Annotated in this window: 49 protein-coding genes and 1 riboswitch (1 of these 50 cut by a window edge); of the genes, 34 read left to right on the top strand and 15 right to left on the bottom strand. The window is 67.5% G+C overall.

Features of this window, described 5'->3' with window-relative positions; genetic code table 11:
• A partial coding sequence (locus tag ABY44_RS06185) for a hypothetical protein (RefSeq protein ID WP_431640968.1) occupies positions 1-190 on the top strand: 190 nt, incomplete at its 5' end.
• Here ABY44_RS06185 and motB read toward each other — a convergent pair.
• Positions 174-1130: a flagellar motor protein MotB gene (gene motB, locus ABY44_RS06180; RefSeq protein WP_060171667.1), complete on the bottom strand. Its 957-nt coding sequence runs from the start codon at positions 1128-1130 to the stop codon at positions 174-176. The genes ABY44_RS06185 and motB overlap by 17 nt on opposite strands.
• Positions 1131-1140: 10 nt before the next feature.
• Positions 1141-2010: a flagellar motor stator protein MotA gene (gene motA / locus ABY44_RS06175; RefSeq protein ID WP_027789865.1), complete on the bottom strand. Its 870-nt coding sequence runs from the start codon at positions 2008-2010 to the stop codon at positions 1141-1143.
• A 516-nt stretch (positions 2011-2526) separates the two neighbouring features.
• Between motA and ABY44_RS06170 the strand changes: the two genes are divergently transcribed.
• A complete protein-coding gene (locus tag ABY44_RS06170) occupies positions 2527-3411 on the top strand; it encodes a patatin-like phospholipase family protein (RefSeq protein WP_060171665.1) in 885 nt (294 codons plus the stop codon).
• Positions 3412-3552: 141 nt separating this feature from the next.
• Here the strand turns inward: ABY44_RS06170 and ABY44_RS06165 are convergent, their stop codons facing one another.
• The 3 genes from ABY44_RS06165 to ABY44_RS06155 form a co-directional block, all read right to left on the bottom strand.
• Positions 3553-5034, bottom strand: coding sequence for an aldehyde dehydrogenase family protein (locus tag ABY44_RS06165; protein WP_431640967.1), 1482 nt, complete (start codon positions 5032-5034; stop codon positions 3553-3555).
• Between the two features lie 28 nt (positions 5035-5062).
• Positions 5063-6013 (bottom strand): agmatinase, encoded by a 951-nt coding sequence (gene speB, locus ABY44_RS06160; protein ID WP_048024584.1) that lies wholly within the window; start codon positions 6011-6013, stop codon positions 5063-5065.
• A 160-nt stretch (positions 6014-6173) separates the two neighbouring features.
• Positions 6174-7037: a helix-turn-helix transcriptional regulator gene (locus tag ABY44_RS06155; RefSeq protein WP_060171661.1), complete on the bottom strand. Its 864-nt coding sequence runs from the start codon at positions 7035-7037 to the stop codon at positions 6174-6176.
• A gap of 198 nt (positions 7038-7235) precedes the next feature.
• Here ABY44_RS06155 and ABY44_RS06150 point away from each other — a divergent pair, with 198 nt between their 5' ends.
• From ABY44_RS06150 to ABY44_RS06135, 4 genes are all read left to right on the top strand, one after another.
• Entirely contained in the window at positions 7236-7580 is a 345-nt protein-coding gene (locus ABY44_RS06150) for a cupin domain-containing protein (protein ID WP_027789860.1), read from the top strand.
• 84 nt (positions 7581-7664) lie between these two features.
• On the top strand, positions 7665-9122 hold the full coding sequence (locus ABY44_RS06145; protein ID WP_027789859.1) for an NAD(P)/FAD-dependent oxidoreductase: 1458 nt from the start codon (positions 7665-7667) through the stop codon (positions 9120-9122).
• An 87-nt stretch (positions 9123-9209) separates the two neighbouring features.
• On the top strand, positions 9210-10400 hold the full coding sequence (locus tag ABY44_RS06140; RefSeq protein WP_060171659.1) for an MFS transporter: 1191 nt from the start codon (positions 9210-9212) through the stop codon (positions 10398-10400).
• A gap of 129 nt (positions 10401-10529) precedes the next feature.
• Complete coding sequence (locus ABY44_RS06135; RefSeq protein WP_060171657.1) at positions 10530-11450, top strand: LysR family transcriptional regulator; 921 nt, start codon at positions 10530-10532, stop codon at positions 11448-11450.
• A gap of 15 nt (positions 11451-11465) precedes the next feature.
• Here the strand turns inward: ABY44_RS06135 and ABY44_RS06130 are convergent, their stop codons facing one another.
• Positions 11466-12296: a helix-turn-helix transcriptional regulator gene (locus tag ABY44_RS06130; RefSeq protein ID WP_060171655.1), complete on the bottom strand. Its 831-nt coding sequence runs from the start codon at positions 12294-12296 to the stop codon at positions 11466-11468.
• A gap of 238 nt (positions 12297-12534) precedes the next feature.
• On the opposite strand from ABY44_RS06130, the gene ABY44_RS06125 reads away from it, so the two are divergent.
• The 4 genes from ABY44_RS06125 (at position 12535) to ABY44_RS06110 (ending at position 18476) form a co-directional block, all read left to right on the top strand.
• A complete protein-coding gene (locus tag ABY44_RS06125; RefSeq protein WP_431640966.1) occupies positions 12535-14259 on the top strand; it encodes an amidohydrolase in 1725 nt (574 codons plus the stop codon).
• Positions 14260-14471: 212 nt separating this feature from the next.
• A complete protein-coding gene (locus ABY44_RS06120; protein WP_060171651.1) occupies positions 14472-15587 on the top strand; it encodes a polyamine ABC transporter substrate-binding protein in 1116 nt (371 codons plus the stop codon).
• A gap of 97 nt (positions 15588-15684) precedes the next feature.
• Entirely contained in the window at positions 15685-17283 is a 1599-nt protein-coding gene (locus ABY44_RS06115; RefSeq protein WP_060171649.1) for a DUF3138 family protein, read from the top strand.
• A gap of 116 nt (positions 17284-17399) precedes the next feature.
• Positions 17400-18476, top strand: coding sequence for a C45 family autoproteolytic acyltransferase/hydolase (locus ABY44_RS06110; protein WP_060171647.1), 1077 nt, complete (start codon positions 17400-17402; stop codon positions 18474-18476).
• A gap of 57 nt (positions 18477-18533) precedes the next feature.
• Here the strand turns inward: ABY44_RS06110 and ABY44_RS06105 are convergent, their stop codons facing one another.
• Both ABY44_RS06105 and ABY44_RS06100 read right to left on the bottom strand, forming a co-directional pair.
• The gene (locus ABY44_RS06105; RefSeq protein WP_060171645.1) at positions 18534-19919 is read right to left on the bottom strand and encodes an MFS transporter; all 1386 of its coding nucleotides are present in this window, start codon (positions 19917-19919) and stop codon (positions 18534-18536) included.
• 182 nt (positions 19920-20101) lie between these two features.
• Complete coding sequence (locus tag ABY44_RS06100) at positions 20102-20962, bottom strand: XAC2610-related protein (protein WP_060171643.1); 861 nt, start codon at positions 20960-20962, stop codon at positions 20102-20104.
• 32 nt (positions 20963-20994) lie between these two features.
• Between ABY44_RS06100 and ABY44_RS06095 the strand changes: the two genes are divergently transcribed.
• The gene (locus tag ABY44_RS06095; RefSeq protein ID WP_230948794.1) at positions 20995-21729 is read left to right on the top strand and encodes a YbhB/YbcL family Raf kinase inhibitor-like protein; all 735 of its coding nucleotides are present in this window, start codon (positions 20995-20997) and stop codon (positions 21727-21729) included.
• Here ABY44_RS06095 and ABY44_RS06090 read toward each other — a convergent pair.
• Positions 21726-22094, bottom strand: coding sequence for a hypothetical protein (locus ABY44_RS06090; RefSeq protein ID WP_060171641.1), 369 nt, complete (start codon positions 22092-22094; stop codon positions 21726-21728). The genes ABY44_RS06095 and ABY44_RS06090 overlap by 4 nt on opposite strands.
• A 30-nt stretch (positions 22095-22124) precedes the next feature.
• On the bottom strand, positions 22125-22517 hold the full coding sequence (locus tag ABY44_RS06085) for a winged helix-turn-helix transcriptional regulator (RefSeq protein ID WP_060085734.1): 393 nt from the start codon (positions 22515-22517) through the stop codon (positions 22125-22127).
• Positions 22518-22653: 136 nt separating this feature from the next.
• Here ABY44_RS06085 and gstA point away from each other — a divergent pair, with 136 nt between their 5' ends.
• The 10 genes from gstA to arsH all read left to right on the top strand — a co-directional run bounded on the left by gstA (position 22654) and on the right by arsH (position 33037).
• Positions 22654-23286 carry a glutathione transferase GstA gene (gstA, locus tag ABY44_RS06080; protein ID WP_060171639.1) on the top strand — a complete coding sequence of 211 codons (633 nt, stop codon included), beginning with the start codon at positions 22654-22656 and terminating at the stop codon, positions 23284-23286.
• A 94-nt stretch (positions 23287-23380) separates the two neighbouring features.
• The gene (locus ABY44_RS06075) at positions 23381-23764 is read left to right on the top strand and encodes a hypothetical protein (protein ID WP_060171637.1); all 384 of its coding nucleotides are present in this window, start codon (positions 23381-23383) and stop codon (positions 23762-23764) included.
• A 93-nt stretch (positions 23765-23857) separates the two neighbouring features.
• Entirely contained in the window at positions 23858-25150 is a 1293-nt protein-coding gene (locus ABY44_RS06070; RefSeq protein ID WP_431640963.1) for a TolC family protein, read from the top strand.
• Between the two features lie 11 nt (positions 25151-25161).
• Positions 25162-26703, top strand: a complete 1542-nt coding sequence (locus tag ABY44_RS06065; RefSeq protein WP_060171633.1) for an efflux RND transporter periplasmic adaptor subunit — start codon at positions 25162-25164, stop codon at positions 26701-26703.
• A complete protein-coding gene (locus ABY44_RS06060; protein ID WP_060171631.1) occupies positions 26700-29906 on the top strand; it encodes an efflux RND transporter permease subunit in 3207 nt (1068 codons plus the stop codon). The genes ABY44_RS06065 and ABY44_RS06060 overlap by 4 nt, the downstream gene beginning before the upstream one ends.
• Positions 29903-30271, top strand: coding sequence for a copper-binding protein (locus tag ABY44_RS06055; RefSeq protein WP_027789841.1), 369 nt, complete (start codon positions 29903-29905; stop codon positions 30269-30271). Before ABY44_RS06060 ends, ABY44_RS06055 begins: the two co-directional genes overlap by 4 nt.
• Positions 30272-30479: 208 nt before the next feature.
• Complete coding sequence (locus ABY44_RS06050) at positions 30480-30812, top strand: ArsR/SmtB family transcription factor (protein ID WP_060171629.1); 333 nt, start codon at positions 30480-30482, stop codon at positions 30810-30812.
• Positions 30809-31879 (top strand): ACR3 family arsenite efflux transporter, encoded by a 1071-nt coding sequence (gene arsB / locus ABY44_RS06045; RefSeq protein ID WP_060171741.1) that lies wholly within the window; start codon positions 30809-30811, stop codon positions 31877-31879. The genes ABY44_RS06050 and arsB overlap by 4 nt, the downstream gene beginning before the upstream one ends.
• Before the next feature lie 20 nt (positions 31880-31899).
• Positions 31900-32322 carry an arsenate reductase (glutaredoxin) gene (gene arsC / locus ABY44_RS06040; RefSeq protein WP_060171627.1) on the top strand — a complete coding sequence of 141 codons (423 nt, stop codon included), beginning with the start codon at positions 31900-31902 and terminating at the stop codon, positions 32320-32322.
• Positions 32300-33037, top strand: a complete 738-nt coding sequence (arsH, locus tag ABY44_RS06035; protein WP_081072722.1) for an arsenical resistance protein ArsH — start codon at positions 32300-32302, stop codon at positions 33035-33037. The genes arsC and arsH overlap by 23 nt, the downstream gene beginning before the upstream one ends.
• Before the next feature lie 73 nt (positions 33038-33110).
• Here the strand turns inward: arsH and ABY44_RS06030 are convergent, their stop codons facing one another.
• Positions 33111-34121, bottom strand: a complete 1011-nt coding sequence (locus tag ABY44_RS06030) for a sodium:calcium antiporter (protein ID WP_060171624.1) — start codon at positions 34119-34121, stop codon at positions 33111-33113.
• Positions 34122-34201: 80 nt separating this feature from the next.
• A riboswitch (yybP-ykoY riboswitch) is annotated at positions 34202-34376 on the bottom strand.
• 120 nt (positions 34377-34496) lie between these two features.
• Here ABY44_RS06030 and ABY44_RS06025 point away from each other — a divergent pair.
• Genes ABY44_RS06025 through ABY44_RS06015 form a run of 3 tightly spaced genes read left to right on the top strand, consistent with a single transcriptional unit; the run spans position 34497 to position 35962 of the window.
• On the top strand, positions 34497-34772 hold the full coding sequence (locus tag ABY44_RS06025) for a metal/formaldehyde-sensitive transcriptional repressor (protein WP_021159994.1): 276 nt from the start codon (positions 34497-34499) through the stop codon (positions 34770-34772).
• 12 nt (positions 34773-34784) lie between these two features.
• Positions 34785-35774, top strand: a complete 990-nt coding sequence (gene dmeF, locus ABY44_RS06020; RefSeq protein ID WP_060171622.1) for a CDF family Co(II)/Ni(II) efflux transporter DmeF — start codon at positions 34785-34787, stop codon at positions 35772-35774.
• A gap of 2 nt (positions 35775-35776) precedes the next feature.
• Complete coding sequence (locus ABY44_RS06015; RefSeq protein ID WP_021159996.1) at positions 35777-35962, top strand: DUF1289 domain-containing protein; 186 nt, start codon at positions 35777-35779, stop codon at positions 35960-35962.
• Between the two features lie 70 nt (positions 35963-36032).
• Here ABY44_RS06015 and ABY44_RS06010 read toward each other — a convergent pair whose 3' ends face one another.
• Complete coding sequence (locus ABY44_RS06010) at positions 36033-37445, bottom strand: heavy metal sensor histidine kinase (RefSeq protein WP_060171620.1); 1413 nt, start codon at positions 37443-37445, stop codon at positions 36033-36035.
• A complete protein-coding gene (locus ABY44_RS06005; protein ID WP_027789830.1) occupies positions 37442-38113 on the bottom strand; it encodes a heavy metal response regulator transcription factor in 672 nt (223 codons plus the stop codon). The genes ABY44_RS06010 and ABY44_RS06005 overlap by 4 nt, the downstream gene beginning before the upstream one ends.
• Positions 38114-38379: 266 nt before the next feature.
• On the opposite strand from ABY44_RS06005, the gene ABY44_RS06000 reads away from it, so the two are divergent.
• From ABY44_RS06000 to ABY44_RS05955, 10 genes are all read left to right on the top strand, one after another.
• The gene (locus ABY44_RS06000; protein WP_059709946.1) at positions 38380-38736 is read left to right on the top strand and encodes a hypothetical protein; all 357 of its coding nucleotides are present in this window, start codon (positions 38380-38382) and stop codon (positions 38734-38736) included.
• 90 nt (positions 38737-38826) lie between these two features.
• Positions 38827-39105 (top strand): hypothetical protein, encoded by a 279-nt coding sequence (locus ABY44_RS05995; RefSeq protein ID WP_060171618.1) that lies wholly within the window; start codon positions 38827-38829, stop codon positions 39103-39105.
• Complete coding sequence (locus ABY44_RS05990) at positions 39102-40598, top strand: TolC family protein (protein ID WP_060171615.1); 1497 nt, start codon at positions 39102-39104, stop codon at positions 40596-40598. Before ABY44_RS05995 ends, ABY44_RS05990 begins: the two co-directional genes overlap by 4 nt.
• Before the next feature lies 1 nt (position 40599).
• Positions 40600-41895: a multicopper oxidase family protein gene (locus tag ABY44_RS05985; protein WP_027789826.1), complete on the top strand. Its 1296-nt coding sequence runs from the start codon at positions 40600-40602 to the stop codon at positions 41893-41895.
• Between the two features lie 68 nt (positions 41896-41963).
• A complete protein-coding gene (locus tag ABY44_RS05980; protein WP_060171613.1) occupies positions 41964-42311 on the top strand; it encodes a copper-binding protein in 348 nt (115 codons plus the stop codon).
• A gap of 14 nt (positions 42312-42325) precedes the next feature.
• Entirely contained in the window at positions 42326-42706 is a 381-nt protein-coding gene (gene copC / locus ABY44_RS05975) for a copper homeostasis periplasmic binding protein CopC (RefSeq protein ID WP_060171739.1), read from the top strand.
• A complete protein-coding gene (locus ABY44_RS05970) occupies positions 42703-43644 on the top strand; it encodes a CopD family protein (RefSeq protein ID WP_060171610.1) in 942 nt (313 codons plus the stop codon). The genes copC and ABY44_RS05970 overlap by 4 nt, the downstream gene beginning before the upstream one ends.
• Positions 43645-43858: 214 nt before the next feature.
• Positions 43859-45673: an ExeM/NucH family extracellular endonuclease gene (locus ABY44_RS05965; protein WP_060171608.1), complete on the top strand. Its 1815-nt coding sequence runs from the start codon at positions 43859-43861 to the stop codon at positions 45671-45673.
• Positions 45674-46406: 733 nt separating this feature from the next.
• Positions 46407-48254 (top strand): S10 family serine carboxypeptidase-like protein, encoded by a 1848-nt coding sequence (locus tag ABY44_RS05960; protein WP_060171606.1) that lies wholly within the window; start codon positions 46407-46409, stop codon positions 48252-48254.
• A gap of 43 nt (positions 48255-48297) precedes the next feature.
• Positions 48298-48729, top strand: a complete 432-nt coding sequence (locus ABY44_RS05955; protein WP_049098427.1) for a hypothetical protein — start codon at positions 48298-48300, stop codon at positions 48727-48729.
• A gap of 65 nt (positions 48730-48794) precedes the next feature.
• On the opposite strand, the gene ABY44_RS05950 is transcribed toward ABY44_RS05955, so the two are convergent.
• Positions 48795-48998: a helix-turn-helix domain-containing protein gene (locus ABY44_RS05950; RefSeq protein WP_060171604.1), complete on the bottom strand. Its 204-nt coding sequence runs from the start codon at positions 48996-48998 to the stop codon at positions 48795-48797.
• Between the two features lie 35 nt (positions 48999-49033).
• Positions 49034-49467: the end of a GlxA family transcriptional regulator gene (locus tag ABY44_RS05945; RefSeq protein ID WP_060171602.1), read on the bottom strand. 577 nt of this gene lie beyond the right edge of the window; only the last 434 of its 1011 coding nucleotides appear in the window; the start codon falls outside the window, past its right edge; its stop codon occupies positions 49034-49036.

Raw genomic sequence — 49467 nt, 5'->3', positions numbered from 1 at the left:
CCCCAACAACCGCCCCAACAACCGCCCCAACAACCGCCCGAGTCAGTCGATGTCGCGCCCGACCGTTCCGAACGCGACCGCGACGCCGAGAACCACGCTGTCGCACAAGGGCTGCACGCGGCGCCCGGCCCCCATCGGGCACATCCGCCCCGCGTTCGTGAACACGCCCGCGCCTAATGCGGCCGCGTGAGCGCCGCCGGCAGCACGGCGGCCCGGGTGCCGGCCGATTCGTCCACGGTCGTCCGGCCGCCGTCCCGAAAGAACGCCTGCTCGGCGGCATTGTTCATCACGAGGATGCTGATGCGGCGGTTGGTCGGCTCGTCCGCGACGTTCCGGTCGAGCGGCAGGACATCCGCGAGCCCGCGCACCTGGAGCAGCTTTTCTTCCCGCAGCCCGCCCGCGACCAGCGCGCGCCGCGCGGCGTTCGCGCGATCGCTGGAGAGCTCCCAGTTCGAATAACCCGTGGGGCCGTCGCGATACGTCGTCGAATCGGTATGGCCCGCAATCGACACGCGGTTGTCGACATCGTCGAGTGCCGTGCCGATCTGGGTGAGGATGGCGGTGGCATACCCTTCGGGTTGCGAACTGCCCATCGCGAACATCGGGCGCTTGAGCGAATCGACGATCTCGATGCGCAAGCCCTCGTGAGTGATCGCGATCCGGATCTGGTCCTGGTACGCGCGTAATGACGGGCTTTGTGCAATCGCCGCGGTCAGCTTCGCCTTCAGGCGCTCGAGCTTTTGCGTATCGACGATGTCGGCAGCGGCTGTGGGCGAACTGGCCGGCACCGGTTGCGCTTTCGCGTCGATGGCCGGCGCCGGGTCCGACAGGTCGCGGCCGCCACCCTGCACGATGCTCGGGCGCGGCGCCTGTGCGTCTTTCCCGCCGGACAGGAGCGTCGACAGCGGCGTGTTGAAGTAATCCTCGATCCCCTGCTTGTCGTACTTGGACACCGAGCCGAGCAGCCACATCAGCAGGAAGAACGCCATCATCGCCGTGACGAAATCGGCGTAGGCGATTTTCCAGGCGCCGCCGTGGTGGGCGTCGTGGTCCTCGCCTTTCTTGCGGCGCACGACGACGAGCGGTGCCGATGCGGACTGTTTCGACGGGTTGGAGCGATGGTCGGCCATGGCGCCTCCGTTATGCGGGCCTGGGCGACTTCGTCGCGCGGACGGCCTCGTCGAGCTCCTTGAAGCTCGGGCGATCGGCCGTGAACAGCACCTTGCGGCCGAACTCCACCGCCACCGCCGGCGCGTAGCCGCTCATCGACGCGAGCAGCACGGCCTTCACGCACTGGAACGGCTTGGCCGCGGCGCGGCCCTTCGCATTGAGCAGATCCGCGAGCGGGCCGACGAAGCCGTACGCGAGCAGGATGCCGAGGAACGTGCCGACGAGCGCGCCGGCGATCATCTTGCCGAGCACGGCGGGCGGCGCGCCGACCGAGCCCATCGTATGCACGACACCCATCACCGCCGCGACGATGCCGAACGCCGGCAGGCCGTCCGCCATCTTCTGGATCGCATTGGCCGCGACGGACGCTTCCGCATGGTGCGTATGCAGTTCTTCGTCCATCAGGTCCTGCATCTCCAGCGCGTTCACGTTGCCGCCCGACATCATCCGCAGATAATCGACGATGAAGTCGAGCAGGTGATGGTCTTCGAGCACGTGCGAATACTTCTGGAACAGCGGGCTTTGTTCGGGTGCGTCGACGTCGGCCTCGAGCGCCATCATGCCGTCCTTGCGCGCCTTCTGCAGCAGCTCGTACAGCAGCGCGATCAGTTCGACGTACTGCTGTTTCGTATAGCCGCCGCCCTTGAAACAGGTCGGCAGGCTCTTGATCGTCTTCTTCAGCGTCGCGACCGGATTGCTGACGACGAACGCACCCAGCGCGGCGCCCAAAATGCACAGCAGTTCGAACGGTTGCAGCAAGGCCGGCAAATGGCCGCCCACGCCGACAAAACTGCCGATCACCGATCCGATCACGACGATCCACCCGATGGCTACAAACATGATTACCTCTTGCGCGACTCGCGCTGCCGCATCTGTTGTCGAAAAGCGGGCGGGACGTCCGGCCATCCCGCTCCATGCCCGCGACGGCGCCGGATCGTTGCGTGTCGAATGCGATGCCGGCGGCCGTCCCGATGTATCGCAACGCGATGCCGGTCGGCGGGTGTTGATGCAATAACGGCGGTCGCCGGGGCGACTGAACCCGTGATTCCACGTAGCGCGCGCGATTCACGCGCGGCACACGTTTGCGGGCGGCGGTATGCGCGATTTTCTTGATCGAAGTCAAAAATTGCGCGCCTTCGCGTGAATTTCCGTCTGGATGCGGCCCGGAACACGGCGGCGAATGACACACCCATCGCGACGGAAGGCTCCGCGCGGAAGTCCGGGGAACGCGGTGCACGGTGCATCGCCTGCCGGCGCGGGTTCGCGCGCCGGCAGGGTTTTCATCAGGACATCCGGGGCGCCGCACGATCCATCATGGAGAAAGCACCGTCGCAGCCAACCGCAGGAGGGCGCACCGTGACGTCCGATCCCACTTCCTCGACCGCCTTCGTGTTCGCCGGCGGCGGCAGTCTCGGCGCGATCGAGGTCGGCATGCTCCGCGAACTGGTCGCGAGCGGCGAGCGGCCCGATTGCGTCGTCGGCGCGTCGGCGGGCGCGATCAACGCCGCCTATTTCGCCGGCCGGCCCGATGCGGACGGCGTCGCGATGCTCGCCGCGCTGTGGTGCCGGATCCGCCGCCAGGACATCATGCCGTTCTCGATGCGCAGCCTCGTCGCGATGCTGCTGCGCAACCGGCCGCATCTGGTCGAGGCCGATGCGCTGCGCCTGCTGCTGGAAAGGAACCTGCCGTACCGGCGGATCGAGCAGGCCACGTTGCCGCTCCACATCGTCGCGACCGACGTGCTGAACGGCCAGGAAGTCGTGCTGTCCGCCGGCCCGGTCGTGGATGCCGTGCAGGCCAGCGCGGCGATTCCCGGCGTGTTTCCGTCGGTCAGCATCGGCGGCGTGGAACTCGTCGACGGCGGCGTCGCGAACAATACGCCGATCTCCGTTGCGATCGCGCTCGGCGTCAAGCGGATCGTCGTGCTGCCGGCCGGGTTCGCCTGCGCGTTGCGCGTACCGCCGCGCAGCGCGATCGCGCATGCGACGCACGCGCTGACGCTCGTGATCGCGCGGCAACTGGTGCGCGATCTGGAGTTGTACGGGGCACGCGCGCAAATCCATGTCGTGCCGCCGCTCTGTCCGCTCGACGTGTCGTCATACGATTACTCGCAGTGTGCGCAGCTGATCGACAAGGCCGCGGAACGCACGCGTGCGTGGATCGACTCGGGCGGGCTCGCGCAGTGCGCGATTCCCGGCCAGCTTCGCGAGCACGACCATGCCGCCGTGCTGTCGCATTGAGGGTTGCTCACGCGCCTTGAGATCTCATGATCGGCGCACGGCTAACACCCCGGCGCTCTCCCCGGAAATCCGCGAAGAACCAAAAAAAGCGGCACCGTGCACGAGACACGGTGCCGCCAACGGCCCGAACGGCCGCACTGGTCAGTCGATCGCGCGCATCGCGTGGCGCAGTTCCTGATAGCTGCGCAGCCCCGCGACGCCGAGTTCGCGGCCGATTCCGCTGAGCCCGAACCCGCCCCAGCACACGTGCGGATAGATCAGCTGCGGTGCGTTGATCCACACGAGCCCCGCGCGCACGCGCTGCTGGAACTGCCTCGCGATACCGGCATCGCGCGTCACGACGGTCGCGACGAGCCCGTAGCGCGTGTCGTTCGCGAGCGCAATCGCTTCGTCGTCGGTGCGGAACGATTTCACGCACGCGACGGGGCCGAACACTTCGTCGGTCCACAGCGGGTTGTCGGCGGCGGGCTCGGCGATCACGACGGGCGCCATGAAGAAGCCCGCACCGCCGGCATCCGTCACCAGGCCGCTGAAGGCGACGCGTGCGCCCGCCTCGATGCCGTGCTGGAGCATCGCTTCGACGCGCGAGCGCTGCGCGGCCGAGATCAGCGGCCCCATCGCGACCTGTTCCGCGGCGGGCGGCGCGACGACGAGCGCACGCACGGCCGTCTCGAACGCGGCCATGAAGCTGCGGTACACGCTGTCGTGCACGAGGATGCGCGCGGTGGCCGAGCACATCTGGCCCGCGTTCGTGAACGCGCCCGCAACCGCGAGCGACACCGCGACGTCGAGATCGGCGTCGTCGCGCACGATCAGCGACGACTTGCCGCCGAGTTCGAGCGTCACGCGCTTCATGTCGACGGCCGCGGCCTGCATGACCTTGCGGCCGGCCGCCGTGCTGCCGGTAAACGAAATCTTGTCGATCAGCGGATGCGCGGTCAGCGCCGCGCCGACCTCGGCGCCGCCGTTGACGACGTTGACGACGCCGGCCGGCAGCCCCGCTTGCTCGACGATCTCGAGCAGCGCGTGCTCGGTCGGCGACGTGAGTTCGGACGGCTTCAGCACGACCGCACAGCCGGCCGCGAGCGCGGGCGCGAGCTTCCACGCGGTCGTGACCATCGGGAAGTTCCACGGCATGACGAGCGCCGCGACGCCGACCGCGTCGTAAAAGCGTTCGGCCGTGACGGCGTCGCTCGGCAGCGCGACCGGTTCGGCCGCGAACAGTGCCGGGTTTTCGCACAGCGTCGCGTAGTACGCGAACGTGGCGGCGACGTCGCCGACATCGGCCTCGGCCTCGAACGGCGGCTTGCCGCTCACCTGCATCTGCAGCGCCGCCAGGCGATCGCGCGATGCCTCGACGCGTTCGGCAATCGTCGCGAGCATCCGGCCGCGTTCGGCCGGCGGCGTGTCGCGCCAGCCGGCGAATGCGTCGCGCGCGGCACGCACCGCGGCGTCGACGTGCGCGGCCGTCGCGAATTCCTGCCAGCCGATCGCGTCGCCGGTCGACGCGTTGAAGATCGGCGCGCCGGCCTTGTCGGAATGCGTGTGCACGGACTGCCCGGCGATGCGCGCGGCGGGCAGCACGAACGTCGCGGCGGAAGGGGAAAGCTCGGCGGTAGACATGAGGTTCATCCTGTCGAGGTCGGTCGGGTTAGCGGTAGGCGACGCCCGGCATCACGCAGAGCATCTCGAACGCGAGGTTCGCGCCGGTGAGCGCGGTGGTGCCGGTCGGATCGTACGGCGGCGCGACTTCGACGAGATCCGCGCCGACGATGTTCAGGCCCTTCATGCCGCGGATGATTTCCAGGCCCTGCTGCACGGTGAGGCCGCCGATTTCCGGCGTGCCGGTGCCGGGCGCGAACGACGGGTCGAGGCCGTCGATGTCGAAGCTGAGATACACCGGCGTGTCGCCGACGCGTTCGCGCACCTGCGCCATCAGCGGCGCGAGCGACTTGTTCCAGCATTCCTCCGCCTGCACGACGGTGAAGCCCTGCTGGCGGCACCAGTCGAAATCGTCCGCGTGGTAGCCGGTGCCGCGCAGGCCGATCTGCGTGACCTTGTCGCATTGCAGCAGCCCGTCTTCCACCGCGCGGCGGAACGGCGTGCCGTGCGCGATCTTCTCGCCGAACATCGTGTCGTTCACGTCCGCGTGCGCGTCGACGTGCACGACGGCGACCTTGCCGTACTTCTTGTGCAGCGCGCGCAGGATCGGCCACGCGATCGTGTGGTCGCCGCCGAGCGTGATCGGCCGGCAGCCGTTCGCGACGATCTCGTCGTATGCCTCTTCGATGCGGCGCACCGAGTCCTTCAGGTCGTACGGGTTGGTCGCGACGTCGCCGATGTCGGCCACCTGCAGCGAATCGAACGGTGCGGCGCGGGTGGCCATGTTGTACGGGCGCAGCAGCACGGATTCGGTGCGGATCTGGCGCGGGCCGAAGCGCGAGCCCGAGCGGTTCGACGTGCCGAGGTCGAGCGGCACGCCGACGAAGCACACGTCGAGGCCGTCGGTCGTCTCGGCTTGCGGCAGGCGCATCATCGTGGCGATGCCGCCGAAGCGCGGCATCTCGTTGCCGCCCATCGGTTGATTGAGTTCGCGGGGCATGGGGCCGTCTCCTTTATCTGAGGTAAAGCGATCGGCCGATGGTAGAGGAGAACGCCCGCGCGAAGATTTTGAAGTCGCAACGTTTACATCGACGGGGCTCGATGCAAGTGGCGCCGCCGCATCGACGCGGCGCAACCGAACGCGGCCGCGCGGGGCCAGGTCAGGCCGGCGCGAGAGGGCCGGCGGAAGGGAACGCGGTGTTCGCCGAACCCCATGCGGCGAGTTCGCGCTTCGTGCGCACGCCGAGCTTCGCGAACGCGCGCTTCACGTACGACTCGGCCGACGCGACGCGCACGCCGAGGATCTCCGCCGTTTCCGGCACGGTCTTGCCGGAAAGCAGGTGCTTGCAGGTTTCGTATTCGCGCTTCGACAGCTTCACGCCGTCGGCCGCGATGCGCGCGTCGAACTGCGCGAGCGGATGGACTTCGGGCGTCGGGTGCGCAATGCGCCGCGCGGCCGTGGTCGACGCATGAAGTTCGAGCAGCGGGAACAGCACGTCGCTGATGCTGCGAAAGCGGTTCATCTCAGCGAGCGTGAACGGCGGCCGGTCGCGGCCGCGCTCCAGCGCGATCGAATGCTGCGAATAACGCGTGCCGCGTGCGAGCACGCATTCGTGGCCGATCTGCACGTCGTCGAACAGCCGCTGGCGGAATTCGCCGGGCGGGATCGCCGCGATGTCGCGCACGACGAGCATCGTGCCCGTCTTGCCGCGCAGCCCCGCGAACAGCGGGTCGCTGTCGAGAAAGCGCTCGTAGTAGAGCGTCATCACGTCGGAGACGTCGGCGCTCGCCGCGCCGATGCCGCTGCTGCCGATCCATTCGCATCGGTAGCCGGTGGGCATCGAGCCGTCGACGCGCGAGCGTTCGACGTGCGCGACGTCGAGCGGCACCACTTCATTGAGCAGTTGCGTGAGGCGCGGCACGAAGTGCGGCGTGCCGACCGTCTCGATCAGCTCGCCCAGCGCCTTGAACGACACGTTGAAGCGGTCGTTGTCGCGGTGGAAGGGGTTCACGTTGAGCAGCATGCGGTTCCCCGGTGAAAAGCCGGCGGATTGTAGCGTCGGCCACGCAAAACGTCATTAGGGGGAAATCCCGGCAGGTGTCCTGGCGACCTGACCGGCCCCGGAAAACACCGCTTGTCCCCCCCGGAGGGGGGCATACCGGGGCAGTGTAAATGAGTAACTTTGTCTCTGCTTTTTTCAATCAAGAGACGAAAGATTCTGATGACCAAACTGATCAAGGACATCCTGCCGCTCGGCGCAGGCATCGGCGAATTCACGAAGCTCGACTTCGGGATGGACGAAAGCGACTGGCGCGCGGCGGAAGGCAAGAGCGGCAACTACCTCATCGGCTGGTGGGAAGGCAAGGTCGGCTCGGTGGAGTTTCCGGAAACCGCGGCCGACGAAGCGGTGTGGCTCGTCGAGGGCCGGATCGCGCTGACCGACGTCGAAGGCAACCGCAAGGAATTCACGCCGGGCCAGGGCTACCTGCTGCCGGCCGGCTTCGCGGGCCGCTGGGAGACGATCGAGGACGCGAAGAAGTTCTACGTGCTGCTCGAGAAGTCGTGATGGCCGAAGCCGCCGCCGTGGTGTCGTCGTCCGTGTGACGCGCGCCCGGCGGCGGTTTCGTTTCCGCGTGTGATGGCAGGGATCATGGAAATGGAAGTCAAGGCAAGAGAGACTGCACCGGCGCAGGCGCACGCATTGCGTGGCGCGCCGGTCGCGTTGGGCGTCGAGGCGGCGCTCGCGAATACGAAGCTGTTCCCGTACTGGCTCGACAACCCGGCCGCGCCGGCCACCGAGCCGGAACTCGTCGGCGACGTGAGCGCCGACCTGCTGATCGTCGGCGGCGGCTTCACCGGGCTGTGGTCGGCCGTGCAGGCGAAGGAACAGATGCCGCACCTGAACGTGGTGCTGATCGAGGCCGGCAAGGTCGCGCACGGCGCATCGGGCCGCGCGGGCGGGATCATCTCGACGTCGGTGATGCACGGGCTGCCGAATGCGGTGCGCGTGTTCCCGAACGACATCGCGCAGCTCGAGGCGTTCGGCCATCACAACCTCGACGGCTTCGAGGAAACGCTGAAGCGCTACGACATCGACGCCGATATCGAGTGGAACGGCGAGATGACGGTCGCGGTCGATCCCGAGCACATCGCGCACCTGAAGGGCGATTACGACCTGCATCGCGAGTACGGCCACAACGTCGTGCTGCTGAACCGCGACGAAACGCTCGAACAACTGAATTCACCGCTGTTCGCGGGCGCGCTGTGGTCGCGTAACCGCAGCGGCATCGTGCATCCGGCGAAGCTCGCGTGGGGGCTGAAGCGCGCGGCGCTGTCGCTCGGCGTGAAGCTGTACGAGCACACGCCGCTCGTGACCGTGACCGACGAAGGCAGCACCGTGTTCGTGAAGACGCCGAAGGGCAGCGTGCGCGCGCCGCGCGTCGTGTTCGGCAGCGGCACCGCGAAGGTCGGGATTCCCGACATCAACCGCCGCGTGATGCAGGTGCGCGACCACGTGCTCGCCACCGAGCCGCTCACCGACGAGCAGCTCGCGCGGATCGGCTGGAAGAATCGCCAGGGCGTCTACGACACGCGCACGCAGCTCAACTATTTCCGCCTGACGAAGAACAACAACATCATCTTCGGCGGCCTGGTGAGCTATCACTTCGACGGCGATCCGGAACCGCATCAGGACGGCCGGCGCGAGACGTATTACCGGCTCGCGGAAGCGTTCTACCGCACCTTCCCGCAATTGAGCGACGTGCGCTTCTCGCATGCGTGGGGCGGCCCGATCGACTACTGTTCGCGCGGCTCGGTGTTCGCGAAGCGCTATCTCGGCGACAAGGCCGTGTTCGTCGCCGGCTATACGGGTTTCGGCGTCGCGGCGAGCCGGTTCGGCGCGTTCATGGGGCTGAACATCCTGTTCGACCGCGACAGCCCCGAGCGCAAGCTCGACATCGCGAACCAGAGCCCGAGCTACATCCCGCCCGAGCCGATGCGCTGGGTCGCCGCGAAGATCACGTTCCATGCGTTCGACGGCGCGGATGCGGAAGGCGGCTGGAAGCGCGCGTGGATCAGCGGCATCAAGGCGATGGGCTTCCCGATGTAAGCGACACGGCGGCCCGGGCCGGGCCGCCGCCATACCCGACTCCCTCGAGGAGACGGTCCGCGCCGCGGACACGGAGAGAGACACCGAATGAACGTAGTGAACCTGCAGGATGAAGCGCGACAGGAAAGCGCGCGGTTCGTCGTCGTGATGCTGCTGCTCGGCATCCTCGGGCCGACGGTCTTCCTCGGCCTGCCCGCGATCGTCGGGCAGGTCGAACGCCATTGGGGCTTCGGCGAAGCGGCGCTCGGGCTGTCGAGCTTCATCGAGGTGCTCGGCGAATCGACGGGCACGCTGCTCGTCGCGTTCGTGCTCGGCCGCCAGCCGGTGCGGTGGGTGCTCGCGGGTGCGGTGACGCTCGCGGCCGGCGCGAACCTCGGCACGCTCGCGACGCACGGGCTCGTCGCGTATTCCGCGTTGCAGTTCATCGCGGGCGTCGGCTCGGGCGGGCTGAACGGGATCGCGCTGCGCTACCTGTCGTACTCGCGCGCGCCGGAACGCAATCTCGGGATCATGCTGATGGGGCAGGTGACGTGGAGCATGGTGCTGCTGGCCTACATCTTCCCGATGCTGAGCGACGCATGGGGCGCGCACGGCGTGTTCGGTTTCGTCGCATGCGTGCTCGGCGTATTCGTGCTCGCGACGCCGCTGTTTCGCCGGGGCGAGACGCTGGCCGCCCCGGCACCGGCCGGCGTCGCCGGCCGCATCGACCGCCGGGGCGCGATGCTCGTGCTGTGCGCGCAGCTCGCGCTGTACGGCGGCGTCGGCGTCGTGTGGACCTTCCTCGAGAAGATCGGCACCGCGGCGGGCCTGAGCGGCAGGTCGGTGTCGCTCGTGCTCGGCATCGCGAACATCGCGAGCCTCGTGATCTGCGCGGCGATGCCGAGGCTCGGCGCGGGCGCGGGCCTGCGCCGCTGGGCGCTCGTCAACCTCGGCGGCTGCGCGGTCGCGGCCGTGCTGCTCGCGATGCCGGCATCGGCCATGACGTTCACGCTCGGCGCTGTCGTGTTCATCGGCTGCTGGACCGGCGGCGCGCTGCTGATCTACGCGACGATTCCGCAGTACGACCTGGTCGGCAAGTCGGCCGCGCTGTCGCCGGGCTGCGTCGCGCTCGGCTACGGCATCGGCTCGGTCGCGGGCGGCTCGCTGATCGAGCGCGCAGGCACGCAGTCGGCGCTGATCGCGGCGATCGTGCTGTGCGCGGTGGCGTTCCTGTGCTACCGGCGGCTGCGGCCGGCCGTGTTCGGCATGGAACGCGCGCTCGCGGTGGCACCTGAATGACGGTTTCGACGCGCGCCGCTGCCGATGGCGGCGCGCGTCCGGTCCGGTTCATCGGCGAAGGCGGCGGGCGTGGCGCGCGATGCGTGTCGTGCCGGCCGGGCAACGCGCACACGCGCAGCGGCTTCAGGCATGTTCTCGAATACTTCCGATCTCGATCTCCGGCTCATCCGGGTCTTTCTGGCCGTCGTCGACGCACGCGGCATCACGGCCGCCGAGGCGTCGCTCGGCGTGCGCCAGTCGACCATCAGCACGCAGCTGTCGGCGCTCGAAGCGCGCGTCGGCTTCAAGCTGTGCGATCGCGGGCGCGGCGGCTTTCGCCTGACGTCGAAGGGCGAACGCTTCGCGGCCACCGCGCGCACGCTCGTCGCGGCGACCTCCGAATTCGTCGCGCGCGTGCGCGACATCGACCGCAAGCTGGTCGGCACGTTGTCGATCGGCCTGATCGGCCAGGCGCCGCTCGTCGAGAACGCGCGCGTGGCCGACGCGATCGGCGCATTCCGCAAGCGCGACCAGGCCGTCACGTTCGCGATGAAGGTCGCGTCGCCGCAGGAACTCGAGGAAAGCCTCGTCAACAACCAGCTCGATCTCGCGATCGGGTATTTCTGGCATCGCGTGCCCGGGCTGCTCTACACGCCGCTGTTCACCGAGCAGCAGGTGATCTACTGCGGGCGCGGGCATCCGCTGTTCCATGCGTCGCGGCCCGTGACGGCGGACGACCTGCAACTGCACGACTGGGTGTGGCGCACCTATCCGGTGCCGGAGGAGCAGTATCCGCTGCCCGAGCGGCGCGTGACCGCGAGCGCGGACAGCATCGAGGCCGCGACGATCCTGATCCTGTCGGGCGGCCATCTCGGCTACCTGCCCGCGCACTACGCGGAGCCGTTCGAGCAGCGCGGGCTCGTGAAGGCCGTCGGCCGCGCGACGTTCAGCTTCGACGTGCCGCTGCATCTCGCGATGAAGCGCAGCACGAGCGACAAGCCGATCGTCGACGCGTTCTACGAGGACCTGCTGCGCGCCTTCAACATCAAGGCGGCCGCGCTGGCCGCGTAAATCCGGGCCGCGCGTTCAGCAGTCGACGAGTACCCAGTCGAACAGCTCGCGGCGCGTGCGCACGCCGAGCTTCGCGAACGCGCGCTTCACGTACGACTCGGCCGTCGACAGCTTCACGTCGAGCTGCTGCGCGGCCTCGGGCACCGAGCGCCCGCACAGCATCAGCCGGCAGATCTCGTGCTCGCGGCGTGACAGCTGCACGTCCTGCCGTTCGAGGCGCGCATCGAAACTCGCCTGCGACGCGGCATTCACCGACACCGCCGCCACGCGCCGCGCCGCACAGGTGCGCGCATGCAGCTCGAACATCGGGAACAGCAGGTCGACCATCTGCCGGAAGTGAAACAGCTCGTCCGTGGAGAACGCGGCGCGCCCGACCGTGCGCGCGAGCCCGAGCGCGTATTGCAGGTGCGCGTTGCCGTGCACGAGCAGGCATTCCTGCCCGATGCCGGGCTCGTCGAAGATCCGGCGGCGGAACTCGCCCTGCGCGATGCCGTCGACATGGCGCTGCACGAGCAGCGTGCCGGGTTTGCCGCGCAGCGGCGCGACCAGCGGATCGGCCTGGCAGTAGTCCTGGTAGTAGATATCCATCACGCGCAGCGTATCGGCCGTGAAGCGCAGGCTGCCGCTGCCGAGCCATTCGACGACGAAACCCGACGTGCTGCCCGTATCGGCGCGCCAGCGCTCGAGGTGCACGGCGTCGGCATCGATGCTGTCGTTGACGAACTCCGTGACCGCGCCGACGAAATCCGGCGTGCCGACCGCGCGCAGCGTCGCGCCGAGTGAGTCGGGACGCACGCCGATCAGGTAGTGGCCGCGGGCGGCAGGGTCGGGCTGGAGAAGTCGCATGGTCGGACGAAGGCGGTCAGGGGACAGCGCGACGTTACGCGAACGCCGTGCACGCGTCAGCCGGGAATTCACCGGATCAACCCCACGGATTTCGTGCGTTGTCCCCAAAACGACGACAAGACCGTGCGTGCGGCGGCCGGAATTCGCGGAAGCCCCGGCGACGGGGGGGCATACCGGCGCGAATCGTCTGCCTATAGTGAAAGCACTTCGAAAACCTGATGACCAGAAAGGACAGGCCATGCAGATGCAACCGACGCACGCCGCCACGACGCCGGCGGATTTCGTTCTGACCAACGCGAAGGTCTATACCGTCGATCCGCACAAGCCCTGGGCGCAGGCCGTCGCCGTGCGCGACGGCCGGATCGTCCATGTCGGCGACACGGCGGCCGTGCAGGCGTACGTCGGCGCGCGGACGAAGGTCGTCGACGCGGCCGGCCGGCTCCTGCTGCCGGGCTTCGTCGAATCGCACTGGCACTTCGAGACGACCGCGTTCGCGTTCCAGGCGTTCGTGAACGACGAGGATCCGCAGAAGGTGCTCGGCGCGCTGCGCGCGTACGTCGAATCGCATCCGGACGAGCCGGCGATCACCGGGATGGGCTGGGTGCAGGCGACGATTCCGCCGGCGCTGCTGCGCAAGGAGACGCTCGACGCGATCTGCGCGGATCGCCCCGTGTGCCTGCTGTCGACCGATTTCCATACGATGTGGGTGAACTCGAAGGCGCTGGAGATCGCCGGCATCGACGCGTCGACGCCGCCCGTGCAGGAAGGCGCGAGCTGGTTCGAGAAGGACGCGGCGACCGGCGAGCCGACCGGCCTGATCGTCGACGGCGCCGCGTACTCGCTGCTGATGCAGCGGATCAGCGCGGCCGGCCTGCTGCCGACCGGCATCGACCTGTACCTGAAATCGATCCCGCCGTGGCAGAAGAAGCTGTGCGCAGCCGGCGTGACGACCGTGTTCGACGCGGGCTTCTTCGACGCGAGCGGCGACCAGTCGCTGCTGTACGAGACGCTGCAGACGATGGAGCGCGCGGGCGACCTGAAGCTGCGGGTGGTCGGCAGCGTCGCGGTGATCGGCGAGATCGACGACCCGGTCGGCACGCTCGTCCGGTATCGCGAGCAGTACGATTCGCCGCTCGTGAAGGCGCGCGCATTGAAGCTGTTCCTCGACGGCACCGAGGCGAACCACACCGCGTACCTGCTCGAACCGTACGCGGACCGCCCGGACACCTGCGGTGCGCCGACGATGCCGGCCGACACGTTCAACCGCTATCTGGTCGAGGCCGATCGCGCGAATGCGAACGTGATGGTCCATTGCGTCGGCGACGCGGCCGTGCGGATGGCGCTCGACGGCTTCGACGCGGTGAACCGCACGAACCCGCCGCGCGACCGCCGCCACGTGATCACGCACGCGTTCCTCACGCATCCGGACGACATCCCGCGCTTCCGCCGCGCGGGCGTGATGGCGAACACGCAGCTGCAGTGGGGCGTGGTCGACGCGTACACCGAGCAGCTGCGCGACCACTACGGCCACGAGCGCTGGAGCAGCATGTACAAGTTCCGCACGTTCCTCGACGAAGGCGTGACGGTGTCGATCGGCATGGACGGCCTCGCATGCCAGTGCCGCTGCCAGCACAAGCCGCTCGAACACATCGAGTCGGGCCATACGCGCCAGCTCGCGGGCGAGCCCGATGCGCCGGTGTTCCCGGACATCGCCGAGCGCCTGAGCATTCCGCAACTGATCGCGGCGTACACGATCCACGGCGCGTACCAGCTCGGGATGGAGCACGAGGTCGGCTCGCTGACGCCCGGCAAGCGCGCGGATCTCGTCGTGCTCGAGAACGACCTGTTCGAGGTCGGCCAGTACGACATCGGCCGCATCGACGTCGGGCTGACGATGATGGGCGGCCGCATCACGCACTTGGGCGACGATTTCGGCGCGCGCACGGGTATGCAGGCGTCCTGAACGGGTATCCCGGCTGACGAAGCGGCGACGGAATCTTTCGGGATGCTTTCGTTTTTGCGGCTCGGCGCATCCGGCCGGAACCGGATGCGCCGATTGTGCGGCGTGTCCCCCTATTGGCAGGGCAGACCGGCCAATTTCCTCTGGCTACATTTTTCCGGACCGAAGCACACACCGTTCATTGCGAGCGGATCATGATATCGACGGAGGAAACCATGGCAGGGGATTGGAGCAGGCATCTGGGAACGGCATGCGCGGCGCTCGCGCTGGGCGGCATGCTGTGGGCCGGCGCGCCGGTTGCGCACGCGGCGGACGTCGTCAACGTGTACAACTGGGGCAACTCGATCGGCAAGGCGACGATCGCGAACTTCGAGAAGGCGACCGGTATCAAGGTCGTCTACCAGGAGTTCGATTCGAACGAGACGTTGCAGGCGAAGCTGCTGTCGGGCACGTCGGGTTACGACGTCGTCGTGCCGTCCGACATCTTCTGGGCGCGGCAGCTGCAGGCCGGCATCTTCCGCAAGATCGACAAGAGCCAGGTGCCGAACTACGGGCTGCTCGATCCGGAAATCCTGAAGGCGCTCGCGAAGGACGATCCGGGCAACCAGTACGGCATTCCGTGGACCTGGGGCACCGACGGGCTCGGGATGAACGTCGAGAAGGTGAAGGCCGCGCTCGGCAACGACGCGCCGCTCGACAGCTGGGCGCTGCTGTTCGACCCGAAGTATGCGCAGAAGCTGAAGCACTGCGGCGTGTCGGTGCTCGATTCGCCGGTCGATGCGTTCGGGATGGCGTTCGTCTACCTGAAGAAAGACCCGAACACGACGAACCCGGCCGACTACCAGGCCGCGTACGAGCTGCTGAAGTCGGTGCGTCCGTACATCACGCAGTTCAATTCGAGCAGCTACATCAACGATCTCGCGGGCGGCGACATCTGCCTCGCGCTCGGCTGGTCGGGCGACGTGAACTCCGCGCGGATCGCGGCCGCTTCCGCGAAGAAGCCATATCACATCAAGTACGTGATCCCGACCGAGGGCAGCGCGATGTGGTTCGACATGATGGCCGTGCCGAAGGATGCACCGCACCCGGACGCCGCGCTGAAGTTCGTCAACTTCGTGCTGTCGGAGAAGGAGAGCGCGAACCTGACCAACGACACGTCGTACCCGTCGGCCGTGCCGTCGTCGAAGCGCCTCGTGCGCGCCGAAGTGACGAGCGATCCGGCCGTGTTCCCGCCCGCCGACGTGATCCGCAAGCTGAGCCTCAGCAAGCCGGTTCCGCCTGAGCTGATGCGTCTGCAGAACCGCCTCTGGACGAAGCTGAAGACCGAGTAAGCCGGCCGCCGCTTCCCCGCTTCCCGCACACCTTTCGCGCGCCCCGCCGCTGATCGCGGCGGGCGGGGGCGCGCTCGTCCCGACGACCACCCAGAACATGAAACTCAAACACATGACGGCGCTGTGTCTGCTCGCGTTCGACGCGGCCACGGCATTCGCGCACACGCCGCAGGCGACCGATGCGAGCAGGATGAAGGCGCTGCAGGCGCAGGTCACCGCGCTGCAGCAGCAGGTGAACGCGCTGCGCGCGAGCATGCTGGCCGCGCAGGCGCCCGGCGCGGCGCCGGCCGCCAACGCAGCCAGCGTCGCCACCGCAACATCGAGCGGCGCAAGGATCGGTTCGATCAACACGGCCGCCGCCGCCGCGCCGGCCGCCGATTCCGCACCGGCGTTCACGAACGACGACCTGCAGCAGATGCGCGAGCAGATCGCGAACGCATCGCTGAAGGTCGACTCGCTGCAGGAAGCCGCGACGACCGGCCCGCTCGCGGGCCTGAGCATCACCGGCTACGTCGATCCCGTGTACCTGTTCAACCGCGCGCAGCGCACGTCCGGGTTCCAGTTCCTCAACCACGATCCGGGCGCGTACGACTACTTCAACAGCACGATCGGCGACGTCTACCTCGACATCAAGAAGACCTTCGGCGTCGGCCCGATGGCGCCGTCGGCGGAGGTCGTGATCCAGCCGAACCGCGGCTTCGGCAACGTGTTCAGCAATTCGCACGGCGGCGTCGGCAACAACATCGTCACGCAGGCCGTGGTGACCGTGCCCCTCAGCACGACGCGCACTTTCGAGATCGGGATGATGCCGAGCCTCGCCGGCTACGAGGTGCAGCCGTCGACCCAGATGCTGACGCTCACGCACGGGCTGCTGTACGACTTCAGCGAACCGGGCAACCTGATCGGCGTCGGCCTGAAGGGCTCCAACGCGGCGATGACGCGCTTCTGGCAGGTCGTGATCGGCAACGAGGTGTTGCGCACCGCCGGCGCGATCGCGAACGCGGCGAACAACACGACGAAGACCAACTGGACGCCGACGATCACCGCGCGCTTCGACAACGCGACGTCGACCGCCTTCGACTTCGGCGTTTCCGGGATGCTGGGCCGGCAGTCGCTGTTCTCGCCGTGCGCGACGGCGGGCGGTTACGGCTACCAGTGCAACGGCTCGTCGCCGACCGGCCTCTACAAGTACGTGGAAGCCGACGTGACCTATACGCACGACAAGACGCAGGTCAACGCGCAGGTCGACTACGGCGAGCTGCAGAAGGGCGCGTGGAACGGCGGCACCGCACGCTGGTACGGGATGTCGCTGCTCGGCCATACGAAGTGGACGCAGGCGTGGGTCGGCCGCATGGGCGCGACGCTGCGCTTCGACTACCTGAACAACACGTCGAACGGCGGCGGCGGCACGAACATCCAGTACGGGCTCGCGGGCGGCAATCCGTCGGTGAACGGGTCGAGCGGCTTCGGCATCGATCCGGCGTGCTTCCAGGGTTCGTCGACGAACGGCACCGAGTGCAAGGGCGCGCAGCGTTACGCGATCACGGCCGACCTGCTGTTCTATCCGACGCAGCAGATCACCGTGAAGCTCGAGTATCGCCACGACGCGGCGAACCATCCGGTGTTCCTGAAGAGCAACGGCACGTACGCGCGCAGCAACGACCTGGCCGGGATGCAGTTCATCTATTCGTTCTGACCGTTCTGACTGGTCTCGCCGTTCCGGCCGGTGCAAATGCCGGCCGACCGGCTGCGCCATGCATCACGTTCCGGGCCGCGCTTGCCCGGCACGCATTCAACTCAGGAGATTTGACCTTGAAGCTGCACACCTTCGTGACCGACCTCACCGATCCGCACGAGCGCGGCCGCCTGATCGGCGCGCGTTTCGCCGCCGAGATTCGCGAGACGGTCGCGCTTTACCTCGCGTTCTTCCCGAAGCTCGGCATCGAGCCGCAGCGCGCGCGGGAGATCGGCGAAGCGAGCCTGGCCGCGCTCGGTGCGTGGTGCCCGCGCCTGGCCGCCGAAGTCGAGGCGATCGCCGACGGCGTCGACCTGCCGCGCTGGCAGCTCGCGTGCCTGAACGCACGCACCGAGATTCTCGCGACCGCGCCCGCGTCGGCCGAAGGCGAGTGCTCGACGACCGTCTACGCACCGGCCGGCCCGCACGCGCCGCGCACGCTGCAGACGTGGGACTGGCACGACAGCCTCGCGCCGCAGGGGCTGCTGATGCGGTTCGCGACGCCGCATGGCCGCACCGTCAAGCTGTTCTCCGAGTTCGGGATGCTCGCGAAGCTCGGCGTGAACAGCGCGGGGCTCGGGCTGCACTTCAACATCCTGCATCACGCGAGCGACAACGACAGCGCCGGTGTGCCCGTGCACGCGATCGCGCGGCGCCTGCTCGAGGATGCGACGACGGTGCAGGAGGCGATCGAGCTCGCCCGGTCCGCGCGCGTGAGCGCGTCCACGGTGCTGACCGTGTTTACGCGGCATGACGCGAACCCGCGCGCGGCGAGCATCGAGCTGAGCCCGTCGGGAATCGGCATGGTGGTGCCGCGCCCGGACGGCTGGCTGCTGCATACGAACCACTTCCTCGATCGCGCGCTGAGCGGCGGCGAGTGCATGCCCGACAGCTCGACCACGCGCGAACGCTTCGCGTACCTGAACGAAGTCGTGAACGGGATGACGAGCGCCGATGTGCGCGAGCGCGCGGCGGCAATGTGCGGTGCGGCCGGCGATCAGGCCGTCGTGTGTTTCCACGCCGATCCGTCGATGCCCGACACCGAGCGCTGGGAGACGCTGCTGACCGTCGGCATCGATACCGACGCGTGCGCACTCGACTACGCGGCGGGCAATCCGCACGATCTCGCGCACGACGGGTTTCAGCGGTTCTGACGCGGCACGCGGGCGGCGGCAAGGCAGGGCGGCACGCGTGTGCCGCCCTCGCGAGGCTCATGCGTCGATGCGTTCGACCTTGCCGACGAGCAAACCGTATGACAGGCTGCCCGCGAGTGCCATCGCGGCGATATAGGTGATCGCGCGCGAGAAGTCCGCGCCGTTCACGAGCAGCCCGATCACGATCGGCGTCGCGATCGCGGACAGGTTGCCGATCAGGTTGAACACGCCGCCCGTGAGGCCGATCAGCCGCGCGGGCGCGAGCCCCGACACGAGCGACCACGTGATCGACGCGAAGCCGTTGCCGAAGAACGCGATCGTCATGAACGCGATCACCCAGCCGGTCGACGTGACGTAGTTCGCGCCGATGATGCAGGTCGAGATCAGCAGCCCCGAGATGATCGGCAGCTTGCGCGCGAAGCCCTGTGACGCGCCGCGACGCATCAGCCAGTCCGACAGCACGCCCGAGCACAGCACGCCGACGAACGCGGCGAGGAACGGCAGCGACGCGAGGAAGCCCGACTTGATGAAGTCCATTCCTCGATACTTGACGAGGTAGGTCGGGAACCACGTGAGGAAGAACCACAGCGTCGAGTTCAGTGCGAACTGGCCGAGATAGATGCCCCACAGCTTGCGCCGGCCGAGCACGACGCCGAGGTCGCGCCACGTCGACGGTGCGCGTTCGGTGCGCGCCGCGATGCGGTCTTCGAGATCGACGAGACCGCCGCCGTCGCGGATCAGCGCGATCTCGGCCGCGTTGACGCCGCGAAACGCGCGCGGCTCGCGATACACCGCATACCAGATCGCGGCCCATGCGATGCCGGCGAGGCCGGTCGCGACGAACACCATGTGCCAGCCCAGATGCACCTGCAGCCACGCGAGCACCGGCGTGAGGAACGCGAGCCCGACGAACTGGCCCGACGTGTAGCCGCCGATCGCGCTCGCGCGCTCGCGGGTCGGGAACCACGTCGTCACCACGCGGTTGTTGATCGGGTAGGCCGGCGCTTCGAGCGCGCCCACCGCGAGACGCAGCACGACCAGCCCGACGAACGAACCGGCGAAGCCGAGCAGCAACGTCGCGGCCGACCACAGCGCGAGCGCGCCGGCATACAGTACGCGCGGCGACACCTTGTCGACGAGCCAGCCGCCAGGCACTTGCATCAGCGCATAGGTCCAGCCGAACGCGGAAAACACGAGGCCCGCGCGCACCGGATCGATGTTCAGTTCCTTGAACAGCGCGGGCGCGGCGATCGACAGGTTGCTGCGGTCGAGATAGTTGATCACGACCGTGATGAACAGCAGCGCGAGGATCAGCAGGCGCTTGCGGCTGGGCGGCGCCGCCTGCGCGGCGGCCGCGCGGGCGGTTGAACCGGATGCGATGCCGGCGTGGGCGGGCAATTGATCCGGCGGGTTCGAGTGGGTGCGTGACGCGGATTGGGCCACGGTTGTCTCCTGTGTTCTGTGCCCGGCCGTCGCCCGCGAGCGGGGCGACCGAATCGAATGGCGTTGGGGCGAACGTTAGAGCCGCGGCGGGAAGCGCGTCAACATTTGGGCAGGTATCCATATTAATGGGATGTTCTGCGTTCAATATGTGGGAAGGCGTGTCGAATAGGCCGCCGCTTGCATCAGTTGCCCATCGCCTCCTTCGCACTGACACAGCCCTGCACCGCCCCCGCATGCGGGTTGCGATATCGCACCTTCAGCCACTGGAAATCGGCGCTCGCGTCGATCACCTCCACCGTGTCGCCCGCGACGACATAGCGGCGCGTGGGCGCATCGGTCATCGCATCGTGCAGCGGCAGGCGCGCCGGGCGCACCTTGAACGCGACGGTGCCGCCGCCATAGGCGTCGGGGCGGCGCGCGACGCGCTTGCCTTGCGCGTCGTAGGTCAACAGCATCGACGACGGGCCGTTGTCGGTGTCGAGCAGGTCGCGCAGCTCGTCCGGTATCGCTTCGCTCGACTGGTACAGGTACATCCTTCCGCTGCCGTCGAAGCGATACGCATCGGTGTACCAGATCGGGCCGCCGCGGCACGAGCTGTACAGCGTGCGCTCCTTCGGCTTCGCCTGGACGTTGACCAGCCCGTCGCAATTGCCGTGCGGCATGTCGCTCGCCGGCATCCGCAACGGCTCGAACTGCTGGCGCGCGGTGTCGTACAGGTAGATGCCGTAGCCATCGTTCACCATGCCGAGCGTCGCGTGCATTGCGAGATCGCGGTGGCCATCGAAGTTGTAGTCGTCCGACGCGAGGTGATAGCGGCCTTCCTCATCGGCGGCGGTCACGTCGAGCGTCTGCGTCTTGCCGCTCGGCAGGAAGCGCACGGTAATGTGCTCGTTGTCCGCCCGTTCGACGCGGGCCGTGACGGTGTCGTCGACCTTGAATGTGAGCAGCGGTTTGGCCGCTTGCGCGGCGGGCGCGATCGATGCGCAGGCGACGAACAGCATGGAGCCGTGGAGCAGCGAGCGCAGTCGTGAAGGGCGCGTCATGGTCAGATCAGGCATGAAGGGCGTGAATGAGGATGGAAGCGGTCGGCCCGGACTTCCGTTTGCCGCCAATGTACCGGCATCCGGCGCTTTCCGCGAGCGGGGCCGGCATGGCCGGACATTGCCGGGTAGTCGCGATACCGGTACCTTTGCTTGCCTTGTTCGGGGCCGGCGCGATTGCAAGAATGTCCGTTCCATTCCTGCTTGCTGGTGAGGTGACGATGACGATATTCAAGCCCGGTTTCGCCCTTTGCGTTGCGATGCTCGCTGCCGGTACGGCACGGGCGGGCGATTTCTCGATCGAAAGCGCGGAGCTTGCCGGCGGCGCGTTTGGTCGCGCGCAGGTATCGGACAGCTTCGGCTGTCACGGTCAGAACATTTCGCCCTCCATACGGTGGAGCGGTGTTCCGGAGGGCACGCAAAGCTACCTGCTGACGATGTTCGATGCCGACGCACCGACGGGCTCCGGCTTCTGGCACTGGGTCGTCGCCGACATACCGGCGTCGGCACATGGCATCGCGCCCGGTTCGGGCAATGACGTTGCCGGACTGCCGGCGGGTGCCGTCCCGATGAAGAACGACACCGGCCATGTCGGCTATCTGGGCCCATGCCCGCCGCAGGGCGACACCCATCGCTACGTCATCACGCTGACCGCGCTCAAGGTGGCGAAGCTGCCGGTCGAGCGTGACGCGACGCCTGCGGTCGTCGGCTATACCGCTCACTACCAGGCCCTCGCGAAGGCGACGATGACGGTGCGGTTGAGCCGTTAAGCGCGCGTGCTGTCGTCCTGAAACCCGCTCTTCCCCGCGAAGATTTCCTTCAGCGCGGCGCGCAGCGTGACCGGATCGTACTGGCCGGGCGCGAGATGGATCACGTAGCGCGTCTGGCCGTCGAGTCGCGCGGCGATGCCGGGTTCGATCTCGATGTCGATCGTGTCGTCCGTCAGCCTCACCGACAGATCCTTGACGCGCCAGGTGATCTGGTCGCGCACCATCACTTCGATCAGCGTGTCGTCCGGAAAGCGCGACAGCGCGAAGCAATAGTCCTGCTCGGCGTCGTGACAGTAGATGTTGGCGAAGCTTTCGTCGTCGTCGAGATCGGACGTCGCCGCGCCGACGGTGGCGTGAAGTTCCATGAACGGGTTCCTGCGTAAGGGTGGTAGGGGTTATCGGTTCGAATGAAGGACCGTTCCGATCGCTGCCGCCGCGCCGGGCGTCGCGCCGGTGTCGCACGACGCAGCGGCATCGCGCGCCTTCAGCCACAGCCCGAATTCGCGCATGACCTCGACGACGGGCCGCAGCCGGTCGCCGTCGGCGGTCAGGTCGTACTCGACCCGCACCGGCACTTCCGGATAGACGGTGCGCCGCACGAGCCCGGCGTCTTCGAGTGCGCGCAGGTCGAGCGTCAGCATGCGCTGCGAGATGCCGGGCATGTCGCGGCGCAGGTCGCTGAAGCGTCGCGGCCCGTCGAGCAGATACGACACCAGCAGCAGCCGCCAGCGGCCGCCGAGCAGGCGCATCGCTTCTTCAACGGAACATCCGGTCGCACTCGTTTTCATCGTGCTGAATCCTGGTCGGTAAATTTTTTGTGACTACGGCACAAACGACTGCCGTCTTCCCGGCGATGCGCCGATGCGAGATATTAGCGCCCGCGTCGCGGCGAATCGATACATGGACAACCCACGAAGGAAACGCATGAAGCTCTATCACGCTCCCGGAAGCTGTTCGCAGGCCATCTGCATCGTGCTGCGCGAAGGCGGCATCGACGCGGAGGTCATCAAGGTCGACGCACGCAAGCACGTCATTGAAGACGGGCGCAATTACTACGATGTGACCGAACTCGGCTACGTGCCGCTGCTCGAACTCGACGACGGCACGCTGCTGCGCGAAGGCCCTGTGATCGCGCAGTATCTCGCGGATCTGCGCCCGGACGCCGCGCTCGCGCCTGCGTACGGCACGCTCGCGCGCTACCGGCTGATGGAATGGCTCAATTTTCTCGGCACCGAGATCCACAAGGGGTTCATTCCGCTGCTGTACGCGGTGCAGGCGGGGAAATACGTCGATCCGGCGAGAACGAAGCTCGACAGCCGTTTTGCATGGATCGACCGCCAGCTCGACGGCAAGGCATTCCTGACCGGCGACACGTTCACCGTTGCCGATGCCTACCTGTTCGCGCTGACCGGCTGGGGCAAGGCCGACTGGATGCGGTCGGTGTACAACGCGGATATCGACCTGACCCGGTATGCGCATCTGCGTGCATGGTACGAGCGGGTGCGTGCGCGGCCGGCGGTGCGCGCCGTGCTGGAGGCCGACGCGTTGGCGCGGTAGCGTGCGGTGGGGGGCGATGGGTGGGGCTACGGCGCGTCGTTCCGCCGTATCGATGCGCCGCCACACAGCAAAACCCCGCGCTATAATCGCCCGCATGAAATTCCTCCGGACCGTCATCCTGCTGCTGCTCTGCGCGGTGCTGCCCATCAGCGGGCTGGCAGCCAGCGGCCTGGCCGGGGAATGCCCGATGATGCAGCAGGGCATGTCGATGGACATGGACATGGACGCCGGCATGTCCGCCGACATGCCGGGTTGCGATTCGATGCAGTCGTCGTCCACCGGCAAGGCCCACGCGAAAGCGAAGGGCCTGTCCTGCAAGCTGACGGCGCAATGCCAGTTCGGCAGTCTCTATCATCCGGCCGCTCGCGCCGAAGTCAGTCGTCCCGCTGCATTCGCCAGCATCGTTGCCTTCCACTACGCGCAAATCCTCCCGGTCCGCGATCCGAACGGGTTGTGGCGCCCTCCACGCATCAGCTGATCCCGATCCGATAGGTTCGCCGCATTCGCGGTGAGGTTCGTCCTGTGCGCAGGACGTGGAATCCCCGTGGGGTTCCGCCGTTGGGGTTAAACCATGTCATTCCATTTCGGCACGCCGCTTGCGCGGCGTGCGCGCCGGCGCGCGCCCATGCTTTGGGCGGCGCTGCTGGTTGCGGGCGCGGCTCACGCGCAGCAACCGCCTTTTACGCTGGACGCCGCGCTGCAGTCCGCCACCGATCATTCCGCGTCGATGCAGGCCGCCCAGGCTTCGGTGCGCGCCAGCGCGGAAGCGGCCGTGAAGGCCGGCCAGCTGCCCGACCCGATGCTCAAGGCCGGCATCGACAACCTGCCGGTCAATGGCGGCCAGCGCTTCACCGTCGGCCAGGACTTCATGACGATGCGCCGCATCGGCATCGAGCAGGAGTGGGTGTCCGGCGACAAGCGGCGCCTGCGCTCGGCACTGGCCAACGAGCAGGTCGGGCGCGAGCGCGCCGGCTATCTCGCACAGCTCGCGAGCGTACGCCAGCAAACCGCAACGGCGTGGCTGAACGCCGTCTACGCGAAGCAGGCGCTCGCGCTGCAGCAGGCATTGCTCGATTACATGAACCATGAACTCGACGCGACGAAGGCGTCGTATCGCGGCGCGAAGGCGAGTGCGGCCGATGTCGTCCAGGCGCGGGCCATGCTCGCGCAGACGCAGGATCAATGGCTGAAAGCGCGGCAGGTCTACCAGACCGCGCTCATCGCGTTGTCGCGCTGGACCGCCGTGCAGGCGTCGGACGTCACGGGCACGCCGCCCGCGCCGGAATCGTTCGTGTCGTCGTTGCCGCCGGACGAGCTGCGCGTATCGCAGCCGGCGCTGATCACGGCCGCCGACGATATCGCCGTCGCCGAAGCCGACACTGCCGTCGCGAACAGCGAACGCCGCCCGAACTGGACGTGGGAAGTCGCGTACCAGCAGCGCGGCGGCGCGTATTCGAACATGGTGTCCGTCGGCGTCACGATTCCGTTACCGCTCAATCGCAAGAACCGCCAGAACCGTGATGTCGCCGAGAAGGCCGAACTGGCGACGAAGGCGCGCCTGATGTACGAGGACACGCTGCGCCAGGTGCAGGCCGATATCCGCACGCAGTCCGAAACGCTCGCGAGCGGCCGCGAACGCATCGCGAACCTGAGTACGTCGCTGTTGCCCGCCGCCGACCAGCGCGTGCAGCTGGCCGATGCCGCCTACCGGGCGGGCACGGGTTCACTCGCCGACACGTTCGCCGCGCGGCGCGCGCAACTCGACGCGCAGTTGCAGGTGCTCGATCTCAGGCGCGACGTGTCGCAGACCTGGGCGCAGCTCGAATATCAGGTCGTGCCGTCGACGATGGCCGCCGCGCAGTGAAGGAGAACCTCATGAAAAAGCCATCCCTGGCGCGCGCGGTGCTGTTGGCGTTTGCCGCCGCGGCGCTGCTCGGTGCCGGTTACGTCGCAGGCATGCGCCATGCGGCGGGCGGCGCATCGGCCGCATCGTCCGTAGTGCCCGGCGCCGCACCTGCCGGCAAGACCGACCCGAACACGGGCCGCAAGGTGCTGTACTGGCACGACCCGATGGTGCCGAACCAGCACTTCGACAAGCCGGGCAAGTCGCCATTCATGGACATGCAGTTGCAGCCCGTCTATGCGGACGAGGGCGGCGGCGCGTCCGGTATCCGGATCGATCCGGGCCTGCAGCAGAATCTCGGCATCCGTTATGCGACCGTGCGCCGTCAGCAGACGGCGGCCGGATTCGACGCGGTGGGCACCACGCAGTTCGACGAATCGCGCGCGGAGGTCGTCCAGTCGCGCGTCACCGGCTACATCGATCGCCTCTATGCGCGTGCACCGATGCAGCGCATCGCGAAGGGCGCGCCGGTGGCGTCGCTGTTCGTGCCTGACTGGCTCGCGCCGCAGGAGGAATACCTCGCACTCAGGCGCGGCGGGATGGACGGCAGCCTGCTCGATGCATCGCGCGCGCGGATGCGGGCGCTGTCGATTCCCGACGGGATGATCGCGAGCCTCGATCGCACCGGCCGCGCGCAGACGCACGTCGTGCTGAGCGCGCCGGAAACCGGCGTCGTCAGCGAGCTGAACGTGCGGGACGGCGCGATGGTCGCGCCCGGACAGACGCTGGCGAAGATTGCGGGGCTGTCGACGCTGTGGCTCATCGTCGAGGTGCCGGAAGCGCTCGCGCTGAACGTGCAGCCGGGGATGCCGGTCGATGCGACGTTCGCGGGCGACCCGGCACAGCGTTTCACCGGGCGCATCCGCGAAGTGCTGCCCGGCATCAGCACGAGCAGCCGCACGCTGCAGGCACGCGTGGAGATCGACAACGCCGCGCTGAAGCTCACGCCCGGCATGCTGATGCGCGTGCGGGTCGCCGGGAAGGCGAGCGTGTCGCGCCTGCTCGTGCCGTCCGAAGCGGTGATCGCGACCGGCAAGCGCACGATCGTCATCGTGAAGAACGGCGACGGCCGGCTCCAGCCGGTGCAGGTGACGACCGGCAACGACATCGGCGGCGACACGGAAGTGCTCGACGGGTTGAACGAAGGCGATACGGTCGTTGCATCGGGGCAGTTCCTGATCGATTCGGAGGCGAGCCTGAAGAGCGTGCTGCCGAGGCTGCGGAGCGACCCCGGCGCAAGCGGGGCGGCGGTGACTGCCGAGCCGGCGCCGAAAGCAGCGGCCCCGATCTACGAAACCACCGGCAAGGTCGAACAGGTCACGGCAGACGACATCACGTTCTCGCATCAGCCCGTGCCGGCGCTCGGCTGGGGCGCGATGACGATGACGTTCGGCAAGCCGTCGGCCGCCGCGTTCCCTGGCGTGAAGCCGGGCCAGACGGTGCGTTTCGCGTTCACGCAGACCGACGACGGTTATCGCCTGACGAAGGTCGAGCCGCAGGGAGGCGAACGATGATCGCGCGCATCATTCGCTGGTCGGTCCACAACCGCTTCCTCGTGCTGCTGGCCACCGTGCTGATCGCCGCGTGGGGCGTCCACTCCGTCGGGCAGACGCCGCTCGACGCGTTGCCCGATCTGTCGGACACGCAGGTGATCGTGAAGGCGTCGTATCCGGGCAAGGCGCCGCAGATCGTCGAGGACCAGGTGACCTATCCGTTGACGACCACGCTGCTGGGCGTGCCCGGTGCGAAAACCGTCCGCGCGTACTCGTCGTTCGGCGACGCGTTCGTCTACGTGCTGTTCGACGACCGCACCGATCCGTACTGGGCGCGCTCGCGCGTGCTCGAATACCTGAGCCAGGTGCAGAGCCGGCTGCCGGCCGGCGCGACCGTGTCGCTCGGGCCGGATGCGACCGGCGTCGGCTGGGTGTACGAGTACGCGCTCGTCGATCGCACCGGCCGTCACGATCCCGGGCAACTGCGCGCGCTCAACGACTGGTTCCTGAAGTTCGAGCTGAAGGCCGTGCCGGACGTCTCGGAAGTCGCGAGCATCGGCGGCATGGTGCAGCAGTACCAGGTCGTGCTCGATCCGGACAGGCTGCGCGCGTACGGCATCACGCAGGCGGAAATCGCGACTGCGCTCGGCAACGCGAACCAGGCGTCCGGCGGCTCGGTCGTCGAGCTGGCCGAGTCGGAGTACATGGTGCGCTCGACCGGCTACCTGCGCACGCTCGACGATTTCCGGCACGTGGTGCTGCGCACGAACGACGCCGGCACGCCGGTGCTGCTCGGCGACGTCGCGCGCATCCAGGTCGGCCCCGCGATGCGGCGCGGGATCGCGGAGCTGAACGGGCAGGGCGAGGTGACGGGCGGGGTCGTCGTGATGCGCTCGGGCAAGAACGCGCTCACGACGATCGACGCGGTGAAGGCGAAGCTGGCCGACCTGAAGCGTTCGCTGCCGCCGGGCGTCGAGATCGTCACGACCTACGACCGCTCGCAACTGATCGAGCGCGCGGTGGGCAACCTGAAGGACAAGCTGATCGAGGAATTCGTCATCGTCGGCATCGTCTGCGCGGTGTTCCTGTTCCATCTGCGCAGCGCGTTCGTCGCGATCCTGTCGCTGCCGCTCGGCGTGCTGGCCGCGTTCATCATGATGCGCTACCAGGGCGTCAACGCGAACCTGATGTCGCTCGGCGGGATCGCGATCGCGATCGGCGCGATGATCGACGCGGCGATCGTGATGATCGAGAACGCGCACAAGCATCTCGAGGCGTACGACCACGCGCATCCCGGCGAACCGGTCACGGCCGCGCGACGATGGGAACTCGTCGCGACGTCGGCCGCGGAGGTCGGGCCCGCGCTGTTCTTCTCGCTGCTGATCATCACGTTGTCGTTCATCCCGGTGTTTTCGCTGGAAGGGCAGGAAGGCAAGCTGTTCGCGCCGCTGGCGTTCACGAAGACCTACACGATCGCCGCCGCCGCCGGGCTGTCGGTGACGCTGGTGCCGGTGCTGATGGGTTATCTCGTGCGCGGCCGCATTCCGCACGAGCACGCGAACCCGATCAACCGCGTGCTGATCCGCGTGTACCGGCCGCTGCTCGAAGCGACGCTCCGGCGGCCGTGGGCCGCGATCGGCGTCGCGGTCGTCGCGCTCGGACTGACGGCCGTACCGTTGTCGCGGCTCGGCGGCGAATTCATGCCGCCGCTCGACGAAGGCGATCTGCTGTACATGCCGACCGCGCTGCCGGGCCTCTCCGCCGACAAGGCGAGCGAGCTGCTGCAGCAGACCGACCGGCTGATCAAGACCGTGCCCGAGGTCGACACGGTGTTCGGCAAGTCGGGCCGCGCCGATACCGCGACCGATCCCGCGCCGCTCGAGATGTTCGAAACGACGATCCGCTTCAAGCCGCGCAGCGCATGGCGGCCCGGCATGACGCCGGAGAAGCTCGTCGACGAACTCGACCGCACGGTGAAGGTGCCGGGCCTGTCGAACGTGTGGGTGCCGCCGATCCGCAACCGGCTCGACATGCTGTCCACCGGCATCAAGACGCCGGTCGGCGTGAAGATTTCCGGGCCGGACCTGGCCGGGATCGACGCGATCGCGAAGCAGGTCGAGGCCGCGGTGAAGCGCGTGCCGGGCGTGACGTCCGCGCTTGCGGAACGGCTGAACGGCGGCCGCTATATCGACGTCGATATCGACCGGCTTGCCGCCGCGCGCTACGGATTGTCGGTGGCCGACATCCAGTCGGTCGTGTCTTCGGCGGTCGGCGGCGACGACGTCGGCGAAGTGATCGCGGGGCGCGAGCGCTTTCCGATCAACCTCCGCTACCCGCGCGAGATCCGCGATTCGGTCGAGAACCTGCGACAACTGCCGGTCGTTACCGCGCGCGGCGCGCAGATCCGCCTCGGCGACGTCGCGCGCATCGCGATCGCCGACGGGCCGCCGATGATCCGCAGCGAGAACGCGCGACTCTCCGGCTACGTGTACGTCGACATTCGCGGCACCGATCTGCAGAGCGCCGTGCGCGCGATGCAGCAGGCCGTCGCGCAACAGGTCGCGTTGCCGCCCGGCTATTCGATCGCGTGGTCGGGGCAGTTCGAGTATCTCGAACGCGCGGCGGCCAGGCTGCGCACCGTCGTGCCGGTCACGCTCGTGGTGATCTTCGTGCTGCTGTTTCTCACGTTCGGCTCGGCGGCCGATGCGCTGCTGCTGATGTCGACGGTGCCGTTCGCGCTGGTCGGCGGCTTCTGGCTCGTGTGGGCGCTCGGCCATGCGGTGTCCGTCGCGACGTCGGTGGGTTTCATCGCGCTCGCGGGCGTGGCCGCCGAATTCGGCGTCGTGATGCTGCTGTACCTGAAGGGCGCGCTGCAGCGCCGGCTCGATGCAGGCGAACCGCTGACCGACGCGCTGCTGCTCGACGCGATCCGCGAAGGCGCGGTGCTGCGCGTGCGGCCGAAGGCGATGACGGTCGCCGTCGTGCTCGCCGGCCTCGTGCCGATCATGGTCGGGCACGGCGCCGGCTCCGAAGTGATGCAGCGCATTGCCGCGCCGATGGTCGGCGGCATGGTCACGGCGCCGCTGCTGTCGATGTTCGTCATTCCCGCCGCCTGGCTCCTGCTTCAGCGCCGTCATGCGCGAAGCACGGGCCGCGTGCGGCATTCCGATGCAGTACCTCACGGCACGAACGTGCCATCCATCCCAACCGGAGAATCACGATGAAGAAGTGGATCACTGTCACCACCACCGCAGCCGTTCTCGCGACCGGCGCTTTCACCGCGCCGGCCTTCGCCGCCGGCGACATGGCCGGCATGGACATGCCGGGCATGAAGATGTCGTCGGGCAGTGCGGCCGAGTCGAACGCCGCGCTGACCGATGCCGAAGTGAAGAAGGTCGATGCCGCGAGCGGCCGGATCACGCTGAAGCACGGCGCGCTCGACAACGTCGGGATGCCCCCGATGACGATGGCGTTCAAGGCGAAGGACGCGGCGATGCTCGAGCACGCGCATGCGGGCGACAAGGTCAAGGTGCGGATCGAGAAGGTCGACGGCACGCTGACGATCGTCAAGCTCGTGAAGGCGTCCTGACCTGACGGCACGCCGGTGCCTCGCCGATCCGTGAACCGGGGCGGCGGCCGCACCGGCGCCGCGCATGTCGGGCCGGATGCGGCTCGCGCGGCGGCGTTCGGCGATGCGCGGCGTTGGGGGCAGCCCGGCTATGCCGTTCGACGGGGGCTCGGCACCTTCATTTCAACAATTCTTGAAATATGGAAATGAAGACGCTATCCTTCGCGCCATGGACTCCAATCTCGTCGTGCGCGCCCTGGGCGCGCTTGCTCATGAAGCGCGCCTGGCCATCTTTCGCGCGCTGGTCGTCGCCGGGCCGCAAGGGCTGCCAGCCGGTGCGATCGCCCAGCAGATCGGGCTGTCGCCATCGAGCCTGTCGTTTCATCTGAAGGATTTGTCGCATGCGGAGCTGGTCACCGCGCGTCAGGACGGCCGGTTCATCTATTACGCGGCGAACTTCGAATCGATGAGCGGCCTCATCGGGTTCCTGACCGAAAACTGCTGCGCCGGCGCTGCGTGCGGCGTGCCGACGGCGCCGGCCTGCTGCGGGGATCGCACATGAGCGGCTCGAACGCGGCCCCGTCGCAAGCCGCGGCGGCCAGGCCCGCCATCGGATCATTCGAGCGCTATCTGACCGTCTGGGTGGCGCTGTGCATCGTGCTCGGCATCGCGCTGGGGCTGGCACTGCCGGGGCTCTTTCAGCGCATCGGCCGCCTGGAATACGCTCAGGTCAACCTGCCCGTCGGGTTGTTGATCTGGGTGATGATCGTGCCGATGCTCGTCAAGGTCGACTTCGGCGCGTTGCATGAGGTTCGCCAGCACGTGCGGGGGATCGGCGTCACGCTCGTCGTGAACTGGCTCGTCAAGCCGTTTTCGATGGCCTTGCTCGGCTGGCTGTTCATCCGGCAGTTGTTCGCGCCGATGCTGCCGGCCGACCAGATCGACAGTTATATCGCCGGCCTGATCCTGCTGGCCGCCGCGCCGTGCACGGCGATGGTGTTCGTGTGGAGCCGGCTGACCGGCGGCGATCCGTTGTTCACGCTGTCGCAGGTCGCGCTGAACGACAGCATCATGGTGATCGCTTTCGCGCCGCTCGTCGGCCTGCTGCTGGGGATGTCCGCCATCACGGTGCCATGGGCGACGCTGCTCACGTCGGTCGTGCTCTATATCGTCATCCCGGTGATCCTCGCGCAAGCGTGGCGCAGGCTGTTGCTCGCCAGGGGGCAGGCGGCGTTCGACCGCGCGATGGCGAAGATCGGCCCCTGGTCCATCGCCGCGCTGCTGGCCACGCTGGTGCTGCTGTTCGCGTTCCAGGGCGAGGCGATCCTGAAGCAGCCGCTGGTGATCGCGCTGCTCGCGGTGCCGATCCTGATCCAGGTGTTCTTCAACGCGGCGCTCGCCTATGGGCTCAATCGCGTCGTCGGCGAGAAACACAGCATCGCGTGCCCGTCGGCGCTGATCGGCGCGTCCAACTTTTTCGAGCTGGCCGTGGCGGCTGCCATCAGCCTGTTCGGCTTCCACTCGGGCGCGGCGCTCGCGACCGTCGTCGGCGTGCTCATCGAGGTGCCGGTCATGCTGCTCGTCGTGCGCGTCGTCAACCGTTCGAAGGGCTGGTACGAGCGCACGTGAAACCATTCAGGATTCCGGAAATGACCGACATCACGATCTATCACAACCCCGATTGCGGCACGTCGCGCAATACGCTGGCGATGATACGCAACAGCGGCGTCGAACCGCGCGTCGTGCTGTACCTCGACACGCCGCCCGGGCAAGCGGAGTTGCGCGCGCTGATCGCGGCGATGGGCATCCCCGTTCGCGACGTGCTGCGTCGCAAGGGCACACCGTATGACGCGCTCGATCTCGACAACCCGAAATGGAGCGACGACGATCTGATCGGCTTCATGGTCGCGCATCCGCTCCTGATCAATCGCCCGATCGTCGTCACCCCGCTCGGCACGCGGCTGTGTCGCCCGTCCGAACGGGTGCTCGATATCCTGCCCGATCCGCAGAACGGGCCATTTGCGAAGGAAGACGGCGAAATCGTGATCGATGCGGAGGGCAAGCGTGTCTGACCGCCTGAACGATCTGCCGCAACTCGACGCCGCGCTGTTTCGCGTGCCGGATGCGAGCCAACTGCAACCCGCGCGCCCGTCGACGCATCCGCCACGCATCGCGCTGCTCTACGGTTCGTTGCGCGCGCGTTCGTTCAGCCGGCTGCTGGTCGAGGAGGCGGCGCGGCTGCTGACGGCCATGGGCGCCGATGTCCGGATCTTCAATCCGTCCGGCTTGCCGTTGCCCGACGATGCACCCGAGCATCACCCGAAGGTGGCGGAGTTGCGCGAGCTCGTGCAATGGTCGGAGGGCATGGTGTGGTGTTCCCCCGAGCGGCACGGCGCGATGACCGGCGTGATGAAAGCGCAGATCGACTGGATTCCGCTGTCGGTCGGCGCGGTACGGCCGACGCAGGGCAAGACGCTGGCGGTCATGCAGGTCAGCGGCGGATCGCAATCGTTCAACGCGGTCAACCAGATGCGGGTGCTCGGGCGCTGGATGCGCATGCTGACCATTCCGAACCAGTCGTCCGTCGCGAAGGCGTTCATGGAGTTCGGCGACGACGACAGGATGAAGCCGTCCGCGTATTTCGACCGGGTCGTCGACGTCATGGAGGAACTGGTCAAGTTCACGCTGCTCACGCGGGACGTCGGCGCGTACCTGACGGACCGGTACAGCGAGCGCAAGGAAAGCGCCGAACAGCTGTCGCAGCGTGTGAACCAGACGCGCATCTGAACCGCTCGCGGGCACGCGGCGCGGCGGTGCATCGTTCGCACCGGGGCAGCGTGCCCGTACCGGGTGAGCCGGGTCACCGGGCCAGTGTCAGGAACAGATAGGCTGCGTAGCCCGCGCCGTTCGCCAGCAACGCCCAGATCACGAGCCCGCGCGTGCGCGCGTTGACGCGCAGCCATGCGGCCGCCGCGAGCGTGACGATCACGCCGGTCAGCACTTCGAGGCGCGGCTCCCACGGCGTCAGCATGATGCCGATCGCCGGCAGCAGCGTGCCCTGGAACACCATCGCGCCGGTGATGTTGCCGAACGCGAGCGTGTCCTTCCCGCGGCGGATCCACAGCACGCTGTTGACCTTCTCGGGCAACTCCGTCGCGATTGGCACGATGATCAGCGACAGCAGCAGGGCCGATACGCCGAGCACGTGCGACACGCCTTCCACGCCGTGAATGAAACCCTTCGCCCCGCCGACCAGCAGCGCGACGCCGATGAGCAGCTGCAGCGCGATGGTCGCAAGATTGGTCGGCACGCCCAGGCGCGACAGGAACATCTTGTGCGGCGCCTCGGTGCCATGCCCGGCATCGACGAGCTGGTTCGACGCACGGAACGTCATCACGACATACATCACGTAGATCCCGACCAGCATCGCGGCGAGCAGCGCGCGCACGGCGCTGTTGTGATGCGGGACGAACATCGCGGCGGTGGCCAGCGAGAACGCGGCGAGAAAGTAGTTCAGGTCGCGCACGAAACCCGTCCGTTCGGGCGCGATCGTGCCGCGCGGCCCGCGCGAGCGGATCACCGCGAGCGTCATCAGGAACGTGGTGAGCGTGGCGAGCATCAGCGGCGCGCCGAGAATCGCGCCGACACCGATCTCCTCGTTCACGGCCGGGTTCGCCGTGCCGCCGGCGAGCGCGAGCAGCGGCACCATCGTTTCGGGCAGCGCGGTGCCGACGGCGGCGAACAGCGAACCGGTGACGCCTTCGGAAATCTTCAGGCGTTCGCCGAGATGTTCGAGCGCATTGGTGAAGACCTCGGCGGCGACGAGGATGACGATCAGCATGACCGCCAGTTCGACGAACATGAACGTCATGCAGCACCTCCGCAGGCATGCGTGCGGACGGGGACGGCGGCGAAACGCGGGGAGAGGGCGGCGGGGAACATGGGGACTCCGTGGTCGGACGTTGACGAACCATGGCACATCCGCCGACGTCCGACCAGGAACGACGCGATGTGCCGATGGTCTCGCCAGGCCGATCAGGCTGAACGCGCCACGGCCGCAGGCCGAGTGTGTTGACGCGTTCGCTTTCCGGAGACGGAAAGCAGGCTACTCCCCAAAGACGAAGGGCAGTCTAGCCGAGCGGGTTGCTTTCGACAAGCCTTCATCTCGAAAAAATATACCCCTCTCTCCTATACGGGAACTCTTCCGGATATATACTCCCCCTCCCTATTCAGGAGCCCGTCGTCGATGAGCCATACCGTTCGTGAAAAACAGAAGCTGCTGAACCGCGTGCGCCGGATCAAGGGCCAGGTCGAGGCCATCGAGCGCGCGCTCGGGGAGGAGCGCGGCTGCAACGAGGTCCTGCAATTGATCACGAGTTGTCGCGGCGCGATGAACGGGCTGCTGGCCGTCGTGCTGGAAGACCACATTCGCGAGCATCTGGTCGATGCGCACGAACCTGACGCACACGAAGGCAGCGCGACCGAGCAGCTGATCGACGTGGTGCACAGCTATTTCAAGTAATCGAGGCAGGACATGAACGCTTTCCGGGATGACGCGTTCGGCGCGGGGCACGACCATATCTTCCTCGGTGCGGCGCACGAGCAGAACGAACGCAGGACGTGGATGGTCATCGGCCTGTGCTCGGCAATGATGGTGGCCGAGATCGTCGGCGGCACGCTGTTCGGGTCGCTCGCGCTCGTCGCCGACGGGTTGCACATGTCGACGCACGCGGGCGCGATGCTGATCGCCGCGCTGGCCTATACCTATGCGCGCAAGCATGCCGACGATCCGCGCTTCGTGTTCGGCACCGGCAAGCTGGGCGACCTGGCCGGCTTCACGAGCGCGATCGTGCTCGCGATGATCGCGATCCTGATCGGCTACGAGGCCGTTGCGCGTCTGCTGGCGCCCGTGCCCATTCATTTCGGCGAAGCGATTCCGATTGCCGTGCTGGGGCTCGCGGTGAACCTCGCCAGCGTGTGGCTGCTGAGCGGCGGCCATCACCACGGGCATGGGCACGGTCATCATCATGGGCACGACCACGACGATGATCATCATGCGCATCACGGTCACGGTTCGCACACGGCAGCCCATCGCGACCACAACATCCGGTCGGCCTACGTTCACGTGATCGCCGACGCGGCCGTGTCGGTGCTGGCCATCGTCGGCCTGCTGCTCGCACGTGCATTCGGCTGGGTCTGGATGGACCCCGTCGCGGGCATTGTCGGCGCGCTCGTGATCACGAACTGGTCGTACGGGCTGATGCGCGATACCGGCGGCATCCTGCTCGACGTCAACGTGGATCGCAAACTGGCGGCGCGCATACGTGATGCGATCGAGGCGCTGGGCGACAAGGTCAACGATCTTCACGTGTGGCGTGTCGGCCCGGGCCACATGAGTGCGATCGTGTCGGTCGAGACCGTCGAGACGGTGCGCGACGCGCGTTTCTACCACGCGCTGATCGAGGGTTTCGACGGCGTGTCGCACGTGACCGTCGAAGTGATGACGCCTGCGAAGGCGGCCTGACCGTGGCCGTGAAATCACCCTGTATCGAACTGTGCGCGTTCGACGGCCGGACGGGCTTTTGTGTCGGCTGCCTGCGCACGCGCGACGAGGCGCGTGACTGGAAGAAGCTGACCGACCATCGCCGGCACCAGATACTGAACGACCGCAATCGCCGCCAGGCGAAAATCCGGCGCGAACCGGGGGAGTGAAGGGGTGTCGTCGTGCTTCGTCTGGTGTCGCGCCGGCCGTCATGCCGACGCGACACGCGTGGGAAACGCCTTACCCCTCGAAGCCGCGCGGAAAATGCAGCGCAAACGTCGTGCGCCCGTCACGGCTTGCGACCTCGACCTTGCCGCGATGCAGCTCCATGATCGATTTCACGATCGCGAGCCCGAGGCCCGCGTTGCGCGCCGCGCCGTGCCGCGACGAATCGATGCGGTAGAAGCGCTCGAAGATCCGTTCGACCTGTTCGGGTGGAATCGCGGCGCCGCGATTGGTGACTTCGACGACCGCATACCCGCCTTGCGTGGACACCGCCAGCTCGATCGTCGACCCGGCTTGCGCGTGTTCGAGCGCGTTCGACGCGAGATTGCTGACGGCGCGCCGGAACAGCGTCGCATCGGCGGCGACGGTCGCTTCGCCTTGCACGTCGATGCTTACGCCGGCTTCATCGGCAAGCGCCTGGAAATACGACGCGAGCCGGCGCAACTCGCCGCCCGCGTCAAGTTCGCTGGTCTTCAGGTGCTGACGCGCATTGTCGGTGCGCGCGAGAAACAGCATGTTCTCGATCATCCGCTGCAGCCGTTCGCATTCCTCGATGTTCGAATCGATCAGCGCTTCGTATTCCTCGGTCGTGCGCGCGCGCGACAGCGTGACCTGCGACGAACTGATCACGTTGGCGAGCGGCGTGCGCATGTCGTGCGCGAGATCGGACGAGAACTGGGAGAGCCGCACGAACGCGCGTTCGAGGCGGTCGAGCATCCGGTTGACCGACGTCGCGAGCTCACGCAGCTCGACCGGGCCGCCACGCGCGTCGAGCCGCGCGTTCAGGTTGTGCGCCTCTATGCGTGACGTCTGCCGGCCGAGGCTCTCGACCGGGCGCAGGCCGCGCGACGCGACCGCGTAACCGAGCGCGCCGACCAGCAGCGCGCCGGCGGCCGCCGCGAGCCAGATGTCGACGCGATAGCTTTCGAGCAACGACTGGCGATCGGTCGCCGTGCGTGCAAGCGCAACCTGGATCGCATCGCCGGACGGCAGCGTGGCGCGCGCATACACGCAGCGCGACGTGCCGATGCCGGGCGGCGCGCACGTGAACGGGGTGCCCGCTGCGCTGGCCGGATGGGGCGCGGCGATCACCGACGCCAGCGTGTGGCCGGCTTCGTCGGAATGCTCGACGAGCGCGCGGTTCCGCGCGTCGTAGATACCGAGATAGACGCCCGGATGCGACAGCAGCACTTCATGAAACACGGCCGGATCGGCGCGCAGCGCGGCAGCCGAGCCGCTCGCGTGCGCAAGCTGCAGGAACTGGTTGAGCTTGCCGGAGATCTCGATGTCGTCGCGCCGCGTCAGCTCGGCGGACAACGAGCGATACAGGTACGCGCCGGTCAGCGCGAACACGAGCGCGGCGACGACGGCGAACGCCAGCGTCAGGCGACGCAGCAGCGAATACGAGGCCGGGCTGCTGCGCGTCACGAACGATCCTCGAGCACGTAGCCCATCCCGCGGATCGTGTGGATCAGCTTCTTCTCATGGGCGTTGTCGATCTTCGCGCGCAGGCGCTTGATCGCGGCATCGACGACGTTCGTGTCGCTGTCGAAATTCATGTCCCAGATCTGCGACGTGATGAAGGTGCGCGTCAGCACTTCGCCTTCGCGTTCGGCGAGCAACTGCAGCAGCGCGAATTCCTGCGCGGTCAGGTCGATGCGGGTGTCGGCGCGCCGCACGCGGCGGCGGATCAGGTCGACTTCGAGATCGGCGACATGCAGGATGTCGCGCACGTTGCGCGGTGCGCGTCGCAGCAGCGAGCGGATGCGCGCGAGAAACTCGGCATACGCGAACGGCTTGAGCAGGTAGTCGTCGGCACCCAGCTCGAGCCCGGCGACCTTGTCCTCGATCGCCTCGCGCGCCGTGAGCAGCAGCACCGGCGTCTGCTTCTGCGCGCGCAGGCGCCGGAGCACCTCGAAGCCATCCATTTCCGGCAGCATCACGTCGAGCACGACGAGATCGAAATCCTCGTGCAGCGCAAGGAACAGCCCGTCCTTGCCGGTTTCCGCGATGTCGACCGTGTAACTCGCCTCCATCAGCCCTTTCCGGAGGTACGACGCCATCTTGGGTTCGTCTTCGACTATCAGTATCCGCATGGTGAGGCAGGCTGTCCGTGATTCCAGCCGGTCAGTGTAACGCGTGAGCATAGGGCGCCGAGCGTGCGCGGAGAATGACCGCCGGATGACGGAATTGTCATGAAGCGCTTGCGGCGCGTCGCCCGCGTTTCATGAAAATCCGGTCATGTTTCGGCCATGTCGTCGTCACCGCGACGGCGATAAGCTGCGGCCGTCTTGTCCCCCGGCACGCGCTGTCACGGCGCCGCGCCGGCCCAACCGGTCGTTGCCTGCCTGATTCCGCATCCATGTCGTACTGGCGCAAATTCCTCCTCGTCGTGCTGCTGGCGCTGAGCCTGCCGATCCAGTCGTTCGCGACTGTTTCGATGCAGTGCGAACGCGTTGCCGTCGCGCCGATGGAAGCGGCGTCGCACACGATGCCGGCCGCGCAGGACGGCCATCACGACGCCGACAGCCACGCCCGGCATGCGCCGGCGTGTTCCGCGTGCGTGTCCTGCTGCGTCGGCGCCGGCATGTCGGGCGCGCCCGCCGTCCCCGCCGCGGCCGGCGTTCGCGCGGCGATCGTCTCGCCACCGCCCGCAGCCGGGGTCGTGTCGTTCCTGACCGGCGGCATCGACAGGCCGCCGCGCCGGCTTCTCGTCTAGACCCCGCCCGCGGCCCCGACCGGCCGTGCTCCGCAATCCGCTCCGGCGGCGGCATCCCGTCCGCCGGACGACTCACGACGAGACCCATTCATGCGATTGATTACTGCGGCGCTGCTTGGCGCGGCGGCCATCGTGCCGTCGCTCGCGCCTGCGCAAACCCCGCTGCCCGATCCGGCGGACGCCGCCGCGGCGGTGCCGGACGTCACCGTGACATCCGCATTCGACGGCTACCGGCCGTATCGTGACGACGAAGGCCCGGGCTGGAAACAGCTGAACCGCGACGTGACGGAACGGCCCGCGAAGGGGCGCGCGACCGGTCGCGTGGCTGGCGGCGCTCCCCGTTCGATGCACGAGGAGGCCGCGCGATGACGATGCTGTCGATCTCGCCGAGGATCGGCGCGGCCGCGGCCGTGCTGGCCTTCCTCGCAGGCTGTACGACGTTTTCGAAGGACGGCGGTTTCGACGCGGTGTCGTCCGTCGCGTCGGAGCGCATCGGCAAGGACGCGGTCGTGGTCAGGACCGACGCCGACCGTGAAGCCGTCGACACGCGCACGAAGGAACTGCTGGCCAAGCCGCTGTCGATCGACGACGCCGTGCAGGTCGCGCTGCTGAACAACCGCGGCCTGCAGGCGTCGTACGCGGAACTGGGGCTGTCGGAGGCTGATCTCGTCCAGGCTGGCCGGCTGCCGAACCCGCGTTTCGCGTTCAGCCGCACGCGCGCGGGCGACGGCGAGCTGACCCTCGGCCGCACGTTCTCGGCGAACGTGTTCGCGCTGCTGACCCTGCCGCTCGCGACGAACATCGAACGCCGCCGCTTCGAGCAGACCAAGCTCGAAACCGCCGACGCGATGCTGAAGGTGGCCGCCGACGCGCGCCGCGCGTATGTCGAGGCCGTCGCGGCCGAACAGGCCGCGAACTATGCAGGGCAGGTGCGCGATGCAGCGAGCGCGGCCGCCGAACTGGCGCAGCGCATGCGGCAGGCCGGCAACTTCAGCCGCCTCGATTACGCTCGGGAGCAGGCGTTCCACGCCGATGCGGTCGCGCAGCACGCGAAGGCGCGCCAGCAGGCCGTGGCCGCGCGCGAGAAGCTCACGCGTGCGATGGGGCTGTGGGGCGAACGCACGCAATACGCGCTGCCCGAGCGCTTGCCCGACCTGCCGAAAGCGCGGCCGGACCTGCCCGATCTCGAACGCTTCGCGATGCGCAACCGCCTCGACATCCAGGCCGCGAAGCTGCAGACGCAGGGTGTCGCGTCGTCGCTCGGCCTGAGCAAGGCCACGCGCTTCGTCAATGCGGTGGATCTCGGCTACGTGAACGACTACGAGACCGGCAAGGGGCACGAGCACGGCTTCGAGATCAGCGTCGAGATTCCGCTGTTCGACTGGGGCGGCGCGAAGGTCGCGCGGGCGGAGGCCGTCTACATGCAGTCGGCGAACCGGCTCGCGAAAACGGCCATCGATGCGCGTTCCGAAGTGCGCGAATCGTATGCGGCCTACGTGACGAGCTACGACGTCGCCACCCACTATCGCGACGAAGTCGTGCCGCTGCGCAAGACGATCTCGGACGAGCTGCTGCTGCGCTACAACGGGATGCTCGCGAGCGTGTTCGAGCTGCTGGCCGATGCGCGCGAACAGGTCGGCGCGGTGAACGGCTACATCGATGCGCTGAAGGACTACTGGCTCGCCGAAACCGATCTGCAGATGGCCGTCGGGGGGCGGCTGCCGACGCCGGGCGACGTGCCGCGTGCGACGCCATCTGCCCGGCCGGAATCCGCTTCAATCGCCGACGCTGCGCCGCAGCCGGCTTCCACCTCCGCGGCGCAATCGGCGCCCGCGACGCAAACGCATCCTGAAGGTCATTGACATGGTGTCCCGTCGACAATTTCTCAGCCACTCGGGCGCCGCGCTGCTCGGTTCGGCGATGGTCAGCAAGGCCGGCGCCGCGTCGTTGCCGGAAGCGCCCACGATGGCGAAAACCGGCACGCAGCCGCCGCTCGTGCCGCCGAACGGCCGGCCGTACACGCCCGTCGCGACGCTGAACGGCTGGACGCTGCCGTGGCGGATGAAGAACGGCTGGAAGGAGTTCCACCTGACGGCCGAGCCCGTCGTGCGCGAGATGGCGCCCGGCATGAACGCGAACCTGTGGGGCTACAACGGCCAGTCGCCCGGGCCGACGATCGAGGCCGTCGAAGGCGACAAGGTGCGCATCTTCGTGACCAACCGGCTGCCCGAGCACACGACGATCCACTGGCACGGGCTGCGGCTGCCGAACGGGATGGACGGCGTCGGCGGCCTCACGCAGCCGCATATCCCGCCCGGCAAGACCTTCGTCTACGAGTTCCAGCTCGAGGCGCATGGCACGTTCATGTATCACCCGCACGCCGACGAGATGGTGCAGATGGCGATGGGGATGATGGGCATGTTCATCGTGCACCCGAAGGATCGCGGCACGATGCCGGTCGATCGCGACTTCGTGTTCCTGCTCGCCGCGTACGACATCGATCCGGGCAGCTACACGCCGCGCGTGAACGAGATGACGGACTTCAACATGTGGACGTTCAATTCGCGCGTGTTCCCGGGCATCGATCCGCTGCCGGTGCGCGCGGGCGACCGCGTGCGGATTCGTTTCGGCAACCTGACGATGACGAACCATCCGATCCACCTGCACGGCTACAGCTTCGAAGTCGCGGGCACCGACGGCGGCTGGATTCCGCCGGCGGCGCGCTGGCCGGAAGTGACGGCCGATGTCGCGGTGGGCCAGATGCGCGCGATCGAGTTCACCGCCGATCGCCCGGGCGACTGGGCATTCCACTGCCACAAGTCGCATCACACGATGAATGCGATGGGCCACCAGGTGCCGAATTTGATCGGCGTGCCGCAGAAGGATCTCGCGCAGCGCATCGGCAAGCTCGTGCCCGACTACATGGCGATGGGCAGCACGGGCGGCGCGATGGGCGGCATGGAGATGCCGCTGCCCGACAACACGCTGCCGATGATGACGGGCACGGGCCCGTTCGGGCCGCTGGAGATGGGCGGCATGTTCACGGTCTGCAAGGTGCGGCAGGGCCTCGGCCGCAACGACTATCGCGATCCGGGCTGGTTCAGGCATCCGAAGGGCACCGTCGCGTACGAGTACACCGGCGAACTGCCGGACGGTTGAGCAGCAGCATGCGGCGGCCGTACCGATGCGGCCGCCGGTTTCCATTCACTCACACGGGAGTCGACACGATGAAGCAGGGACTGGTTTTGATGGCAACGGGTTGGGCGCTGGCGTTTTCCGCCGCGTCGTACGCGGCGGGCGACATGGCCGGTATGGACATGAGCGGTGGCGCGAAGCAGGAAGCCGCGGCAAAGCGGAGCATGTCGCACGGCGAAATCCGCAAGGTCGACACGGCTGCGGGCAAGCTGACGATCAAGCACGGCCCGCTCGACAACCTCGGGATGGACGCGATGACGATGGTGTTCAAGGTGAAGGACCCGGCGATGCTGTCGCAGGTGAAGGTGGGCGACAAGATCGACTTCGTCGCCGAGGACGTGGGCGGCGCGCTGACCGTCGTCGAGCTGAAGAAGCCGTGACGCGAGGCATGAACATGAAGATCACGACTCTCAGGCGGCTGGCCGCCGTCGCCGCGGCCGGCACGATCGTCGCGGCCGCGCCGGTCGCCGCATCGGCGCACGGCAAGCTGGAAAGCGCCGCACCGGCGACGGGCAGCACGGTCGACACGGTGCCCGACACGTTGCGGCTCACCTTCAACGAAGACCTCGAACCGACGTTCAGTTCGGTGAAGGTGTCGGACGCGAACGGCAACGCCGTCACGCAGGAAAAGGCGAAGGTCGATGCATCGAACCCGCGCGTGATGACCATTGCGATGCCGAAGCTCGCGCCGGGCGCGTACACGGTGCAGTGGGTCGCGATGACGGCCGACGCGCATCGCACCAAGGGCGCCTATACGTTCAAGGTGAAAGGGTGAACGACGGCTTCGTCGGTCTCCTGCGGCTCGTGTCGGTGGCGATCCAGAATGCCGGGTTCGCCGTCGTCGTCGGCGCGCTGCTCGGCAGCCACTGGCTCGCGCGCGGCGCGTCGGCGTGGCAGCACGGCATCGGGCGGCGGCTCGTCGCGACGCTGCGCATCGCGTCCGTCGTGTCGCTGCTTGCCAGCATTACCGCGTTCTGGGCGCACTGCGCGCTGATGAGCGACGTGTCGATGCTCGACGCCGGGCCGGCCGTCCGCGCGATGCTCGCGGGCACGGGGTTCGGTCATGCGTGGCTGGCCGGCGCCATATTCATGCTCGTCGTCGTGCTGCTGTCGTTCGTCAGGCGAGCGCACGATTCGCGTTTTCCGTTCGCGATCTGGGCCGCGCTCGCCGGTGTCGCGCTCGCGCGCAGCAACGGCGGGCATCCGGTGGACGCAGGGCTGTTCAGCGTGCCGGTATGGGTCGACTGGCTGCATCTTCTGGCGATCAGCGCGTGGGTCGGGCTCGTGCTCGTGACGGCGTTCGGCGTGATGCCGCGGCTCGTCGGCCTGCCCGCGAGCGAACGCACGACGGGCGCATCGTTCGTGCAGTCGCTGTCCGATGCATCGACATATGCGCTGATCGTGCTGTTCGCGACCGGCGCGTACAACGGCTGGCGCGGCGTCGACACGCCCGCCAACCTGCTCGCGTCGACGTACGGGCAGATCCTGCTGCTGAAGCTCGCGCTGGTGCTGATCGCCGCGGCGCTCGGCGGGCACAACCGCTTCTTTGGGATGCCGAAGCTGTTGGCCGCGCTGAAGGACCCAGCCGCCGCGATGCCGGCTGTTTCGCTGAAACGGTTCGGCACAGTGCTGCGGATCGAGGCGGTCGTGCTCGGCGGCGTGCTGATGGTGGCGGCCGTGCTCGTGTCGAGCGCGTTGCCGGGGACGGTATAGCGCGGCGGACCATGCGCGAAGGCACGCGGGGGAATCGTCGCGAGCACGACGAATTTATTGCCGGACGATTTCCCCGCGTTTTCAGGCCCGAACGTGCGATCGGTGGCGATCGCAGCGTGATGACGACAATTACATCGGCCTGTCTTTCGATTACCAAAAACTGTCATTGAGCGCCGCTAAGCTTTCGCCACCCTCACAACCGGGATTCCCCGTCATGCGCTCGACAATCCGCCTCTTCACCCCGCTATTGCTGCTCCCGACGCTCGCCGCGCCGGTTTTCGCCGCCACCGCCGCGCCCGTCAGCCCGAACTGCGGCGGCAGCACGACGCCGATCGCCGACATCCAGGGGCCGGGCGCGCCGTCGCCGCTCGCCGGCCAGAACGTGTCGATCGAAGCCGTCGTCACCGCCGATTTCGGCGGCACGGACGGCTTCGGCGGCTTCTTCGTCCAGCAGGCCGACGCGCAGCGCCGCAACCAGTCGGGCGTGTCCGAGGGCCTGTTCGTCTATGCGCCGAAAGTGCGCGCGAAGGCCGGCGACCTCGTGCACGTGACGGGCAAGGTCGAGGAGAAGTACGGGCAGACGCAGCTCACGCAGTCGGGCGCGATCGCGGTGTGCGCGAACGGCCAGACCGTCACGCCTGCGACGCTCACGTTGCCGGTCGACAGCCCGAACGCGTTCGCCGCGTATGAAGGGATGCTGGTGCGCCTGCCGCAGACGCTGAACGTCACCGACAACTACGAACTCGGCCGTTACGGCAGCGTGATGCTCAGCAACGGTCGCCTGCGCACGCCGACGAGTGTCGTGCCGCCCGCGCAGGCACAGACGCAGATCGATGCGAACGCACGCAACCGTCTCATCCTCGACGACGGCTCGAACAAGCAGAACCCTACGACCGTGCCGTATCCGGCGCCGGGCCTGTCGGCCGCGAACACGCTGCGTGCGGGCTACACGGTGCGCGACGTCGAAGGCGTGCTCGAAGTGCGTTACGGCGCGTGGCGCGTGCAGCCGCTGCCCGGCGCGGCCGTGCCGGCATTCGACGCGCGCACGAACCCGCGCACCAATGCACCCGCGCGCGATCCGAAATCGAACCTGCGCGTCGCGTCGTTCAACGTCCTCAACTACTTCAACGGCAACGGTCTTGGCGGCGGCTTCGACGATCCGAACAACCGCGGCGCGAAGAACTTCCAGGAATTCCAGCGCCAGGAAGCGAAGATCGTCAGCGCGCTGAAGGCGATCGACGCCGACGTGATCGGCCTGATGGAAATCCAGAACAACGGCTACGGCGAACTGAGCGCGGTGCGCCAGCTCGCGGCGAAGCTCGGCAACCACTGGCGCGTGGTCGACCCGGGCGTGTCGCGCCTCGGCGGCGATGCGATCACGGTCGCGATGATCTACGACAGCCGCAAGGTCGAGCCGGTCGGCCGCGCGGCCACGCTCGCGATCGACGACAAGAACCGCCAGCCGCTCGCGCAGTCGTTCCGGCTGGTCGGCGGCAACAAGCAGTCGCTGACGGTCGCGGTCAACCACCTGAAGTCGAAGAACTGCCCGGACGCCACGAACGACGATCTCGACCAGGGTGACGGCCAGGGTTGCTGGAACCCGACGCGCACGCGCGCGGCGGCGAAGGTGGCCGACTGGCTCGCCGGCAACCCGACGGGCGTCGCGGGCCAGGGCGTGCTGCTGATCGGCGATTTCAACAGCTACACGTACGAAGACCCGATCCGCACGCTCGAATCGCGCGGCTACCGCAACCTCGTCGCGCGCTGGATCGGCGCGAATGCGTACAGCTACGTGTACAACGGCGAAGCCGGTTATCTCGATCACGCGCTCGCGACACTGCCGCTCGCGTCGCACGTGAAGGCCGTGCACGAATGGCACATCAACGCGGACGAGCCGCTCGCGCTGCAGTACACGCTCGCCTACAAATCGGCGGAGCAGCAGAAGACGTTCTACGCGCCGGATGCGTATCGTTCGTCGGATCACGACCCGGTGCTGATCGATATCGCGCTGCCGGGCGGCGGGCATTGAGCGCGGGTTGAACCGGCTTCGCGATGGACGACGTGCGGCAGGTGCGCACGTCGTCGCGCGGGCGGCGGCGGATGAATCGCACGCCGCTCGCGCATCGACAAACCCGGCCGGATATCGGGTAAATAATTCCACTGGAACCGATGCAATTCCGCGAAATCGGTATTTTATGGATGGCAGGGAGGCATAAGCCCCGGATTGAAGAATGATTGAAGTGAATCGAATCTTCGAATCAAGCCTGCATTTCGCCGCAATGCATTAATCGATTGGCGATAATAAAAATGAAAGAAAAATCCTGTCGATCTGAAGGTATTGAGCGTGCTGCATCAATACAGTAAAGGCTTCGTCGTTGTTCGCGAAAAAGTAAAATATTCGGCGCGGCATTGCCGACGAGACGCACCTTGCACGAATAATCCCGTTTTCTTTCAAATGCCAGACACTGGCGGCCCTTCGCATCATTGCGGGATTTTTAATATCGGAATGATCTTTGACAACGCGGCGCAGCACCGCCTATTTTGTCGATGTCGTAAATTTCGGTAATCAGAAAAGAAGTCCAAACTGCAGGGGGCGGTTCAAGCACGATTCTCGCCAGCAGTTTGCTGTGTCTGTATCACGTTCAGTCTCTTGAAGCAGTCCGATCCCAACCGCCTTTGCGCGAGTGGCGGGTGTTGCTGCGCGTCTCGCCAGTGAGGGCGGCCTTTGTGAAGCGGTATCCGAACCAGCCACAAGGAACGAGATGAAACCAGACAGGAGCAGTACCGGCAACCGCCGTGCCCGTCGCGGCCGGATGGCCGGGCTAGGCGCATTGACCGCGATGACACTCGCGCTCTCGGCGTGCGGCGGCGACGATTCATCGTCCGTCGGCGCATCGAGTCTCGCGCAGACAACGGCCAGTCAGCAGGCCAGCGCGCAAGCGGCCGGCAGCCAGACACCGGCGGCCAACCAGCCTTACGTCGACCAGGTCGCCTATTCGTTGAACGCGGGCGACGGCCTCGCGCCCGCCCAGGTGTCCGAGAAAGCGGCCGTCATGCATTACCAGTGGAAAAACGGCGGCACGACCGTCAACTACACGACGACCACCGGCCACCTGACCGCGCAGGACGCGAACGGCAATGCGGAAGCGTCGATGTCGTACGTCGCGTACACCGCGCCGAGCACGAACGGCAAGCCGCGCCCCGTCACGTTCGTCTATAACGGCGGCCCCGGCTCGTCGTCGATCTGGCTGCGTCTCGGCTCGTTCGCGCCGACCCGCGTGGCCACGCCCGATCCGGGGTTCGGCAGCAACTGGCCGAACTATCCGCTCGTCGACAACGCCGACAGCCTGATCGACACCACCGACCTCGTGTTCATCGACCCGCCCGGCACCGGGCTGTCGGAAGCCGTGTTGCCGAACACCAACCAGAAGTACTGGAGTTCCGACGCGGACGTGAACATCATGCGCGACTTCATCCAGCGCTACCTGAACGTCAACAGCCGCGGCACGTCGCCGATCTACCTGTACGGCGAGTCGTACGGCACGCCGCGTACCGACATGCTCGCGCTGGCGCTCGAATCGGCCGGCGTGCACCTGACGGGCATCGTGCTGCAGTCGGCGATCCTGAACTACTTCGCGGATGCGGTGGAAGCCGTGGCGATCACGCAGTCGACGGAGGGGCTGCTGCTCGAAACCGATACCGTGGCCGGTTACCTGCCCGGTTATGCGGCGGTCGCGGCGTACTTCAACCAGGTTTCGCCGGCACCGGTGAACCAGGATCTGTACGCACTGCAGACGGAACTGTTCACGACGCTGATCTACAACCAGCTGCAGAAGTATTCGCAGTCGTGGGTGTTGAGCCAGCTCGGCATTCCGGATGCGCTCGGCACGCCGGTGTTCCCGAGCGACGCGACGCTCAAGCTGTGGTCGATCCCGTCGAGCCTCACGCAACAGGCGCTGCGCGGCTACTTCAACGCGAATCCGTTCGGCACGAGCCTGCTGCCCGGCACGACGATCGGCCGGTATGACGGACGCGTGTCGTTGCCGAACTCCGATCCGCGGCTGCAGAACGACGGCGACCCGTCCGACATCCTGATTTCGCAGCCGTTCACGAACGCGCTTGCGACGCAGATGCCGGATTACCTCGGCTACACCGCGCCGAACGCGACGTACCTGCCGCTGAACGACAACATCATCGGCGTCTGGGACTTCTCGCACGACGGCCAGCCGATGCCCGACACGATCCCCGATCTGCTCGGTGCGCTGCAGCTCAACCCGAAGCTGCGCGTGCTCGCGGAGAACGGTTTCCACGATCTCGCGACGCCGTTCTTCAACACCGAGAAGCAGCTCGCGCGGCTGCAGACGGTGAAGGGCCTGAATCCGAAGCTGCAGGTGAACTTCTTCCAGGGCGGCCACATGATCTACCTGGACGACGTCGCCCGTCCGCAGATGAAGCGGGACCTGAAGACGTTCTACAAGGGCGCGCGGATTCCGACGGCACTGACGCTGCACACGCTGCCGCCGCCGTGGCCGGATGAAAACCCGCCGGGCGTGCCGACCGGCAGCGTCCCGGGCGCGACGGCCGCGACGACGCTGGCGGCGGCCCCTTGAGCGACGGACTCCTTGTCAAAGGAACCCTCTATTCATCCATTGAATGCGAGTGATCATGTCCCTAATCAATTTGATGCGGCGTATGTCCCCGTTGATCGTCCTCGGTGCCGTGATGAGCAGTGCCCACGCGTTGCCGCCGCAGTCGGTGGCGCCGGTGAAGCTGCCGCACGGCGGGCACGGTGTCGACGGTCCGTTCTTTCCTGCCACGCGGGCGGCGCCGGTGCTGCCGTCGACCGGCGCGACGTTGCAGCAGCAGGCGCAGCAGCGTGTCGATGCGCGGCTCGGCGCCAATACGGTGCTGAGCAACGGCGCGGCCGTGACGAAGGCGCAGGCGCAGAGCAGCGGCCTGGGCTTCGTGTCGAAGCACTTCGACGAGATCGATGCGAAGCACACCGGCCGCGTGACGATGAGCGATGTGCGGCAGTTCATCCGGCAGCGGCAGGTGCAGGCGCAGCAGGATCAGCAGGACGAGTGACGTAGCGGGCAGGGCGGCGGCCGGCGCGGGATCGTTCGCACCGGCCACCGGAAGGTGACAGGCGTTCAGGTTGCGTGGCGCGCGTAGCGCTTCGCGATGGCCGACGGCAACTCGCCGGACATCGCGCGATAGTCCCGCGCGAAACTGCTCAGGTGCCGGGAGCCCCATTTGGTGGCCGCGGCAGACGTCACGGAATCGCCGAGCCGAAGCTCGCGGCGTGCGTGATTCAGGCGCACGACCCGCAGGTACGCGACGGGGTTCAGGTTCAACGTATCCTGGAACGCGTATTGCGCGGTGCGCCGGCCTACGCGATCCGCTGCCGGTCGCGCCTCACGCCGAAGCGTGCGCGATAGTCGCGCGGCGAGACGCCGACCTGCTTCGCGAATGCGCGCTGCAACGCGTCGACGCTGCCGAATCCCGACCGCTCGGCGATCCGCTCGAGCGGCCAGTCGGCCCGCTCCAGCAGCGCCTTCGCGCGCTCGACGCGTGCCGCAAGGACGAACTGCGCGGGCGATCGTCCGGTTTCCTTGAGGAAGTTGCGCGCAAACGAGCGTTCGCTCATGTGCATCCGTGCGGCCAGCGCGGCGACGCCGAGATCGCCGGTCGGATCGTCGGCGATCCCGGTGAGCAGCGTCCGCATGCGCGGCGTCGCGTTGGCCTGGATATCGAGCCCGACGCTGAACTGCGCCTGCCCGCCGGGACGGTGCACGAACAGCACGAGTTCGCGCGCGACCGCGA

Origin of the sequence: Burkholderia sp. ZZQ-2, from assembly GCF_050768715.1 — a bacterium.
In the GTDB taxonomy this organism is placed as follows: Bacteria; Pseudomonadota; Gammaproteobacteria; order Burkholderiales; family Burkholderiaceae; genus Burkholderia; species Burkholderia cepacia.
The sequence above is the reverse complement of the archived record's forward strand: the minus strand, read 5'-3'. Positions and strand labels throughout refer to the sequence as shown.

What these genes read in the sequence shown, in the direction of transcription:
- ABY44_RS06135 (WP_060171657.1), top strand. Translation starts at nt 10,530, where the DNA reads ATGTTCTCGAATACTTCCGATCTCGATCTCCGGCTCATCCGGGTCTTT.
- ABY44_RS06100 (WP_060171643.1), bottom strand. Translation starts at nt 20,962, where the DNA reads ATGACGCGCCCTTCACGACTGCGCTCGCTGCTCCACGGCTCCATGCTG.
- ABY44_RS05955 (WP_049098427.1), top strand. Translation starts at nt 48,298, where the DNA reads ATGCGAGTGATCATGTCCCTAATCAATTTGATGCGGCGTATGTCCCCG.
- ABY44_RS06050 (WP_060171629.1), top strand. Translation starts at nt 30,480, where the DNA reads ATGGACTCCAATCTCGTCGTGCGCGCCCTGGGCGCGCTTGCTCATGAA.
- ABY44_RS06085 (WP_060085734.1), bottom strand. Translation starts at nt 22,517, where the DNA reads ATGAAAACGAGTGCGACCGGATGTTCCGTTGAAGAAGCGATGCGCCTG.
- ABY44_RS06070 (WP_431640963.1), top strand. Translation starts at nt 23,858, where the DNA reads ATGTCATTCCATTTCGGCACGCCGCTTGCGCGGCGTGCGCGCCGGCGC.
- arsC (WP_060171627.1), top strand. Translation starts at nt 31,900, where the DNA reads ATGACCGACATCACGATCTATCACAACCCCGATTGCGGCACGTCGCGC.
- motA (WP_027789865.1), bottom strand. Translation starts at nt 2,010, where the DNA reads ATGTTTGTAGCCATCGGGTGGATCGTCGTGATCGGATCGGTGATCGGC.
- ABY44_RS06075 (WP_060171637.1), top strand. Translation starts at nt 23,381, where the DNA reads ATGAAATTCCTCCGGACCGTCATCCTGCTGCTGCTCTGCGCGGTGCTG.
- ABY44_RS06125 (WP_431640966.1), top strand. Translation starts at nt 12,535, where the DNA reads ATGCAGATGCAACCGACGCACGCCGCCACGACGCCGGCGGATTTCGTT.
- ABY44_RS06145 (WP_027789859.1), top strand. Translation starts at nt 7,665, where the DNA reads ATGGAAATGGAAGTCAAGGCAAGAGAGACTGCACCGGCGCAGGCGCAC.
- ABY44_RS06005 (WP_027789830.1), bottom strand. Translation starts at nt 38,113, where the DNA reads ATGCGGATACTGATAGTCGAAGACGAACCCAAGATGGCGTCGTACCTC.
- ABY44_RS06130 (WP_060171655.1), bottom strand. Translation starts at nt 12,296, where the DNA reads ATGCGACTTCTCCAGCCCGACCCTGCCGCCCGCGGCCACTACCTGATC.
- motB (WP_060171667.1), bottom strand. Translation starts at nt 1,130, where the DNA reads ATGGCCGACCATCGCTCCAACCCGTCGAAACAGTCCGCATCGGCACCG.
- ABY44_RS06025 (WP_021159994.1), top strand. Translation starts at nt 34,497, where the DNA reads ATGAGCCATACCGTTCGTGAAAAACAGAAGCTGCTGAACCGCGTGCGC.
- arsH (WP_081072722.1), top strand. Translation starts at nt 32,300, where the DNA reads ATGCGGAGGGCAAGCGTGTCTGACCGCCTGAACGATCTGCCGCAACTC.
- ABY44_RS06150 (WP_027789860.1), top strand. Translation starts at nt 7,236, where the DNA reads ATGACCAAACTGATCAAGGACATCCTGCCGCTCGGCGCAGGCATCGGC.
- ABY44_RS06000 (WP_059709946.1), top strand. Translation starts at nt 38,380, where the DNA reads ATGTCGTACTGGCGCAAATTCCTCCTCGTCGTGCTGCTGGCGCTGAGC.
- ABY44_RS06165 (WP_431640967.1), bottom strand. Translation starts at nt 5,034, where the DNA reads ATGTCTACCGCCGAGCTTTCCCCTTCCGCCGCGACGTTCGTGCTGCCC.
- ABY44_RS06155 (WP_060171661.1), bottom strand. Translation starts at nt 7,037, where the DNA reads ATGCTGCTCAACGTGAACCCCTTCCACCGCGACAACGACCGCTTCAAC.
- ABY44_RS05985 (WP_027789826.1), top strand. Translation starts at nt 40,600, where the DNA reads ATGGTGTCCCGTCGACAATTTCTCAGCCACTCGGGCGCCGCGCTGCTC.
- ABY44_RS06115 (WP_060171649.1), top strand. Translation starts at nt 15,685, where the DNA reads ATGAAACTCAAACACATGACGGCGCTGTGTCTGCTCGCGTTCGACGCG.
- ABY44_RS06140 (WP_060171659.1), top strand. Translation starts at nt 9,210, where the DNA reads ATGAACGTAGTGAACCTGCAGGATGAAGCGCGACAGGAAAGCGCGCGG.
- arsB (WP_060171741.1), top strand. Translation starts at nt 30,809, where the DNA reads ATGAGCGGCTCGAACGCGGCCCCGTCGCAAGCCGCGGCGGCCAGGCCC.
- ABY44_RS06055 (WP_027789841.1), top strand. Translation starts at nt 29,903, where the DNA reads ATGAAGAAGTGGATCACTGTCACCACCACCGCAGCCGTTCTCGCGACC.
- ABY44_RS05990 (WP_060171615.1), top strand. Translation starts at nt 39,102, where the DNA reads ATGACGATGCTGTCGATCTCGCCGAGGATCGGCGCGGCCGCGGCCGTG.
- gstA (WP_060171639.1), top strand. Translation starts at nt 22,654, where the DNA reads ATGAAGCTCTATCACGCTCCCGGAAGCTGTTCGCAGGCCATCTGCATC.
- ABY44_RS05980 (WP_060171613.1), top strand. Translation starts at nt 41,964, where the DNA reads ATGAAGCAGGGACTGGTTTTGATGGCAACGGGTTGGGCGCTGGCGTTT.
- ABY44_RS06120 (WP_060171651.1), top strand. Translation starts at nt 14,472, where the DNA reads ATGGCAGGGGATTGGAGCAGGCATCTGGGAACGGCATGCGCGGCGCTC.
- dmeF (WP_060171622.1), top strand. Translation starts at nt 34,785, where the DNA reads ATGAACGCTTTCCGGGATGACGCGTTCGGCGCGGGGCACGACCATATC.
- speB (WP_048024584.1), bottom strand. Translation starts at nt 6,013, where the DNA reads ATGCCCCGCGAACTCAATCAACCGATGGGCGGCAACGAGATGCCGCGC.
- copC (WP_060171739.1), top strand. Translation starts at nt 42,326, where the DNA reads ATGAAGATCACGACTCTCAGGCGGCTGGCCGCCGTCGCCGCGGCCGGC.
- ABY44_RS06060 (WP_060171631.1), top strand. Translation starts at nt 26,700, where the DNA reads ATGATCGCGCGCATCATTCGCTGGTCGGTCCACAACCGCTTCCTCGTG.
- ABY44_RS05960 (WP_060171606.1), top strand. Translation starts at nt 46,407, where the DNA reads ATGAAACCAGACAGGAGCAGTACCGGCAACCGCCGTGCCCGTCGCGGC.
- ABY44_RS05965 (WP_060171608.1), top strand. Translation starts at nt 43,859, where the DNA reads ATGCGCTCGACAATCCGCCTCTTCACCCCGCTATTGCTGCTCCCGACG.
- ABY44_RS06095 (WP_230948794.1), top strand. Translation starts at nt 20,995, where the DNA reads ATGGAAGCGGTCGGCCCGGACTTCCGTTTGCCGCCAATGTACCGGCAT.
- ABY44_RS06030 (WP_060171624.1), bottom strand. Translation starts at nt 34,121, where the DNA reads ATGACGTTCATGTTCGTCGAACTGGCGGTCATGCTGATCGTCATCCTC.
- ABY44_RS06065 (WP_060171633.1), top strand. Translation starts at nt 25,162, where the DNA reads ATGAAAAAGCCATCCCTGGCGCGCGCGGTGCTGTTGGCGTTTGCCGCC.
- ABY44_RS05995 (WP_060171618.1), top strand. Translation starts at nt 38,827, where the DNA reads ATGCGATTGATTACTGCGGCGCTGCTTGGCGCGGCGGCCATCGTGCCG.
- ABY44_RS06090 (WP_060171641.1), bottom strand. Translation starts at nt 22,094, where the DNA reads ATGGAACTTCACGCCACCGTCGGCGCGGCGACGTCCGATCTCGACGAC.